General features: G+C 42.8%; 57 protein-coding genes (1 of these 57 running past the window's edge). 10 read left to right on the top strand and 47 right to left on the bottom strand.

The genetic code is table 11. The annotated features are described in order from the left end of the window. From C3420_RS04215 to C3420_RS04195, 5 genes are all read right to left on the bottom strand, one after another. Nucleotides 1-286 carry the start of an SOS response-associated peptidase gene (locus tag C3420_RS04215; protein ID WP_076753728.1) on the bottom strand. 374 nt of this gene lie to the left of the window's left edge, so 286 of the gene's 660 nt are visible here — the first part of the coding sequence; its start codon is at nucleotides 284-286; its stop codon lies off the left edge, out of view. 79 nt (nucleotides 287-365) lie between these two features. Next, on the bottom strand, nucleotides 366-1,811 hold the full coding sequence (locus C3420_RS04210) for an aldehyde dehydrogenase family protein (RefSeq protein WP_103799728.1): 1,446 nt from the start codon (nucleotides 1,809-1,811) through the stop codon (nucleotides 366-368). A gap of 182 nt (nucleotides 1,812-1,993) precedes the next feature. After that, complete coding sequence (locus C3420_RS04205) at nucleotides 1,994-4,159, bottom strand: malate synthase G (protein ID WP_103799729.1); 2,166 nt, start codon at nucleotides 4,157-4,159, stop codon at nucleotides 1,994-1,996. Between the two features lie 364 nt (nucleotides 4,160-4,523). Then, nucleotides 4,524-5,675 carry a cell division protein ZapE gene (gene zapE / locus C3420_RS04200; protein ID WP_103799730.1) on the bottom strand — a complete coding sequence of 384 codons (1,152 nt, stop codon included), beginning with the start codon at nucleotides 5,673-5,675 and terminating at the stop codon, nucleotides 4,524-4,526. 85 nt (nucleotides 5,676-5,760) lie between these two features. After that, a complete protein-coding gene (locus C3420_RS04195; RefSeq protein WP_103799731.1) occupies nucleotides 5,761-6,768 on the bottom strand; it encodes a helix-turn-helix domain-containing protein in 1,008 nt (335 codons plus the stop codon). A gap of 154 nt (nucleotides 6,769-6,922) precedes the next feature. On the opposite strand from C3420_RS04195, the gene C3420_RS04190 reads away from it, so the two are divergent. Together C3420_RS04190 and C3420_RS04185 are read left to right on the top strand one after the other, a co-directional pair. Beyond that, nucleotides 6,923-8,407, top strand: a complete 1,485-nt coding sequence (locus tag C3420_RS04190) for a flavin-containing monooxygenase (RefSeq protein WP_103799732.1) — start codon at nucleotides 6,923-6,925, stop codon at nucleotides 8,405-8,407. 60 nt (nucleotides 8,408-8,467) lie between these two features. Beyond that, the gene (locus tag C3420_RS04185; RefSeq protein WP_103799733.1) at nucleotides 8,468-9,376 is read left to right on the top strand and encodes a lysine exporter LysO family protein; all 909 of its coding nucleotides are present in this window, start codon (nucleotides 8,468-8,470) and stop codon (nucleotides 9,374-9,376) included. A 154-nt stretch (nucleotides 9,377-9,530) separates the two neighbouring features. Here the strand turns inward: C3420_RS04185 and C3420_RS04180 are convergent, their stop codons facing one another. From C3420_RS04180 to C3420_RS04040, 29 genes are all read right to left on the bottom strand, one after another. Then, nucleotides 9,531-9,728: a hypothetical protein gene (locus tag C3420_RS04180; RefSeq protein ID WP_004815611.1), complete on the bottom strand. Its 198-nt coding sequence runs from the start codon at nucleotides 9,726-9,728 to the stop codon at nucleotides 9,531-9,533. An 87-nt stretch (nucleotides 9,729-9,815) separates the two neighbouring features. Further along, a complete protein-coding gene (pyrF, locus tag C3420_RS04175) occupies nucleotides 9,816-10,496 on the bottom strand; it encodes an orotidine-5'-phosphate decarboxylase (RefSeq protein WP_076753735.1) in 681 nt (226 codons plus the stop codon). 250 nt (nucleotides 10,497-10,746) lie between these two features. Beyond that, a complete protein-coding gene (locus C3420_RS04170) occupies nucleotides 10,747-11,112 on the bottom strand; it encodes a lipopolysaccharide assembly protein LapA domain-containing protein (protein ID WP_004815608.1) in 366 nt (121 codons plus the stop codon). 15 nt (nucleotides 11,113-11,127) lie between these two features. Beyond that, nucleotides 11,128-11,433: an integration host factor subunit beta gene (locus tag C3420_RS04165; RefSeq protein WP_004815605.1), complete on the bottom strand. Its 306-nt coding sequence runs from the start codon at nucleotides 11,431-11,433 to the stop codon at nucleotides 11,128-11,130. Between the two features lie 163 nt (nucleotides 11,434-11,596). Beyond that, nucleotides 11,597-13,273, bottom strand: coding sequence for a 30S ribosomal protein S1 (rpsA, locus tag C3420_RS04160; protein WP_004815604.1), 1,677 nt, complete (start codon nucleotides 13,271-13,273; stop codon nucleotides 11,597-11,599). Nucleotides 13,274-13,388: 115 nt separating this feature from the next. Then, nucleotides 13,389-14,072, bottom strand: a complete 684-nt coding sequence (cmk, locus tag C3420_RS04155; protein WP_004815601.1) for a (d)CMP kinase — start codon at nucleotides 14,070-14,072, stop codon at nucleotides 13,389-13,391. 17 nt (nucleotides 14,073-14,089) lie between these two features. After that, nucleotides 14,090-14,521: an SRPBCC family protein gene (locus C3420_RS04150; protein WP_048881303.1), complete on the bottom strand. Its 432-nt coding sequence runs from the start codon at nucleotides 14,519-14,521 to the stop codon at nucleotides 14,090-14,092. A 51-nt stretch (nucleotides 14,522-14,572) separates the two neighbouring features. Further along, a complete protein-coding gene (tadA, locus tag C3420_RS04145; RefSeq protein ID WP_071320084.1) occupies nucleotides 14,573-15,094 on the bottom strand; it encodes a tRNA adenosine(34) deaminase TadA in 522 nt (173 codons plus the stop codon). A gap of 3 nt (nucleotides 15,095-15,097) precedes the next feature. Further along, nucleotides 15,098-16,222, bottom strand: coding sequence for an enoyl-CoA hydratase/isomerase family protein (locus tag C3420_RS04140; RefSeq protein ID WP_004892809.1), 1,125 nt, complete (start codon nucleotides 16,220-16,222; stop codon nucleotides 15,098-15,100). Then, the gene (ung, locus tag C3420_RS04135) at nucleotides 16,219-16,935 is read right to left on the bottom strand and encodes a uracil-DNA glycosylase (RefSeq protein WP_005222516.1); all 717 of its coding nucleotides are present in this window, start codon (nucleotides 16,933-16,935) and stop codon (nucleotides 16,219-16,221) included. Before ung ends, C3420_RS04140 begins: the two co-directional genes overlap by 4 nt. Before the next feature lie 45 nt (nucleotides 16,936-16,980). Then, the gene (locus C3420_RS04130) at nucleotides 16,981-17,577 is read right to left on the bottom strand and encodes a 6-pyruvoyl trahydropterin synthase family protein (protein WP_048881306.1); all 597 of its coding nucleotides are present in this window, start codon (nucleotides 17,575-17,577) and stop codon (nucleotides 16,981-16,983) included. A gap of 147 nt (nucleotides 17,578-17,724) precedes the next feature. Next, a complete protein-coding gene (gene gspK / locus C3420_RS04125; RefSeq protein ID WP_048881307.1) occupies nucleotides 17,725-18,672 on the bottom strand; it encodes a type II secretion system minor pseudopilin GspK in 948 nt (315 codons plus the stop codon). A gap of 9 nt (nucleotides 18,673-18,681) precedes the next feature. Further along, on the bottom strand, nucleotides 18,682-19,317 hold the full coding sequence (locus C3420_RS04120) for a type II secretion system protein GspJ (protein WP_103799734.1): 636 nt from the start codon (nucleotides 19,315-19,317) through the stop codon (nucleotides 18,682-18,684). Next, nucleotides 19,314-19,862, bottom strand: a complete 549-nt coding sequence (gene gspI, locus C3420_RS04115; RefSeq protein WP_171294438.1) for a type II secretion system minor pseudopilin GspI — start codon at nucleotides 19,860-19,862, stop codon at nucleotides 19,314-19,316. Before gspI ends, C3420_RS04120 begins: the two co-directional genes overlap by 4 nt. A 169-nt stretch (nucleotides 19,863-20,031) precedes the next feature. Beyond that, complete coding sequence (locus C3420_RS04110) at nucleotides 20,032-20,589, bottom strand: type II secretion system protein (protein WP_103799736.1); 558 nt, start codon at nucleotides 20,587-20,589, stop codon at nucleotides 20,032-20,034. A gap of 9 nt (nucleotides 20,590-20,598) precedes the next feature. Then, nucleotides 20,599-21,213 (bottom strand): TetR/AcrR family transcriptional regulator, encoded by a 615-nt coding sequence (locus tag C3420_RS04105; RefSeq protein WP_103799737.1) that lies wholly within the window; start codon nucleotides 21,211-21,213, stop codon nucleotides 20,599-20,601. A 40-nt stretch (nucleotides 21,214-21,253) separates the two neighbouring features. Next, nucleotides 21,254-22,027 carry a TatD family hydrolase gene (locus tag C3420_RS04100; protein WP_004892792.1) on the bottom strand — a complete coding sequence of 258 codons (774 nt, stop codon included), beginning with the start codon at nucleotides 22,025-22,027 and terminating at the stop codon, nucleotides 21,254-21,256. Nucleotides 22,028-22,053: 26 nt separating this feature from the next. After that, nucleotides 22,054-22,395 carry a PilZ domain-containing protein gene (locus C3420_RS04095; RefSeq protein ID WP_004815576.1) on the bottom strand — a complete coding sequence of 114 codons (342 nt, stop codon included), beginning with the start codon at nucleotides 22,393-22,395 and terminating at the stop codon, nucleotides 22,054-22,056. A gap of 17 nt (nucleotides 22,396-22,412) precedes the next feature. Next, nucleotides 22,413-23,396, bottom strand: a complete 984-nt coding sequence (locus C3420_RS04090; RefSeq protein WP_071320091.1) for a DNA polymerase III subunit delta' — start codon at nucleotides 23,394-23,396, stop codon at nucleotides 22,413-22,415. A 14-nt stretch (nucleotides 23,397-23,410) separates the two neighbouring features. Continuing rightward, nucleotides 23,411-24,172, bottom strand: a complete 762-nt coding sequence (gene kdsB / locus C3420_RS04085) for a 3-deoxy-manno-octulosonate cytidylyltransferase (RefSeq protein ID WP_103799738.1) — start codon at nucleotides 24,170-24,172, stop codon at nucleotides 23,411-23,413. Between the two features lie 12 nt (nucleotides 24,173-24,184). Beyond that, a complete protein-coding gene (lpxK, locus tag C3420_RS04080) occupies nucleotides 24,185-25,189 on the bottom strand; it encodes a tetraacyldisaccharide 4'-kinase (protein ID WP_103799739.1) in 1,005 nt (334 codons plus the stop codon). 2 nt (nucleotides 25,190-25,191) lie between these two features. Beyond that, the gene (msbA, locus tag C3420_RS04075) at nucleotides 25,192-26,919 is read right to left on the bottom strand and encodes a lipid A export permease/ATP-binding protein MsbA (RefSeq protein ID WP_103799740.1); all 1,728 of its coding nucleotides are present in this window, start codon (nucleotides 26,917-26,919) and stop codon (nucleotides 25,192-25,194) included. Further along, complete coding sequence (locus C3420_RS04070) at nucleotides 26,919-27,341, bottom strand: ExbD/TolR family protein (protein ID WP_004815566.1); 423 nt, start codon at nucleotides 27,339-27,341, stop codon at nucleotides 26,919-26,921. The genes msbA and C3420_RS04070 overlap by 1 nt, the downstream gene beginning before the upstream one ends. A gap of 8 nt (nucleotides 27,342-27,349) precedes the next feature. Then, nucleotides 27,350-27,988 (bottom strand): MotA/TolQ/ExbB proton channel family protein, encoded by a 639-nt coding sequence (locus tag C3420_RS04065; protein ID WP_103799741.1) that lies wholly within the window; start codon nucleotides 27,986-27,988, stop codon nucleotides 27,350-27,352. A gap of 29 nt (nucleotides 27,989-28,017) precedes the next feature. Continuing rightward, complete coding sequence (locus C3420_RS04060; protein ID WP_004815563.1) at nucleotides 28,018-28,905, bottom strand: ParB/RepB/Spo0J family partition protein; 888 nt, start codon at nucleotides 28,903-28,905, stop codon at nucleotides 28,018-28,020. Then, a complete protein-coding gene (locus C3420_RS04055) occupies nucleotides 28,902-29,684 on the bottom strand; it encodes a ParA family protein (RefSeq protein WP_004815561.1) in 783 nt (260 codons plus the stop codon). Before C3420_RS04055 ends, C3420_RS04060 begins: the two co-directional genes overlap by 4 nt. A gap of 25 nt (nucleotides 29,685-29,709) precedes the next feature. Continuing rightward, entirely contained in the window at nucleotides 29,710-30,342 is a 633-nt protein-coding gene (rsmG, locus tag C3420_RS04050; protein WP_103799742.1) for a 16S rRNA (guanine(527)-N(7))-methyltransferase RsmG, read from the bottom strand. 85 nt (nucleotides 30,343-30,427) lie between these two features. Beyond that, nucleotides 30,428-31,117 carry an N-acetylmuramate alpha-1-phosphate uridylyltransferase MurU gene (gene murU / locus C3420_RS04045; RefSeq protein ID WP_103799743.1) on the bottom strand — a complete coding sequence of 230 codons (690 nt, stop codon included), beginning with the start codon at nucleotides 31,115-31,117 and terminating at the stop codon, nucleotides 30,428-30,430. Further along, nucleotides 31,118-32,131, bottom strand: a complete 1,014-nt coding sequence (locus C3420_RS04040) for an aminoglycoside phosphotransferase family protein (protein ID WP_103799744.1) — start codon at nucleotides 32,129-32,131, stop codon at nucleotides 31,118-31,120. Nucleotides 32,132-32,252: 121 nt separating this feature from the next. Between C3420_RS04040 and C3420_RS04035 the strand changes: the two genes are divergently transcribed. Together C3420_RS04035 and C3420_RS04030 are read left to right on the top strand one after the other, a co-directional pair. After that, nucleotides 32,253-34,712 carry an LPS-assembly protein LptD gene (locus tag C3420_RS04035; RefSeq protein ID WP_103799745.1) on the top strand — a complete coding sequence of 820 codons (2,460 nt, stop codon included), beginning with the start codon at nucleotides 32,253-32,255 and terminating at the stop codon, nucleotides 34,710-34,712. After that, nucleotides 34,712-36,016, top strand: a complete 1,305-nt coding sequence (locus C3420_RS04030) for a peptidylprolyl isomerase (RefSeq protein ID WP_103799746.1) — start codon at nucleotides 34,712-34,714, stop codon at nucleotides 36,014-36,016. Before C3420_RS04035 ends, C3420_RS04030 begins: the two co-directional genes overlap by 1 nt. A gap of 115 nt (nucleotides 36,017-36,131) precedes the next feature. Here the strand turns inward: C3420_RS04030 and hfq are convergent, their stop codons facing one another. The 4 genes from hfq to tsaE all read right to left on the bottom strand — a co-directional run bounded on the left by hfq (nucleotide 36,132) and on the right by tsaE (nucleotide 40,158). Next, the gene (gene hfq, locus C3420_RS04025) at nucleotides 36,132-36,653 is read right to left on the bottom strand and encodes an RNA chaperone Hfq (RefSeq protein WP_004815549.1); all 522 of its coding nucleotides are present in this window, start codon (nucleotides 36,651-36,653) and stop codon (nucleotides 36,132-36,134) included. 93 nt (nucleotides 36,654-36,746) lie between these two features. Then, nucleotides 36,747-37,691: a tRNA (adenosine(37)-N6)-dimethylallyltransferase MiaA gene (miaA, locus tag C3420_RS04020; RefSeq protein ID WP_103799747.1), complete on the bottom strand. Its 945-nt coding sequence runs from the start codon at nucleotides 37,689-37,691 to the stop codon at nucleotides 36,747-36,749. Nucleotides 37,692-37,697: 6 nt separating this feature from the next. Continuing rightward, complete coding sequence (gene mutL / locus C3420_RS04015) at nucleotides 37,698-39,689, bottom strand: DNA mismatch repair endonuclease MutL (protein WP_103799748.1); 1,992 nt, start codon at nucleotides 39,687-39,689, stop codon at nucleotides 37,698-37,700. Further along, entirely contained in the window at nucleotides 39,679-40,158 is a 480-nt protein-coding gene (gene tsaE / locus C3420_RS04010; protein ID WP_103799749.1) for a tRNA (adenosine(37)-N6)-threonylcarbamoyltransferase complex ATPase subunit type 1 TsaE, read from the bottom strand. The genes mutL and tsaE overlap by 11 nt, the downstream gene beginning before the upstream one ends. 127 nt (nucleotides 40,159-40,285) lie before the next feature. On the opposite strand from tsaE, the gene C3420_RS04005 reads away from it, so the two are divergent. From C3420_RS04005 to C3420_RS03995, 3 genes are all read left to right on the top strand, one after another. After that, on the top strand, nucleotides 40,286-41,188 hold the full coding sequence (locus tag C3420_RS04005; protein WP_103799750.1) for a pseudouridine synthase: 903 nt from the start codon (nucleotides 40,286-40,288) through the stop codon (nucleotides 41,186-41,188). A gap of 114 nt (nucleotides 41,189-41,302) precedes the next feature. Continuing rightward, a complete protein-coding gene (locus C3420_RS04000; RefSeq protein WP_048881322.1) occupies nucleotides 41,303-41,647 on the top strand; it encodes a type II toxin-antitoxin system RelB/DinJ family antitoxin in 345 nt (114 codons plus the stop codon). A gap of 93 nt (nucleotides 41,648-41,740) precedes the next feature. Further along, on the top strand, nucleotides 41,741-42,184 hold the full coding sequence (locus tag C3420_RS03995; protein WP_004815539.1) for a GNAT family N-acetyltransferase: 444 nt from the start codon (nucleotides 41,741-41,743) through the stop codon (nucleotides 42,182-42,184). A gap of 10 nt (nucleotides 42,185-42,194) precedes the next feature. Here the strand turns inward: C3420_RS03995 and C3420_RS03990 are convergent, their stop codons facing one another. Continuing rightward, the gene (locus C3420_RS03990; protein ID WP_004815537.1) at nucleotides 42,195-42,902 is read right to left on the bottom strand and encodes a pseudouridine synthase; all 708 of its coding nucleotides are present in this window, start codon (nucleotides 42,900-42,902) and stop codon (nucleotides 42,195-42,197) included. Nucleotides 42,903-43,042: 140 nt separating this feature from the next. Between C3420_RS03990 and C3420_RS03985 the strand changes: the two genes are divergently transcribed. Beyond that, nucleotides 43,043-43,495 carry a DUF441 domain-containing protein gene (locus C3420_RS03985; RefSeq protein ID WP_103799751.1) on the top strand — a complete coding sequence of 151 codons (453 nt, stop codon included), beginning with the start codon at nucleotides 43,043-43,045 and terminating at the stop codon, nucleotides 43,493-43,495. A gap of 358 nt (nucleotides 43,496-43,853) precedes the next feature. Here C3420_RS03985 and C3420_RS03980 read toward each other — a convergent pair whose 3' ends face one another. The 5 genes from C3420_RS03980 to hrpA form a co-directional block, all read right to left on the bottom strand. Further along, nucleotides 43,854-45,569: an AAA family ATPase gene (locus C3420_RS03980; RefSeq protein WP_103799752.1), complete on the bottom strand. Its 1,716-nt coding sequence runs from the start codon at nucleotides 45,567-45,569 to the stop codon at nucleotides 43,854-43,856. A 53-nt stretch (nucleotides 45,570-45,622) separates the two neighbouring features. Continuing rightward, nucleotides 45,623-47,668, bottom strand: coding sequence for a hypothetical protein (locus C3420_RS03975; RefSeq protein ID WP_103799753.1), 2,046 nt, complete (start codon nucleotides 47,666-47,668; stop codon nucleotides 45,623-45,625). Between the two features lie 149 nt (nucleotides 47,669-47,817). Further along, nucleotides 47,818-48,585 carry a lysophospholipid acyltransferase family protein gene (locus C3420_RS03970; protein ID WP_103799754.1) on the bottom strand — a complete coding sequence of 256 codons (768 nt, stop codon included), beginning with the start codon at nucleotides 48,583-48,585 and terminating at the stop codon, nucleotides 47,818-47,820. A 15-nt stretch (nucleotides 48,586-48,600) separates the two neighbouring features. Further along, nucleotides 48,601-49,713, bottom strand: coding sequence for a beta-ketoacyl-ACP synthase III (locus C3420_RS03965; RefSeq protein WP_103799755.1), 1,113 nt, complete (start codon nucleotides 49,711-49,713; stop codon nucleotides 48,601-48,603). A gap of 30 nt (nucleotides 49,714-49,743) precedes the next feature. Then, nucleotides 49,744-53,565 (bottom strand): ATP-dependent RNA helicase HrpA, encoded by a 3,822-nt coding sequence (gene hrpA, locus C3420_RS03960; protein ID WP_103799761.1) that lies wholly within the window; start codon nucleotides 53,563-53,565, stop codon nucleotides 49,744-49,746. A gap of 688 nt (nucleotides 53,566-54,253) precedes the next feature. On the opposite strand from hrpA, the gene ahpC reads away from it, so the two are divergent. Continuing rightward, entirely contained in the window at nucleotides 54,254-54,817 is a 564-nt protein-coding gene (gene ahpC, locus C3420_RS03955) for an alkyl hydroperoxide reductase subunit C (protein ID WP_004815527.1), read from the top strand. A 65-nt stretch (nucleotides 54,818-54,882) separates the two neighbouring features. On the opposite strand, the gene C3420_RS03950 is transcribed toward ahpC, so the two are convergent. Continuing rightward, entirely contained in the window at nucleotides 54,883-55,974 is a 1,092-nt protein-coding gene (locus C3420_RS03950; RefSeq protein WP_103799756.1) for a zinc-binding metallopeptidase family protein, read from the bottom strand. A gap of 311 nt (nucleotides 55,975-56,285) precedes the next feature. On the opposite strand from C3420_RS03950, the gene C3420_RS03945 reads away from it, so the two are divergent. After that, a complete protein-coding gene (locus tag C3420_RS03945; protein WP_103799757.1) occupies nucleotides 56,286-56,492 on the top strand; it encodes a KTSC domain-containing protein in 207 nt (68 codons plus the stop codon). A gap of 24 nt (nucleotides 56,493-56,516) precedes the next feature. Here C3420_RS03945 and C3420_RS03940 read toward each other — a convergent pair whose 3' ends face one another. Together C3420_RS03940 and C3420_RS03935 are read right to left on the bottom strand one after the other, a co-directional pair. Then, the gene (locus tag C3420_RS03940) at nucleotides 56,517-57,107 is read right to left on the bottom strand and encodes an O-methyltransferase (RefSeq protein ID WP_103799758.1); all 591 of its coding nucleotides are present in this window, start codon (nucleotides 57,105-57,107) and stop codon (nucleotides 56,517-56,519) included. A 30-nt stretch (nucleotides 57,108-57,137) separates the two neighbouring features. Then, complete coding sequence (locus C3420_RS03935; RefSeq protein WP_048881330.1) at nucleotides 57,138-57,356, bottom strand: DUF1653 domain-containing protein; 219 nt, start codon at nucleotides 57,354-57,356, stop codon at nucleotides 57,138-57,140. Nucleotides 57,357-57,671 lie beyond the last annotated feature (315 nt).

Below are 57,671 nucleotides of genomic sequence, written 5' to 3'. Positions count from 1 at the left end.
CCGGGATTACGCCAAATTTACATTTCGCTGTTGCCTCGGCAAAACTAGGCTTCTGCAGCAAGGTTTCGTTACGAGCATTATAGGTGCGAGTTCCGATGGTTTTATCCTCAGCCCATTTTGGAATCAAACCAAAATTCACTGAGCGCCATTCCAAACCAAATTCTGACTTGAATAACAAAGGCAGCTGGTAATTTGGATAGACTTCTTCTGGATATTCAAACGGAATTTCAGGAAGATTAAGGTCATGCAGTTGCTGCAAGGTGAGCGGTTTAAAATTAGCGCACATAAAGTCTTTAAAAACAAAAAATCACCGAAATATTATAATACTTCAGTGATCACAGACCTGTGTGTTTTTGCTAACAGGACTATTGTTTTGGCAAGGTCATCCAATGTGTACGGGTAAATTCCTCAAAGATCCAACGTCCATTAAAACGCCCCAGACCTGAGTTTTTCTCCCCACCAAATGGTGCATTCGGTTGGTCTGCAACCGTAATTCCATTAATGTGCGTCATACCCGCATCTATTTGAGCAGCAAAACGTTCACCGCGTTCAATATTTGAGGTACAGACTGCGCTGGAAAGCCCAAAGCGAGAGTTATTTGCCAAATTCAGTGCATGTTCTTCATCATCTGCTCTTAGGATCGGTAGAATCGGACCAAAACTTTCTTCCTGAGCGATTTCAAAGTAAGGATCGACATGAGTAAAGATATGCGGTGCCACTACATTTCCTTCTATACCGCCTTCATAGACCAACTGTGCATCTAGTTGTTTGGCATGTTCGATAATCTTGCGATGCTTTTCAACTTGGCTCTGATTAATAATTGGTCCAATGATGGTTTCTGGCAAATTTGGATCACCAACAGGGATGGTTTTCACGCGCTCTATCAGTTTATCTACATAAGCATCATGCAGGCTCTGATCAACAATGACCCGATTGGTGCTCATACAGATCTGTCCTTGATGCATAAAGCGTCCCATCACGGTGAGTTCTACTGCCAGATCCAGATCCGCATCATCCAGAATTACTAGTGGTGCATTACCACCCAATTCCAGTGCAAGACGTTTCATACGCGAACTTGACAGTGATTTACTTCCCACACCCTGCCCAACTTCAGTTGAACCGGTAAATGAAATCATTTTTGGAATAGGATGTTCGACAAAATAATCACCGATTTCTTTACCAGCACCGACTACCACATTAAAGACGCCATGTGGTGTACCCGCTTCTTCAAATAATTTTCCAAGCAGTGTTCCACCCGTGACTGGCGTATCGCTGGCCGGCTTGATCACAACCGTATTTCCGCAAGCGATTGCGGTAATAACTGAACGCATGGATAAATGAAAAGGGAAATTACAGGGGCTGATCACCGCAATCACACCGAGCGGTTTACGTATCACAATACTTTTACGTGCAGGATCTCGACTTTCCAGCTCTTCTGGCTGGATAAGATCCGGGAATTTGGCACTTTCCTGAATGATTCCCAGCGATGCATCTACTTCAAGATTTGCCTTAAAGCGCGTACTGCCAGATTCCTGAATCAACCAGTCTACAATCTCTTCACGGCGTCGCTGAATGATATTGGCCAGATTTTGGATCAGCCCTTTACGCACCTGAACCGAAGTTAAGGCACCTTGCTCAAACGCTGCAAGCGCTGCCTGATAAGCACTATCTACATCTTCAGTACTTGCTGCCTGCAAGGTAAAAATTTCCTGTTGAGTATAGGGATTAAAATTTTGAATGGTGTGGATCGAGCCCCCTTGCTGCCATTGCCCGCCAATAAATTGTTGATCTAGATTTTGATAGGCTGTCATTTCCATCCCTACAACTTGTGAATTTTTCTCTACTTTATCAGAACAATTTTATAGATTAGAGCTGAGCGACGAATTGTTACGCTTTTATCGACAAATTTATATGTTTTCTATTTTTAATAACTGATTCATTTTAGATAGCCAACAAAAAAGCCTCCGAAGAGGCTTTTTTAGATCAGACAGGATTAGTCACCTGTATAACCTTTCAATTTTAAACGCGCTGCATGAAGTAAAGGCTCTGTATAACCTGCAGGTTGCTCACCACCCTTGAAAATCAGGTCAGAAGCAGCCTGGAATGCAATATTGTTATCAAAGTCAGCTGCCATTGGCGTGTAGAATGGATCATTGGCATTTTGCTCATCCACAATTTTTGCCATACGCTGCATCACTTCTTCAACCTGTTCACGAGTTACGATACCGTGACGCAACCAGTTTGCAACGTGTTGAGAAGAGATACGTAAAGTTGCACGGTCTTCCATCAAACCTACATCGTTGATATCAGGCACTTTTGAACAACCCACACCCAGATCAACCCAACGAACCACATAACCCAGGATACCCTGACAGTTATTTTCCAGTTCTTTCAGTTTCTCTTCTTCTGTCCAGTTGGTGTTGGCCGCCAATGGTGGTGTTAACAAGTCATCAAGAGGCAATGCTTCAGTTGCAAGTAATTCTTGCTGACGGTTTGCCACATTAATTTGATGGTAGTGAATCGCGTGAATCACTGCGCCTGTTGGAGACGGTACCCATGCACAGCTTGCGCCTGCTTCTGGATGCTCAGTCTTGGTTTTGTACATGTCTAATAGCATATCCGGTTTCGGCCACATACCTTTACCAATCTGTGCTTTACCACGTAAACCTGTTTGCAAACCGATCATTACGTTACGGTTTTCATAAGCCGGGAACCATTTTTGGCCTTTGATTTCGCCTTTACGAACGAATGGACCAGCTTCCATGAAGGTATGGATTTCGTCACCAGTACGGTCCATGAAACCGGTATTAATGAAGATCGTGCGGTCTTTGGCCTGAGCAATACAGTTTTTCAGGTTAACAGAAGTACGGCGTTCTTCATCCATGATACCGATTTTCAGGGTTTTTGCAGGTAAGCCGAGCGCTTGTTCAGCACGCTCGAACAGTTCTACTGCAAATGCCACTTCTTCAGGACCATGCATTTTTGGCTTCACGATGTACATCGAACCTTTACGTGAGTTCTTGATCGTGTTTTCACCACGAATGTCAGCAATCGTAAGAAGCGGAGTAACCAATGCATCCATGATGCCTTCATAGATTTCTTCGCCATCTACCAAGATCGCCGGGTTAGTCATCAAGTGACCTACGTTACGAAGTAACATCAATGAACGGCCGTGAACTTTAGTCTCACCACCTTCAAGATTTTTGAAGGTACGGTCAGCATTCAGTTTACGGGTAACTGTCTTACCGTTCTTTTCAATTGACTCTTCAAGCGTACCGCGCATCAAGCCTAACCAGTTACGGTAGCCTTCTACTTTTTCTTCTGCATCAACGGCTGCAACTGAGTCTTCCAAGTCTTGGATTGTCGTTACAGCAGCTTCAAGAACTACGTCTTTTACGCCAGCTGCATCAGTTTGACCAATTGCGCTTGCTGCATCAATTTGGATGATTGCATGTAGACCATTGTTTTTAAGTACAACTTCTGTTGGTGCAGCAGCTTCGCCGTTATAACCGACAAATTTAGATGCATCTGCAACAGTTGTTGTAGAGCCATCTTTTAGCGTCACAGCAAGCGCATTTCCTTCAACCGCATATTTGGTTGCATCAGCATGTGAACCATTTGCCAATGGGAAAGTTTGGTCGAGATAGTTTTTCGCAAATGCGATAACTTTTTCGCCACGTTTTGGATTATAGCCTTTTCCTTTTTCTGCGCCATCTTCTTCAGAGATAACGTCAAAACCGTAAAGTGCATCGTATAAAGAACCCCAACGTGCGTTTGCCGCATTTAAGCAGTAACGTGCATTACGTACAGGTACCACTAACTGTGGGCCTGCCAATAGTGCAATTTCTTCATCTACGTTTTCAGTCGTAATTTGAAAATCTTCTACTTCTGGTAGCAAGTAGCCAATTTCAGTCAAGAAAGCTTTGTAAGCTTGTAATTCAAATGTGTTATTGCGATGCCATTCATCAATTTTAGCTTGAATATCATCACGCTTAGCCAAAAGTGCTTTGTTTTTAGGGCTAAGATCAACAACGACTTGTTCAAAGTTCTTCCAGTATGTTTCGCTGTCCAAACCAGAACCTGGTAGTGCTTCATTTTCGATAAAATCGTAAAGTTCTTTAGCAATCGCTAACTTGCCTTTTTGAATACGTGCAGTCATTGTCTTTCCTGATATTGCTACTTTTTATACAAGAGATTCTAGTATACCGATTAAAATCTAGCTGAATAGTACTATCACACCGCAAAATAATGAGCATTTTTCTAATAAGAATACCCTCATATCCTTATTAAATGATGTCTCACACGATGCAATATCATCCTGCTAAATACCTTCATGACAGTGTATAAAGTTTTTGAAATGTAGAAATTAGACTTAAGTTCAGATTTTCGCGCAAAAATCACGCATTTCCATATACATTGTCATTCTTGAAGTCCGATTAAGCCATGAAATGTGCTTATTGTCGATAAACTGCCCAGTAATTTTGCATAAAAAAAGAGCCGGTTAACCGACGCTTTTTGAAGCTTTATTCAGCATTGCTGGAGGCAATTTTCTCAATCTGGCGATGCTCCGAATGCAAGTATTCATCTGATTGCATTTCCAGCAGACGTGAACGGGTCCGTTCAATCTCGAAAGCCAGTTTTTCACCTTGGTAGATGTCAACGATATTGTCTTCAGAAGTGAGTAGCAATTTCACACCACGGTCATAGAATTCATCTACCAGGTAAATGAAACGGCGTGTACCATCATTCAAGAAGTCGGTCAGGTGCGGCACATTGCTGACCAGCACAGTATTATAGATATTGGCGATTTCAATAAAGTCAGCCGGACTACGCGGTTTCAGGCACAGTTCTGCAAATTCACACCATAATACATCTTCGGTATGTGCCACAGTTTCGACAATACGGTTATTGATGATGATCGGTTCATCAGAATGCTGCTGGGTCTGGGTTAGTGCGCTAAAACGCTGTGCTATCCAGTTTTTATTATCATGCGTTAACGGGAACTTGAATAACTGTGCCTGTTTGAGTACACGCAAACGATAATCCACACCTGCATCGACATTTAGAATTACACAATTCTTTTTTACCAGCTCAATGGTCGGAATAAAACGGTCACGGTGGATGCCATTTTTATATAGGCCATCTGGGGCAATATTCGAGGTCGCGACCAAGGTAATGCCGCGCTCAAACAGTTTCTGAAACAGATCACTAAGGATCATGGCATCGGTTACATTCGATACGAAAAATTCATCAAAACAGATGACCACGGCATCTTTATAAATCTGGTCTGCCACCAAATCTAGCGGATTACGTTGACCAGATAATTTGTTCAGCTCACGATGCACATGCTGCATAAAGTGGTGAAAATGCATGCGGATTTTACGGCGAAATGGAATGGAATCGTAGAACTGATCCATCAGCCAGGTTTTACCACGACCTACACCACCCCACATATACACACCTTTCGGTGAGGTTTGACGGCGGAAACGGCGGAATGCTTTCTTGGAAGCCTTAAAGCGTTGAATTAACTCCACCCAGACACGGTCTAGCTCATGTACTGCAATCGCTTGTGCATCATCCGGCATGAACTGCCCCGAAGACAGTGCCTGTGCATAACGTTCTGCAGGAGATAAGGGGCTAAAGGCGTTGTGCTGATGTGAATTTAAGTCGGACATAAGGTTCATTACTATTGAGATTCATAAAAAATTATAGCGAAGATTTAACTTCAAGCCATAACACTTTGGCATTAGCAAACTTAGGTTATTTTACATATTGGCGCGGACTCTGACCAAACCAGCGTTTAAATGCGTGATTAAATGCCGCCGGTTCAGAATATCCTAACAATTCTGCAATCATTTCAATTGAATATTGTTTATATTCAATCATTCTTAAGGCTTTATCCTTAATGATATCTTCACGGATCTGCTTATAACTGGTATTCAGCTGCTGTAGCTGATGCCGTAAGGTCCGTTCCGGAATATTCAAGGCTTGCGCAGTTTCTGCCATGGTCGGCATTCCTCCACTTTGCAGCTCCAAATAGTCCTGCACTCGTTGGATTAATGAAGGTGTCTTTTCATCTTCACGCAATCGTTCCAGTTCAGCAATACACTTCTTTTCATACAGCTTGAAGGTCATCTCATCTGCTGAAGGAATCTTGACATTTAACACCGCTTCATCAAACCAGAAAGCGGCCTGATCGGCATTGAACTGTACCTGATGCCCATAATAATCATGGTAGAGCTGTAACTGTTTTAACTCTTCCGGCTTTGGAAATGGCAATTCAATCCTTACTTCAGGCACCGAAAGTCCCATCATCTTGTATAGGTCCTGAATAAACTTGTAAGTCCCAGAGATTTCAGCCTGCGCGACCAGCTGACCTAATTGGTCCTGCAAATTACTCGGACGATAACAAAGTGCAATGCGATGCCCAGCCTGCTTGAAACTCATTTCCCCAGTCAGATGGGTTAACTGCTGAAAACGGATACCATGAATTAGTGCATCTCTCACAGTAGGGCTAGTCACCAGTAGCATGAGCAGCGGGCCATATCCTGCCAGTGCATAATGCTGTCCGATCAAGATCCCTTTTTCTGGTACAACTCCCTCACCTACAACTTTGAGTACATCATATTCCAGACTGGGATGAATGATCGACGTAGGATCAAGGTCATCTATACGCAGCCCGATATTGTCCAGCTTATGCTCCAATGCAATGCCTGCCTTGCGCATCCCCTGAATCAAGTACATCAAACTGAGTATCGATCTCTTCATTGCGATTTGAATTTAATAGGATTGTTCCTGTTTTACTATAAATTTTAAAAATTCTCTATTGCCGTTTTGATCAATTTTGTCGTCTTATTAATCATGTTTGATCTTAGAACTTTACAATATTCTAATAAATCTGGATATGCACGGATTGCACAGCATGAATACTACAAAGAAAAATAACACAACCAAAATTGCTATTATTGGTGCAGGTTTTGGCGGAATTGCAATGGCCATTCGTTTGCAACAACAAGGAATTACAGACTTTATAATTCTTGAAAAGTCCAATGATTTTGGCGGTACTTGGCGTGAAAATCAGTATCCGGGTGCAGCCTGTGATGTGCAATCTCACATGTATTCTCTATCTTATGCACCGAAAGCTGACTGGTCAAAAAGATATGCAGAAGCGCCGGAAATCTTTGCCTATATTCAACAATTGGTCAAAGAATTCAATGTTCCTGCATTTACCCGTCTAAATACCGAAGTTAAAGCTGCACATTATGATGAAAAGCGTTGTCGCTGGGCATTAACTTTAAATGAAGATGAACAGCTGGAAGCACAATATGTCATTTTTGCATCCGGTCCTTTGCATGTCCCGCAAATTCCGAAGATTAGCGGAATCGAAAAATTTAAAGGTAAAGTCTTCCACTCCTCTCAATGGGATCACAGCTATGACCTCACTGGTAAAAATGTCACTTCGATTGGAACAGGTGGCAGTGCCATTCAGTACATTCCAGAAATCGCTCCACAATGCAAACAGCTCTATGTGATGCAGCGCACTGCAGCCTGGGTGATTCCACGTGATAAGCGGCTGTATCATGATTTGGAAAAGAAGCTTTTTGCACGCTTTGACTGGTTTCGAAAATTACATCGTATTCGTCTGTACTGGTCGAATGAATCCCGTGTCGTCCCTATCGTAAAACCGACCGTGATGAAATATACACAGAAACTGGCTGAAGCTTATATCCGCTATCAGGTCAAAGATAATAAAGTTGCCCAAAAGTTAATCCCAGATTACATCATGGGTTGTAAACGGATTCTGGTTTCCAATAAATATTTCCCCACCTTTAATCGACCTAATGTCGAACTGGTCACTGACACGATTCGGGAACTGACAGAAGACAGCATTATTACAGCAGATGGTAAAAAACGGCCGATTGACTGCCTGATTTATGGCACAGGTTTTATTACTGATCCGTGTATTTATCTGAAAAACTTTGAATGCACTGGTCTAAATGGCATTAAACTTAATGAGGTTTGGAAAGATGGTGCGGAAAGCTATTATGGTATCTGTATCAAGAGTTTTCCGAATTTGTTCCAGCTGCTTGGTCCAAATACTGTGCTGGCGCATAACTCGGTCCTGTTTATGATCGAGTCACAAGTAGAATATATCCTGCAGTTAATCCAGATGGTTGAACGATCGCATACTGAGACAATCTTGGTCAAAGATGAAGTACATGATCAGTTTAACGCACAGGTACAACACATGATGGAGAATACTGTCTGGCAATCGGGCTGCGTGAGCTGGTATCAACAGGATGGCGGCAAAAATTTTGCCTTATGGCCCACTTACATTTGGAAATACTGGCTGAAAACCAAATGGGCTAATCCATCAGATTACCATTTACTGAGTAAAGCCAGTTAAAGCAACAATATATTCGTTAAAGGGATGGCATAATATGGAAAATTTTTATTTTTCCTGATTATGCAATCTTTTTGGCTTATCTTCCAATTACTGTTTTGTCTGGCGATCGGCTTTCTCTGTGCCAGAAAGTTGCCTCAAACTGTTGTTAAAGTATCTTTTGCCGTTCTACCCTATTTTAGTTATGTGCTACTGATCGCGATTGCTTTTGAGTTTTCACAACTTCTCGATGAACTCAAGCACCCTTATCAAATTCTGAGTACCTCTTTCAGTATTGCAGCAATCACTTCACTGGGTGCCTTTACCTGTTGTTATCTGCTGTTTAAGTGGGCAGGTTATCAACCTTCCTCAGGACGGGTTTCTACACAACTGGTAATTAAATCACTCATCAATATCAGTTATGCCTTTATTGCGCTCGGCATAGGTTATTTGCTGCATGCGGGTTTAGGTAGCTTAAATATTCAGGCACAAATCAGTAACTGGCATTTATTGCTTGTGTTTATGTTCCTGATTGGAGTCGATCTTGCCTATTCCCCACTCGACCGCTCATGGCTAAACTGGAAAATTCTGCTGGTACCACTCGGTTGTATTCTCGGTTCACTACTGAGTGTACTGCTCTATGGCATATGGCAATCTGATATCAGACTTCAAGACCTGATTATGCTATCGCAAGGTTATGGCTTCTACTCGATGAGCGGTATTGTGGTGACTGAACTCAGGAATGCTGAATTGGGCAGTATTGCACTGATGAATGATCTGTTTCGGGAGATCTTTGCAATTCTACTGATGTATTGTCTTGGCTGGCGCTATCCACGTGCTGCAATTGCAGCTGCAGGTGCAACATCTATGGATGTCACCTTACCGATGGTAAAACAGGCCTGTGGTAATGATTTTATTCCGCATGCCATGTTGAGCGGCTTTATTTTGTCGGTATTGGCACCGGTGATGGTCAGTGTTTTAGCAGCCATCTAATTCATTAGCTCTCTTTAAATCTCTCCCAAAGGGAGAGAAGCGAAGCTTTTAAAATAATAGAAGAAGCCCCCCTTGAAAATGAAGAGCCTCAAAATATATTTTGAGTATACAAGGGTGAGGGAAAATATTGAAGAATCATGTTCAAATACTTAAGTTAATCTCCTGATAGCTCTCCTACTGTATCAACCATCTCTGAAGCCAGCTCTACAATATCAACACCATCAAGACGCGACATCCAGTTCCATGAACTCGCAGAGTTATACTGTTTCTGGAGTCGTTGCTGTTCAAGCTGATCTGCTATTTTTTCCAATTCATGATTTTGTTCCAGTAATTTTTGTTCTCGCGTTTTCATTGTAAATTCCTTTTTTATTTTTATACTGTTTTTTCAATGTATAAAAAAAGCCTTTCGTTTGAAAGGCTTTTTATCGGATTGATAGAATTACAAGGTTGCCAGAATATCTTTTAAAGTCTGACGCATATTTTCAGATTTGGTAATTGGACGACCAATCACCAAATGCGTCGAACCATCTAGCATTGCCTGCTTTGGCGTTACGATACGTTTTTGATCATCAGCATTGGAGCCTTCCGGACGGATCCCCGGCGTTACCAATGCAAAGTCTGCACCAAGTGTTTCGCGCAGCATTTTTGCTTCTTGCGCAGAACACACCACACCATCTAGACCACTGTCTTTGGTCAAAGCAGCAAGACGTTTCACATGCTCAAAGGGTTCAATATCCAGACCGATATCTTTTAAATCTTCACGGCCCATTGAAGTTAATACCGTTACCGCGATCAGCTGGGTACTATAATTCCCAGCTTTAAGACGCTCGACACAGGTTTCCATCATTTTACGACCGCCAGAAGCATGTACATTCACCATCCATACACCCAAGTCTGCGGCTGCACATACTGCCTGCGCAGTAGTATTTGGAATATCGTGAAATTTCAAATCAAGGAACACTTCAAAACCTTTATCTTGCAGTGCTTTGACGACTGATGGGCCTTCATGGGTAAATAACTCTTTACCAACTTTTACACGGCAAAGCTCAGGGTCTAATTGCTCGGCAATCGTTAATGCGTCATATTGGCTTTTTGCATCCAAGGCAACGATAATACTCATAACAAGACCCTTTAAATTGACAAAATTAAGGCATTATACGGATTTCAGCTGTATGAACAAATATATAAATTATGAAAACTGTTTCTTAATTCAATTTAAATCTCTTATTTGTAAAACATTTTTTTTAATTAATTTTATTTTTAATGGGTTTATAAAACTTAAAGCATAAAAAAGCACCCTGAGCAAGACTCAGAGTGCTTTAAATATAATCAGGAGAAGTTTAAATAGTCAAAGTTATGACATCACATCCTTATAAAGGTGTCGAAGGTCGATCCTGAGGATGGATATCAACAACTGTCTTTTCATGGCGTGAATGAGCAGCTGCTTCTGCTGCCATCAGTTTCGCTGTATTCAGCTGCTCTTTACGCAGGTGGTCTATGTCTTTACGCAATCGCTTAATTTCCCAGCTGTTTTGGAAAACTTTAAATACCTGTACACCCAGCAATAGGCCAAGAATGACACCCAATGACAGTGTCAACAACAATAACAGGCCTAAACGCATTGCAGGAACCTGAGTAAATAACAGGTCTACAGATAATTCAGTTCCATTTTGCAATACCAGTGCCAGTGAATACCCAAATACAACGAGTAATAAAACGACGAGTACGTAACGCATAACACGCCCCTTGAATTATTTGTTTGCTGATTCGTTTACAGCATCACGTAGTGCCTTACCTGGTTTGAAGTGTGGAACCGCTTTTGCTGCGACTTCAACAGACTTACCGGTTTTCGGGTTTCGACCAATACGTGGCTCGCGATGATGCAATGCGAAGCTGCCAAACCCACGAATCTCAATACGGTTGTCTGTCGATAATGCTTCGATCATTTGATCGATCATGATCTTCACAGCTTCTTCAACTAAAGGCTCAGCTAAATGCGGGTTCTTTAGGGAAATACGCTCTATTAAATCAGACTTATTAAGTGCTTCAGTAGTCATCTGCGACCTCTTTAATTATCAAGCTACTTGGACTCTCTATGGCGATAATAACCTGTTTAAATACAAAACGGTAGCGCAATAATTAAATACTACGCTACCGTTTACAGTAATCGTTCAGAAAATATTAGTTAACTTACATTAACAATACATTTCCTGTGCTTACTTAGTTGCTCATTTGCGCCTTGATCAGGTCACCAATAGTCTTAGGACCATTTTCTTGACCAGCAGCAGCTGTTTTCAAGTTAGCAACAGCTTCTTTCTCTTCAGCTTCGTCTTTCGCTTTGATAGACAAGTTGATAGAGCGAGATTTACGATCTACATTGATGATCTTAGCTTCAACTTCTTGACCAACTTCAAGGAACTTAGTTGCATCTTCAACGCGGTCGCGGTTGATTTCAGATGCTTTAAGAGTCGCTTCAACTTCGTCAGCTAACTTAACTGTAGCGCCTTTAGCGTCAACAGCAGTTACAGTACCTTTAACAAGTGCACCGCGTTCGTTAGCAGCTAAGAAATCGTTGAATGGATCGCTGTTCAATTGTTTGATACCAAGGCTGATACGGTTGCCTTCAGCGTCTACAGACAAGATAACCGCTTCAACTGTGTCACCTTTCTTGTAACGACGAATCGCTTCTTCGCCTTGTTCGTTCCAAGAAATGTCAGACAAGTGAACTAGACCATCGATACCGCCTGGTAAACCGATGAAGATACCGAAGTCAGTGATAGACTTGATCGTACCAGATACTTTCTCGCCTTTGTCGTGGTTCTTAGCAAACTCTTCCCATGGGTTAGCACGAGTTTGTTTGATACCAAGAGAAATACGACGACGCTCTTCGTCTACTTCAAGAACCATAACGTCAACTTCGTCACCGATCTGAACTACTTTAGATGGGTGGATGTTTTTGTTAGTGTGGTCCATTTCAGACACGTGTACTAGACCTTCAACGCCTTCAGCGATTTCTGCGAAACAGCCGTAGTCAGTTAGGTTAGTTACGCGAGCTTTAACGATAGAACCTTTAGGGTAACGGCTCATGATCGCTAACCATGGATCTTCGCCTAATTGTTTAAGGCCTAAAGATACGCGGTTACGTTCGCGGTCGAATTTAAGTACTTTAACAGTAACTTCTTGACCAACTTCAACAACTTCTGATGGGTGCTTGATACGTTTCCAAGCCATGTCAGTGATGTGAAGAAGACCGTCGATACCGCCAAGGTCAACGAACGCGCCGTAGTCAGTAAGGTTCTTAATCGTACCAGTAACTGTTTGACCTTCTTCAAGCTGAGCAAGAAGCGCTTCACGGTCAGCTGAAGATTCAGCTTCCATAACAGCACGACGTGAAACAACAACGTTGTTACGTTTAGCGTCAAGCTTGATTACTTTGAATTCTAACTCTTTGCCTTCTAAGTGAGTCGTATCACGAATAGGACGAGTATCAACTAAAGAACCAGGAAGGAACGCACGTACTGGACCGATATCAACAGTGAAACCGCCTTTAACTTTACCAGAGATAACACCAGTAACGATTTCGCCGTCTTCAAAGATTTTTTCAAGTTTAGTCCAAGTCTCAGCGCGTTTAGCTTTTTCGCGAGAAAGAACAGTTTGACCCATACCGTTGTCAAGTGCTTCAACAACTACGTCTACAGTGTCGCCAACTTGAACTTCAAGTTCGCGTTGTTCATTTAAGAACTCAGCACGGTCAACAACACCTTCAGATTTAAGGCCAGTGTCAACAGTTACCCAGTCAGAGTCGATGCTTACTACAACGCCTTGGATGACTGCACCCTTTTCAACGTTGAGGTTTAATTCGCTTTCTTCAAAGAGGGCTGCAAAAGATTCGGTCATGATATTTCCGATAAAGTCAGCGGTCTTGGATCAGACAAGGCCGGTTTAGTTAAGCATCTACATAGTCCCATATAAAACTGATCGAGCTATGCGTCTGCTGAATTTGATAATTCGGTTAATGAGCTAACTGGCTGTCGATATAAGCGGTCATCAGATTAAATACTTCATCGATACCCAGTTCTGAGCTGTCGATAATATAAGCATCTGCTGCCGGCTTGAGCGGAGCGACCGTGCGTTCCATATCTCTTTTATCTCGAGCCTGTATATTTGCTAAAATGTCGCTTATTTTAGCATCCAGCCCCATGCCCTGCAACTGCTTTACTCGTCTGTTCGCACGTGATTCAGCCGATGCGGTCAAATATATCTTGGCTTGGGCATTCGGAAAGATGCTGGTTGCCATGTCACGACCATCTGCCACCAGACCTGGTGCTTGTGCAAAAGCATGCTGGCGGCCCACTAATGCAGCTCTAAGTTCAGGAATTGCGGCAACTTTTGAAGCAAACTCACCAACACGTTCAGTACGGATGGTGTGGGTCACATCCTCACCTTCTAACCATACCTGTATTCCGGTTGCAGTACTTGTAAACTGGATGTCTAAATTTGTAGCAATGTGTACGCATTTTTCCAGTTCACTATCTAATGATTCCAGCAAATCCTGCTGCTGCAATGACAATCCAAGCAAGCGATATAACGCACCTGAATCTAACAGATGGAAACCATAATGTGCTGCAATTTTCGCAGCGAGTGTCCCCTTGCCCGAACCACTTGGTCCATCAATGGTAATAATTTGAACTGTCATTGCTTTTCCATTGTTGTTTAAACAGATTTTGCGAGTTTCGCGAAGCCTAGTTTAATCCCTGCTTTTAGCTGTGCAAGGATTAATTTGCTGACAAAGGGTGCACGAGCCTGCAATTCAATGGTATAGGTCACCAGTGTCTTATCAGCTGAAACTGCTTCAAACTCGATAATACCCAAGTGATGTTTCACCAGCGGATTTTTAATAATTTTATATTCAATCCGCGAATTCGGCTCAAGTAGTGTGATCTGTTCCTTTAACGGCTTGATCGGCCCAATACCCAGGCTACGAATTGACCCCAGACCATCAGGACGTTCAGGATCCGCAGAATCCTTGATACGTTCCACCTGAATAGGTGCAAAGGCTACATTATAAGTTGCATGCTTAGACAACAGGTCAAACACCTGCGCTAAAGGTGCAGGAAATTCTTTTTTTACTTGTATGGCGTTCATCATAAGTCCTGGTTAGGGTTGTTATTTTTAAGGGCTAATATTAAACAGAATTCAGGCCTGATTCTGATCATTCATTTGCTTTTCTTGTAACTTTAATTGTCTTTTCTGTTCCCGGCGCATTCTAAAGAAATCGCTGAGCTGCCCGGCACACTGCGCTTGCAGGCATCCCGACTCAAACTCAAAAACATGATTGTAGTAGCCAGTTTCAAAGAGCTTACGTGCACTGATCAGTGAGCCTGCTTTCGGCTCTGTGGTACCAAAAACCACGCGAGAAATCCGTGAATGTACCAGTGCCCCTACACACATGGTGCAAGGCTCCAAAGTCACGTAGAGAACTGCATCATCAGGCAGGCGGTAGTTTTGAATGGCCTGACAGGCTTCACGAATGGCTACAATCTCTGCATGTGCGGTAGGGTCATTCAATGAAATTGGAGAATTGAAGCCTTGACCAATAATCTGGTTATCACTAACAATAATTGCACCCACAGGAATTTCTCCCTGCGCTGCCGCTAATGCAGCCTGCTCATAGGCAAACTGCATCCACTCTGCATCGGTTTTAATATGTTCAGTCATGAATCAGCTGATGACACCATACTGTCTTAATAACGCATTCCAGCTGTCAATTTGAGTGACGGGTGGATTATTGCCAAAGATACCTTTCAGACTCAGGTCAGTACCTTTCTCCCATTCCGGAGATAGATCCTTATCGACCAGACGTGCCCGCACACCTTCGACAAAGTCCGGATGACGGATTTTCCAATCGGAAATCTGGATTTCCAGCTCAAAAACTTCATTCCAGGAATGTACCTGTTTACCCCATTGCCATAATAACCAAGTTAAGGCAGCAGTCGCTGGAGAACCTTTTTGAAGATTTTCACTGGCTTGACGCAACCAGTCGCTACGCGCATCTCTTAAACCAACAATCGCTTCATAATCATGTTCAAAGTTAACGCCACGGCAGACACTATGAATGACATCAAGTGAATTTTGCAATGGTCCAGGCCCTACAGGACGATGCATACTGTTTAACGTATCATCAATAGCGCGGAAATCTCCCGCCGGATAATGCTCCCAGTCAACATTGACCATTTTGTGCAGAACAGCATCACGCTGCATATCGCAGATATGGGTAGCCCAGCCAATACCATACGCGCCAGCCGCGGTCATGATTGAACCTGTTAAACCGGTAAATAAACCAATCGCACCACGGTCTGCTAGGAAACGCGTTGCACCAACATCTGGATACAGACCGATATTGATTTCAGGCATTGCCAGACGGGAATATGGCGTTACCAGACGGAACGGTGCTGCCATAAATAAACCTAGACCACCACCCATCACATAACCTTCGCCCCATACCAGCACTGGTTTGGCATAGTTATGTAACAACAGATCTAAAGCATATTCCTGCTCAAAGAATTTGTTCGCAGTTGCAACTTCATCATTGATGACTAACTGACGCAATTTACGTACATCTCCACCTGCACAGAATGCTTTAGGGGTGGTCGAATCGAACCAAATTGCTTTTACATTGTCATCGTGATGAAAATCTTCAAAAACCTCAAGCAAGGCCGATGCAATGGTTTCATCCAGTGCATGTAGTGATTTCGGACGATTTAATCGAACGATGCGCCATCCATTTTGGGCTTCTTCGACAATCAGATCTGAGTGATATTGTTTTGATACAGGAGAATATGTCATGCGTCCAGCTGCCAATCTATAGGCTCAATGCCATGTTGTTTAAGATAATTGTTTGCTTTGGAAAATACTTTACAACCAAAGAATCCGCCACGGTTTGCCGACAACGGCGACGGGTGTGCGGCTTTAAGTACAAGATGTTTATTCTGGTCAATGCGTTGTCCTTTACGCTGCGCGTAAGCACCCCAAAGAATAAAGACTACATTTTCACGTTGTTCATTAATGACATCAATCACGTGATCAGTGAATTCTTCCCAGCCACGTTTTTGATGTGAAGTCGGCTGGCCCGCTTCTACGGTTAATACTGCATTCAGGAGCAATACACCTTGCTCTGCCCAATGGGTCAAGTTGCCATGTTTAGGAATAGGCACGCCCAGATCCGAGTGCAACTCATGAAAAATATTACGCAAAGATGGAGGCAATGCAACCCCTTTTTGCACCGAGAAACTCAAGCCATGTGCTTGATTCGGGCCATGATAAGGATCCTGTCCTAAAATCACCACTTTCACCTGATCCAGCGGTGTCGTATTTAGCGCATTAAAAATCAGATGATTCGGTGGATAAATAACTTTGTCTGCTTTCTTTTCTTCAATCAGAAAATTTTTAAGTGCATCCATTTTTGCACCGAGTAAAAAATCACTCAGGCTATATTTCCAGCTTTCATCCAGCTGGACTTTATTCAGTTTTGCAATTTGCTGTTCAGTTAATAAAGACATTTTTTCATCCTAAATTGATGTCATGCAGTTTAAAACTGAAACAGCTTAAACTTTTACCTGTAAGTCTACGGTTGGGTTGTGGAATGGAATTCCCTGTTTCAACTTGTTGAACATATCAGGATCGGTCCATTCAGCTTGTACCTGTTCAGAAAATTCAATCTGATCCAGGTTAAGTAGCCCCATTTGCTCATTTTCGATATCTTCCAAAAAGCTTTGCGCGTAACCGGTATCGGTTTCATGCACAATCACGGAATACACCTCAACATCTCCTTCACCATTCTGGGTAATGGTTGAAGCCAGCACCTGCTGCGCTAAAAAGAAGAAAATACGCGAGAACTGTTCAGCAGACGGCGATACTGGCAATGACACCCAACGTGCACTAAAATTCTTGCAGGCCTGAATGTATTCGGGATTATCATCCTGCCAAAAGCAGATAGCATGATCGAATGAATCAAAAAAGTCCTTGATGACACCTTTTAGCAAGCCAAAGTCATATACCATCTGACCATGATCGAGCTTAGAGGCTTTCAGTAATAATTCTACTTTATAACTATGACCATGGATCGAACGCTTACAGCGATCCGATGTGCAATTTCGCACGATATGAGCATTTTCAAACTTAAATAGCTTACGAATTAACATGTGCCGTAATGTCGTCAAAAAATAGGTGAATTCACTACAATTATAAAGCAAAACTAGAAGAAGGAGGATTAATTTTGCAGTTCACGTTAATAGACAAAACGGATCATATACAGCTTCTACGCACTCTGGCTGAAGTATGAAGATAATTTAAAATGGCGCCATACTGCGATACGAGACATAGACCTGCTTATCTTGCCGTATCAGATCACTGCTAAACTGACGCTTACGTTCACTCAGCATCACTTCAATCCGTGCTTTAAAGAACTGGGACTTTACGCCCAATAGCGTGGCAAACTGGTTACGATTTTCAGCAGCTACCTGATCAAAAGGAGCGACTTGCCAAAGTTCAGATATATTAGCAAAGTGCTCCTGTTTACCAAATTTAAGATCCAAAGCTTGTTGCACAGCATTCACATCCAGCTTGTCATCCAGACTTGCCAGCAAAGCCGCTGGTGCCGTATTGATATTCACCTGCGTATCCTTTAGCGGGGCTGCCGTTACGTATGGCAGCAGCAGTTTATAGCGGTTCTCTTCAAAACCTCGTACCAGCTTGAGTTGTTCTATACTATGAAAATTGGCATTGGGTGGCAATGCAGCATTTGGCAAACCTTGATAATGAATGGATTCTGCTCCCATAGCACCAATTGGCAGTTCATCTTGATCCTGCCAGTCAATCACTGCTTCACTTAATTGTTCCGGTAATCCAACCCGTTTCAAAATCAGTTCAAACCATTTTTTCGCCGGTTCATTTACGGTTCCATCTTCAGCCACCAGACTGTTCAGATTAAACTTGCCCGACTCATCCTCTAGCCTGCCAGCAATATAGCCATCATCCACAGGAAAAGGTGGCATCTGTTGTGCCCAGGTTTCGTTCAGATGATCAATATCAGCGGCATTTTCAGCATCATCTACAAGCAACTCGGAAAAGAAGGCTTCAGCACTTTTGGCATACATCAAGGACTGATTTTGGCGCATCAGATAAGCTGTACTTTCCGCGGTCGCAGCCTGACGTTTGGCAATCGTTGCCGCCAGGATGGTTGCCAGTGCAACCATGACCAGAATGGTTATTAATGCGATACCCTGTTGCTGCTTCATACTTCGATCCTATGAGCTGCCTATATTATTGGTATTATTTGACAGATAATCTGTGTTCAGCAGACTGAACAACCATTCATATTGCACACCCTGTACAGTCAGATTGATCTTGATACCTTTCGGTAAAAGCTGCTTGTTTTCAGTACGATTTAAATCTAGTCCACTTTCCGGCCATTGTGTGATTTCATTTGGATTCAGTGCAGTAATTTGAAACTGTTCTACATCACTTAGCAATATGCTCGATTCAGGTTGATCGCGTCCGGTCTGGTTCAGGTTCCTGAATTTAAGCCGATAGACTTTTTGCTCATCCGCCCGATATTGATATTCCACCCGCTCATCCGGCGCAATGCCTTGTTCCAACGGATCCGTAACACCAGTCTTACTAAAATTAAAACGACCATCTTGCAATACTAAAGCTGGCTGAATATCACCATTTACATTTGCAGTTAAGGGTACTGTTTGCACCGTATCACGCAGAATCTGCTGATAGCCCTGCTGTAATTGATTTAGCTTTTGTTCATGAAGGGTATTTTGATCGCGCGTGACCCGGATATGATCAAAGACCTGCCATCCCAATGCAGACAATACGGCAAAGATTGCAATCGCAACCAGAAGCTCGACCAGGGTAAATCCATTTTTTTTCATTGTGTCTGATTCACCCGATGATTAAAAAACACCAGACTGCTGACACCAGATTCCAGTTGCCCAGTATCAGCATTGACAATACCGACCTGAATATCAACACGCTGTACATTTGGGCTTATGGTTGATTCAGATTTCTTATCAATCTGCCAAGACTCACCCTGCTGGGTAATTTGCCGGGATGAAGTTCCTGTTAGCCATTCCTGATTGATTTCCATTTGTGCTGCTTCATTTAAAGCAACAAACTGAGCTTTGGTGCGTAAGATGGCATGGGAAGTCGACTGGGTATATTGCATTGCCACTTTAGTCAGTGCCATGGCTGCGGTAGCAAAGATTGCCAGCGCAACCATGACTTCCAGCAAGGTAAAACCTGAGGCACGATTAAGTCGAGTAACACTCGACCTGAGCGGCATTGTCGCGCAAGAAAGTCCGAAAGCTATGCTTGAGGAGCAGCGATAAACGAAACAACGTTTCGTTCGAGCACAAGATGACGAACTCTGTTCGGAGTGCATACGATTAAGTCGAGTAATACTCGACCTGAGCGGCATTGTCGCGCAAGAAAGTCCGAAAGCTGTGCTTGAGGAGCTGCGATGAGTGTAATGCTGCTTCACCGCTGTGTAAGATAAAGAGCTATGCTCGAGGTACACATAATGAAATCGATCAGCACTCGCCTTAAATGACTTGATTGCATCAGCTCCAGCACTCTGCTTGAAATATTTAAATTTCATTGATTTTACCCAGGTGGTCGATTTCAATCGCAGAACCGACTTCATTATTATCAAGATAAAACTGAATCCGTGCCGGTTTCACTTCCCCATTACCAAGCCAAATCAATTTTGGTGCATCCTGCATAGTCAAATCCCGGTTTTGTGCATTTTCATAACGCTGGTCCAAGGGCTGAATCTGCAAAGATACTTTATCTGGCAAAGCTTGGGTCTTAAATTCAGTATAGTGAATCCATTTCTGTGATGTTCTACTTAAACTGAAATCGGTATTGGTAGGATTTTTTTGATATTCCACCACAGTGTACTGAAATGGACTGACATCCGTTGCCGGCTGGGTCTGCAAGGCGAGCACCCGAGCCTGATCATTCGCTTCACGTAAAATGCGTTGTAAATCCAGCATAAACACTTCACGTGCCTGCATCGCTTTACGCTGATCTACACCACCTATATTCAGCATCACCAGAGATGCCAGAATTCCCATAATGACAATTACTACCATCAGTTCAATGAGTGTAAAACCATGATTTGATGATAGAAATTGGATTTTCATGGAATGCCTTTAAACAAACTGCTCAGCCGAATTAATTTTCTTGGGTAAAGCCAGAGCCTGGTCGATATAGGCCACACGTAAAGTATCACGAGAACCAAGGTAACGCTGATAGAAACTGGAGTTCAGGATTGCAGCTGCACCATGAGTCAGTGACCAAATCGAAGCAAGATAATCACGTACTGGCATACTGCTTTGAATTGATTCGAGATAGCTTTCTGTCATGCGAATAATCAGACGTAAACGCTGTTTCCGGATCTGGTAAAGCTCAGTAAATAATTGCTGAATGCCCACCCCAGTCGTCGATAAGCGTTCCTCAATCTGATGAAACAGTACCGTACGCTCCGGATGGTGCAAATGATGCAACATGAAGAAAGCCAAATGTTCTGGAAAAGCCTTCTCCGCATCTTGTATCATTTCCAGCAGCATACGTTCATTACGGATGATGAGCAGCATGTACAGCTCATCCTTGCTTTGGAAATGTTTATAGAGTGTGCCTTTAGCCAAATCCAGTTCTGCAGCCAACGCATCTAGCGTCATACCGGCTTCACCATTTTCAAGTAGCAGCTGTTCTGCTACTTGAAAAATCAAGGTTTCTCTTGCTCGAAACTGAGCCTGACGATCCATCTTCACCCTATAACTCTCTTCTGCTCTTATTTAATTCGTATTACTTGAAACTTAGAAGATTTTCAAAATTCTGCATTGTGATTGCAGCCATTTCTTCCAAGCTCTTATCATATACATCACATAAGGCTTTGGCTACAAATGGAACGTATTTCGGTTCATTTGATTTACCCCGATAAGGCACGGGTGCCAGATAAGGACTATCTGTCTCTATCAACACGCGATCCAGTGGAACCTGTTTCGCCACATCCCGTAAATCCTGCGCATTTTTGAAAGAAACAATGCCTGAGAAAGAGACATAATAACCACAGTCAAGAACTGCTTTGGCTGTTTCCCAGTCTTCGGTAAAACAGTGCAATATGCCATGTGTAGATTTTTCAGCGCGAATGATATCTACTGTGTCATGCTTGGCTGAACGGGTGTGGACCACCACCGGTTTTTTCACGACTTGAGAAGCATGGATGTGGCGTGCAAAACATTCTTTCTGTTCTTGGATAAAATCAGTGCTATGGAAATAATCCAGACCTGTTTCACCTAAAGCCCAAACTTTTTCTGGCTGTGCCAGCTCAACCAGATAATCCGTAGTTGCGCGCGCCATGGTTGCAGCATCTTCACAAGGATGCACACCCACGGTGTAGCCTACATCAGCATGTCGTGCCGCAATCTTGGCCAGTTCGATATGATCATCAAGATCTACCGAAATACTCATAAACTTGGAAACACCTGCTTCACGTGCCTGTGCCAATGCCAGATCCAGATCACCGCTGTAAGGCGTTAAGTCGAGTAAAGTTAAATGACAATGCGTATCTACAAACACGGTGTAGTCCTTTTCAGCAGGGAGAATTACATAGTGTAGCTTCTACGCCCTGCAGATTTAAGCCCCGTAGTCAGTCGTTCGGCCTCATTTTTAAAGAAAATGCCTTTATCACCGCTTAACTGGATGCCAAAACCTTGTGGTTTAATGCCATTTTGTTTTTGTGATACCCAAATAACTTTACCGGTTAAAGGAATTTTTTGTGATTGTTCAGGTAAAGTAGTCAGGACGAAAACTTCATCCCCGAGCTTTACTGTCTGATTGGAAGGAATAAAAAGACCACCGCCTGCAACAAATGGCATATAACTGGCAAATAGAGTTTCAATATCAGGAATATTGGCCTGAATAATCCCCCCCATACGTGATTGCATATTCTTCTCCTTGTTCGTTAAAGATTCATCAGTCGAATACAGAGCTGATCCAGAACCAGATTGCTTTGTACATTCTGTTCCAGATACTGCTTGGACTGTTGAAATTCCCCATAAATATCAAAAAGCTGTTCTAATGAATATTGTTGAGCCAATACATCAAATTCCAAATCGATGTTTTTAACGGCTTGATTTAGCTTGACACAAATCAAATCCGACAACAAGTATTCAAACATCTGCCCAAAATCACTAAAGTTCAGGCTTTTGTTCCATCGCGTCGCAATTGCGATCGGCATATTTTTTTCTATAACCAGTTTTTTCCAGTCTTGCAAAAAATCCTGACGCATCGGCATCCAGGCACTCTGAGCCACTTCAATCGCCTGTAACGGCATCTGATTGGCCAGATTCATTAATAATTGTTGTTGGGAAGATCCTGCATCTGGTAAATATTCGTTTAAATAATTTGTGGCCTGATCTGATGTAATGCGATCCAAAGCAAAATGCTGTAAACGGCTACGAATTGTCGCGGGTAATTTTAAGTAATGATCAGCCAGCAGAATAATGACAATATTTTCACCCGGCTCTTCCAGGGTTTTCAGCAAAGCATTGGAAGAGGCAATATTCAGTGCTTCAGCAGGCTCTATGACAATAACACGCCAACCATCAACAGTTTGCTGCACAAATGGCAATAAATCCCGGATCTTTTCAATCTTGATTTTGGCATTCTGTTTTTTGTTTTCTTCATCGGTACTGATATAAACATAATTGGGATGAGTATCTGCTTTAAGCCACTGACAACTGCCACATTCACCACATGGCAAATTGCGCATATGACGATTTTGACATAATACCCATGCTAGAAATTGCTGGGTAAAAGCTTCCTTACCACAACCCTTTTTGCCATAAAACAGTAGTCCATGCCCAAGCTGGGGAAAACGCCCAGTAAGCGTATCCCAGACTTGTTGTTGCCAAGGATAAATTTGTGCGGTGGCATCAAGCGGCATGCTAAATTCTCAAATTAGGCGAATACAGATGGATCAAGCTGGTTCAGACGATCCAGATCCTGCTGGGTATCTACACCAGGGGGCAAACTCACTTCAGCAACAGAGATGGCAATACGGTGACCATTTTCCAGCACACGCAACTGTTCTAAAGATTCCAGCTTTTCCAGAATGCCCATTTCCCAGGTTACATATTCCTGAAGCAACTTCACCCGATAAGCATACAGACCCAAATGGCGATAAGCCTGATCATGCAGTTTCTGCTCAGCTTGTTTTGCTCCATCACGGTCATAAGGAATCGTTGCACGGCTAAAATACAGCGCCTGATTGTGCTTTGACATCACCACTTTCACGATACTGTCACGCTGAAATTCTTCAAGCTGATGAATCGACTCACAAAGTGTCGACATAGACGATTCTGGCTGATCGACCAGTAGCTGAGCCACCTGCTGAACCAGTTGCGCAGGTAATAACGGCTCATCACCTTGGACATTAACGATAATATCATCACTTGCCCAACCTTTAATTTTTGCTACTTCACTTAGGCGGTCGGTTCCCGATGGATGATCAGGTGAAGTAATGACAACATCCACACCTTCAGCACGACATACGGCTGCAATACGTTCATCATCTGTCGCTACACATAGATCATCAAAACCTTCTACTTTACGCGCCTGATCGACCACACGCAGAATCATTGGACGACCACGAATCTCTAATAAAGGTTTACCCGGCAGACGTGAGCTGGCAAAGCGTGCAGGAATGACAATGTGTTTCATAATGAATAAACCTTAAGAAATAGAAATACCGTATTCACCAAGTTGTTGCTGCAAGATCGCATAACAGGCTGGCGATAATATTGCCTCAACAGGCACCACCCAGATATCACGATTAAATGCCGGATTCTGTTTGAGTAAAGTCATAATCTTTACTGCATCTTTCTCAGTGGTAATGATCGGATAATTATCTTCAAACTGCAGATCTTCAATTTCATAGTCATGATGATCCGGAAATTCATGGCACTGGAATTGCTGAATACCCAGGCTTTCCAAGGTCTGATAGAAACGCTGTGGAAAACCAATCCCGACGACGGCATAAAAAGGTAAGTTCGGATCAAAAGTCTGCAACCCTGCCCGATTGAGTAAATACGGCTGTGAGGGAGCCAAATGCATATGCAAGTCAGATTGCGGATAAGCCGTATGCTCAATTACAGTACCGGTTTTTAGACGTTCAACCGGCTCACGTAAATAACCTTCAGGCAGAAGTTTCTGATTGCCCAGACCACGATTATTATCCAGCACAATCCACTCAATCTGACGATTCAAAGCCCAGTGCTGTAAACCATCATCACAAATAATCAAATCCAGATTATGTTTGGACAATAGCAGCTCTATACTCTGCTGACGATTAGGACCAACAGCCATCGGTACACCCGTCGACTGGACAATCAGTGCGGGTTCATCCCCCACACTTTCTGCGGTCGCCTGCGTATCGACATAGCAAGGAAATGGACCTTTACCTCCATAACCCCGGCTGATCACGCCAACCCGGACATTTTGTTTTTCTAGATATTCAACCAAATGGATCAGTAATGGAGTTTTCCCACTCCCACCCACAGTGATATTACCAATCACCATCACAGGTACAGGTGCGGTATAACTTGCTTTAAAACCTTTATCATATAAGGCTTTATTTAAGCTAAATCCGATCTGGTACAGCCAGGACAATGGTCGAAATACAATCAGCCATTTAGCCTGTGTATTCCAGGCATCCTGAATGACCTGTGCCAGTGACATACTTATTGTTCCTCGAAGTTGCGTTGATGCAACTGGTAATAAGCACCCTTGCGGTTGATCAATTCCTGGTGGGTCCCCTGCTCCAGAATGCGACCTTGATCCATGACGACAATACTGTCGGCATTTTCAATCGTAGATAAGCGGTGAGCAATAACGATAGTGGTACGATCCTGCATTGCCGCATCAAAAGCACGCTGAATAAAGTATTCAGATTCATTATCCAGCGCACTGGTTGCTTCATCCAGAATTAAAATTGGTGCATTTTTCAGAATGGCACGCGCAATCGCAATACGCTGGCGCTGACCGCCAGACAGATTCAGACCTTGTGCGCCCAGCTCGGTATCATAACCATTTGGCAAAGCCATAATAAAGTCATGGGCATAAGCAGCTTTAGCCGCGGCAATAATATCTTCTTCTGCAGCATCTTCCAGCTGACCATAAGCGATGTTTTCACGCACGGTACGGTTAAACAGCACCACCTGCTGGTTTACCATCGAGATCTGGGTACGCAGAGCATTCAGCTCAAAATCTTTAATGTCTTTGCCATCAAACAGGATTTGACCGGAGCTTGCTTCCTGATAGCGCATTAAAAGGTTCACCAGTGAAGTTTTACCTGCACCTGAGCGACCTACCAATGCTACTGTTTGTGCGGCTTTTACATCAAGATTCAGATCGGTTAATGCCTGATACCCATCAGAATAAGTCAAGTTCACATTTTTCAGCTGGATATTACCTTTTAAAGTATCTTTAAAAGTACCTGCATTTTTTTCTTCCGGCATATCCAGTAATTCAAACACTGAATAAGCTGCCGCCATACCACGCTGAATTTTTTCATTGACTTCAGTAAGTGCCTTGATCGGTTTGGACAACATACCTGCCACGGTAATATAAGCGACAAATTCACCTGCAGTCGTGTCACGTAAAATTTCCGGGCGCAAAGCCAGGAACATGACAATACTCAACGCAATAGACATAATGAGCTGTACGATCGGGCTGTTGAGCTCTTTCACCACAACCATTTTCAAGCCACGACGCAAGTTTTCTAGAGAGTGCTTTCTAAAACGTTCCTGCTCGTACGCTTGACCGCCAAAGGCTTTTACCACCATATTGGCATTTACAGATTCCTGTACCACATGGTTCACATCCCCCATGGTGTTCTGCACTTGCTTGGACAGCTTACGCATACGCTGTGCAGCTTTGCGAATAAGCAGACCAATGATCGGTGCAAAAATCAGAATAATTAACGTTAAACGCCAGTTTGTATAAAGCAGATAACCAATCAGCGCGATTGTGATCAGACCTTGCTGTACAATCACTTTAAATGAATCACTTGAAGCAGCAGTCAGCTGCTCAACGTTATACATGATTTTAGCACTAATATGACCACTGGTATTATCCAGAAAATATTGCGAAGGCAGACGCATCAGCTTGGCAAAGACTTCCTGACGAATATTAAAGACCAGATTTCGGGAAATGACTGCAGTAAAATAGCCACCTAAAAACAAACCTACACCGCGGAAAAAGATCAGCAAGACCACCAGAAACGGGAAGATCGTCGTAAAACCCTGATCACGAGTCTGAATCGCTTCAATAATATATTCCAGCAACTTGGCAACAGAGACTTCTGTTGCAGCATTGATGGCGAAACCCAGGATAACCAGTAAGGCCAATCCCCAAAATTGTTTTAAATAACTGAGAAGACGTAAATAGACTTTTAAATCTTGCTTCACTAATAACCTCGGGTAGGTACTTTCGTACTAATGTTGATGTTCACAAAGCCAAGTTGCCCTGCAACATCCATAACGCGAATCACATCCTGATGTGCTGCTTTTGCATCAGCAGCAATCACGAACATTAAATCACGTCGTTCGTTAGAAATCTGTTTAATTGCGGTATTTAAATCAGCCACTTCTTTGCTCGCCAATGACTGCCCATTCACTGCATAGTGCCCATTTGCATCCACAGTGACTTCAACCTTTTGATCAAAGTTTTTCGGTGGAACTCCTTGCGCGTCTGGCAAGGTCAAATTCATACGGCTGAGTTGACTGAAAGTCGTAGAAAGCAATAGAAATACCAAGATAAATAACAGACAGTCAATCATCGGAGTGAGGTTGATATGAACATCTTCAACCTGATTGCGTTTGAATTTCATGACTCACCTCAGCTCGCCTTCTGAAGAATTTCATCCGCTTCTGAAGCATGCGAATAAAACAGGTCAGCATGAAATAAAGTCGCCTGCTGCTCCAGCTCAGCTACATATTCCTGTACCAGACGCTGGAAATAACGATGTGCAAATACGGCAGGGATCGCGATCAGCATCCCGGCAGCTGTCGTAATTAACGCCTTGGAAATCCCCGGCATCATCAGCACTGGATCGCTGGTAGTACCCACGTCAATCATAAGAAAAGATTCAATAATTCCGATCACTGTACCGAGCAAACCCAGCAAAGGTGCAACTGCACTTAAAGTTCCCAAAAAATTGATATTTCTTTCCAGATAACCAATTTCCTGCGAAGCAACGACTTCCATCTGGGCACGTGCATATTGCTCGGTCTGTTGCTGGCTGGCAGCACCTGCTGCAAAAACACGGCCTAATGTACTCCCTTGCAGGGATTTATCCATATTTAGTTTTTGCATCACCTGATTGGCATTTTGCCCGGGACCTATCAAAAGCGCTTTAGGTAATATCAGGCTCTTTTTTAGGCGAATAAATCGCTCTAATGAGATGGCCACCATGAAAATCGAACATAATACGAGGGGTAGCATCAGCCACCCACCTGCTTTTACCAATTCCCACATCTGATTTATCCCCAATCAAGAATCAAGTTTTATTCGTCATCCAGGATCGAAAGGATACCGTCTAGCTCTTCCAATGAATGATAGCTAATGACCAGTTTGCCTTTGCCCTGCTTGTTATAATCAATTTTTACTTCTGCACTAAAACGTTCTGACAGACGTTGTGTCAGTTGTTGAATATCCGGCGCTACGACTGGCTTTGGTTTATCCTGTTTTGGAGTATTAAAATCACGCACTAATTGCTCAGTCTGGCGTACGGACAAGCTCTTCTCAATTACCATTTCAGCCACTTTCAGCTGGTCTTTGGCTTTCAAAGTCAGGATCGCACGGGCATGCCCCATATCAAGCAGCCCTTGCTGCATAAAGTCTTTGACCTCTTCAGCCAAGGTCAGCAAACGCAGTAAATTACTGACTGTCGTACGCGCCTTGCCTACAGTATCGGCAATTTCCTGATGGCTCAGACCAAATTCTTCATGGAAACGTTGCAGCGCCATTGCCTGATCAATTGGATTCAGATCCTGACGCTGGATATTTTCAATCAAAGCCAGCGCAATTGCCACCTGATCATTCAGATCACGCACAATCGCAGGAACTTCTGTAAGGCCTGCCAATTGTGCTGCACGCCAGCGACGCTCACCCGCAATAATTTCATAAGGATGGCGTTCATCATCTACCGGACGGATGACGATCGGCTGCATGATGCCATGCTTCTCAATTGAAGCAGCCAATTCCTGCAAGTCCTGTTCATTGATATAACGACGTGGCTGGTATTCACCACGTTTCAACAGGTTCACATCAATCTGCTTCAGCTGACCATGATCCAGACCTTGTGCTTCAAGCTGTAATTTTTCTTTTTGAATTGACCCCAGTAATGCATCCAAACCACGACCTTTGGCGAGTCCACGTTTCTTCACGGTCATGCTTTACTTCCTTTTTTCACTTTGCTTTTCTTTAACATTTCAGCCGCCAGATTAAGGTAAGCAACTGCACCCTTGGAACTTTTTTCAAAATAAATCACTGGCAAACCATGTGCTGGTGCTTCAGCCAGACGGATATTACGTGGAATCACGGTATCGTAAAGTTTCTTGCCAAAATATTGTTGTAATTCTTCAGAGACATCACGTGTCAGTGCATTACGCGCATCATACATGGTACGTAATACACCCACGATTTGTAGATCAGGATTTAAAGCCTGCTGAATCCGGTCAATGGTCTGAGTCAAATCAGCCAATCCTTCTAATGCATAATACTCACATTGCATTGGAATAATCACGCCATCCACGGCAGCTAAGGCGTTCACGGTAATCAGGCTTAAACTTGGTGCACAATCTACAATAATATAATCAAATGATTTTTCAATTTCCTGCAGGGCATCACGCAGAATAAATTCACGGCCTTCCTGTTCGGCAATTGCCAGCTCTACGCCAGCCAGATCACGGTTGGCGCCTAATACTTTATATCCAACTTCCGCCTTAGTAATTGCCGTTTCAATCGGCACTTCACCAAGCAACACATCTGTTACTGAATAAAGTAAGTCATTTTTCTGAATGCCCGAGCCCATCGTAGCATTACCTTGTGAATCCATATCCACAAGCAGCACACGTTTTTTTAATACTGCGAGAGATGCCGCCAAATTTACTGCGGTTGTGGTTTTGCCAACGCCACCCTTCTGGTTTGCAATCGCAATAATTTGTGCCATGTTGACCCCAATTCCTTTGAAAATCTTAAATACGTTTTAATAAAAGTAAATGACGTTGTTCGTCTAAGCGCGGAACTTTTAGTTCAATAATCTCACAACTGAATTCATCTTTTAAAGCACTAACTTCATCTTGTGGAATCAGACCTTTCATGGAAGCAATAATACTTTGCTCATGCATATAAGGTTTTGATGCGTTTACAAAATCGGTCAATGATGCAAAGGCACGACTGGTAATCACATCAAACTGACCGAGTTCATTAATACTGTCTTCATTTTCAACGCGTGTTTGCACCGCAATCACATTTTGCAATTTCAGGTCAGCAATAAACTGCTTCAGGAAACGGATTTTCTTGCCATTTGAATCTAATAGTACGCAGTTACGTTCCGGCTGACATAATGCAATGATCATGCCTGGCATCCCGCCGCCGGTACCAATATCGAGCAGACGACCTGATGGCAGATCCTTTAAAATGCTTAAGCTGTCTAGCAGATGCTTGACCAGCATTTCTTTCGGGTCACGAATGGCAGTCAGATTGTATGCCTTATTCCACAGCACCAAAGCGTCCTGGTACTTGAGTAATAAATTTAAAGTTTCATCACTCAATGCTAAACCTAAAGCCTGGCTACCCTGCTTTAATTCCTGAAAAAACGTATGCATAAACAATTAACGCTCGAAAAAATTAGAAGAAAGTATACCGCTTTCTCTATATTGGCACAGTAGGGAGTGCTTAGTGAATATTCACTTAAGCATATTTCCCTTCACGAATTTCAGCATCCAGTACAGCTAAACGCTCTGGTGTCCCTACATCAACCCAATTACCCATCAGCTTTGATGCAGCAACCTGATTTGCCAGCATCGCCTCTTTGAGTAATGGCGCCAGTGGACGCTTACCTGCTTCCAGACCTGCAAACATTTTCGGGTCAATCACAGATACACCACTAAAGGTCAGATTTTCACCCTGAACATTCTGATCAAAGGTATAAGCTTTACCTTCAGCCAGGCTAAAATCACCTTGTGGGTGCTGAGGTGGATTTTGCACCAACACCAGATGTGCCAAGTTTTCACCCAGCTCCACTGTCAATAATGGCGCAAAATCCATGGTGGTCCAGACATCACCATTCACTAAAATAAAAGGCTGATCACCTAATAAAGGCAAAGCGTTGATAATACCACCAGCAGTTTCCAGCCCCTCACCTTCATGTGACCATAAAATCTTGACACCAAACTGCGAACCATCCCCCAAAGCTTCCACAAGTTTTTCACCTAGCCATGCGGTATTGATGACAATTTCATTGACACCGATCGCCGCCAGCTTTTCGATATGCCAGACGATCAGAGGCTTGTCACCTACTTCTAAGAGTGGCTTTGGTGTATGCAGCGTTAAAGGGCGCATGCGATTACCTAGGCCTGCAGCCAGAATCATCGCTTTCATTTATGCAGCCACCTCATATGATCCATATTTTTCTTCAAAGGCTGGCAATACACGCTCATTGATAAATTGCATAAATGGCTGCAATTGTGCATAAGGTTTACTTTCTTCCAGCAGATACCACATCACACGCGGCAAATCTTTCAAATATCCCGATTTACCATCACGTTCAAACAGGCGCACAAAAATACCTAAAATCTTGATATGACGTTGAATGGCCATCATGTCGGCATCTTTCTTGAACTGACCAAAATCACGACCCTCTTTGGCAGAAGCCGGCAATAAGTTATAGAAAATTTCAAACCAGCGATAGACACGGTCAGCATTCCACTGTACATAGGCATCGCGGGTAATCGAGATCAGGTCATAAGTATCCGCACCAATTACCGCATCCTGAAAATCGATCACGCCCAGATCTGTTTCACCTGCAATCTGCATCAGGTTACGGCTATGGAAATCACGGTGCACAATCACTTGAGGTTGAGCTAATGCTGCATTCGCCAGAATGGCAAAGGTACGCTTAATCAGCGCACTTTCCGCTGCGGTCGGAATGACTTTTAAAGCGGGCAACATCCAGTCAGTCAGCAATTCCATTTCCGAGATCAGTTTTTCATAAGAATACTCAGGAAAATGACCTTGGCCTTGAATAGACTGTAACTGAACTAACTGTTTAAAACTCTGCTCATAATAAGCATCGACAGTGTCGTTATTGAGCAGATCAGACAGCATCACATTGCCGAAATCTTCGAGCAGTAATAGACCATTTTCCAGATCTTTCGCCACAATGTGAGGCACGCGAACACCATTCGCATCAAAAAATTCATCTATCGTCACAAAAGGCACACAATCTTCTTTTTCTGGTGGTGCATCCATTAGCATAAATGTTTTATTATTCAGTTTGATTCGTGCATAACGACGAAAACTGGCATCGCCTGCTAAAAAATGAGTTTCAAATTGATCTGAACCGAGTACAGAAGCAATCCAAGATTGTATCAATTGTTCGCGTTGAGTATTCATTTGCAATAAATTCTAGTACAGGCTGAGTTTTTAAAGTGCTAAGTGTAGCTACTTATCAACTTTTTCTCTATGATGCGACAATAATTAATTGCGATAAAAGCATGATTGGTTAATGAGACAAATGAAGCATCAGTTTAAATATAATCCTTTAGCGACTGCGATCTTAACTTTGTTATGTGGTAGCTCAATTTCAAGCTATGCTGCAGAAAATGACTCATCCAACAGCAACAATCAGCAGCTTAAACAAAGCTTACAGGAAACCTATCCTGGTGAAGCATTTTTCTCTCAATATTATGTTGACAAATCCACGCCTGAAGCACAACAACGACAGGGACAGTATTTAAGTTCTGCCTATTGTCAAGGCACCTGGATTACTCCGGTTTCACCTGAAGTTGAAGCAGTTGCTCCAGATCAAGCGACTTCTACCGTTACTGCTGACTATGGCCACTATAATCCGAATGGCGATTCCTACTTAGAAGGCAATGTCATCATTGATCAGCAAGGTCGTCAGATTCGTGCAGATCAAGTGACTATTGACCAGACCCAGACCTACGCCAAAGCTCAAGGTCGAGTACAGCTGGCACAAGCAGGTCTGCTCTCACAAAGTGATGATATTAATTACAACCTAAAAACCCAACAAGGCGACTTAAATAACAGCTTTTATATTGCAGAAGAACAACATGCGCATGGGCGTGCAGAAAAAATCGCCAGAACTTCCACTGAAACAGTTGAGCTGGAAAATGCAACCTATACCACTTGCCCACCTGAACAGAAGCCAACCTGGAAAATTCAGGCGGATCGCATCAAGCTGAATCAGGAAACAGGTCGTGGTGAAACTCGTAATACCAAAATATACGTTAAAGATGTGCCTGTTCTTGCAGTACCTTATTTTAACTTCCCGATTGATGATCGTCGCACCACCGGAATTCTGACCCCTAGTTTTGGTTTTACCAATGATGGTGGCTTAGAACTAGGCGTTCCAGTATATCTAAATCTGGCACCAAATTATGATGCTACCATTACACCACGTTATATCGCTGACCGTGGTGCAATGCTGGATGGTCAGTTCCGTTACTTAACCGAGAACTTTGGCTATGGTCAAATCTGGGGGGGCATTTTACCTTCAGATCGTAGCTATGACGATCAAGACCGTAAAGACCTGCATTTCCGTCATGACTGGCAGATTAACGAGCAGTTCTCAACCAATCTTGAATATAACTATGCTTCAGATAAAGATTTCTTCTCAGATCTAAATAACAACCCAAATTCTAAGACTGATCTGAATTTACGTCGTGCTTGGGAAATTAACTATAAAAATGGTATTCCTGGCTTAAAAGCACAGTTAAAAGTAGAAGATTTCCAGACCCTAGACCCAGAAGTTGCAGATGAAGACCGTCCTTATGCGCGTTTGCCACAATTCCTGGTTAACTATAAAACGGGCAACCCACTCGGCTGGCAATTCGAAGCCAATCACGATACTGCCTATTTCAAAAAAGATGTTAATAATATAAATCCAGCTACAGGCAGTTACGAACCGAGTGGTACACGTATCTATAACGATCTGGCAGTTCGCTATAATCATCGAACGCCTGGCTTATTCCTGCTTCCTCAATTGTCCTTGCGCAATATTAATACCTTCTATGACAAGGACACGATTGATCTTTTAGACCAGAACCAAACTAATTCTTCAAGTGAAGATAAATCTATTGTAGTGCCAGAATTCACTCTCGATGCTGGTTTGATTTTTGAAAAAGAAGGACGCTATTTACAGACACTAACACCTCGTCTGTTTTATGCTTACGCACCTTACGAGAATCAAGAAGGTCAGCCGAATTTTGACTCAGTGAATGCTTCGATCAGCTATGATCAGCTATTCAGCCCACGTCGTTTCTATGGTCATGACCGTTTAGAAGACAATAACTTTGCATCCGTAGGCTTAAGCTACAGCCTGTTCAATGATGTTGGTTTAGAACGCCTGCGTGCCAGTATAGGCCAAAGTTTCTTCTTCGAAGACCGTCGCGTGACTTTAGAACGGGATATTGATGAATATGACCGTGAAACGCATACTGGTCCTGTAATTCAACTATCCAGCCAGCTTTCCAATAATTTCCATGTCAACTTTAACTCAGCATGGATGTCGAATGGTCAGAATGCACAGCGCGATGTGCAAGCCTATTACACTGGTGAACAAGGTAATCTCTACAATGTAGGCTATTTCTATCGCAAAGAAATTACTGACCGTCAAAAAAGCTATGATCAGGTGGTTGGTTCATTCATTCAGCCTGTTTTCAATAACTGGCGTCTGATTGGTCATGCTCAATACGATCTGGAAAACAACGTTGCACGTGAATATTTACTTGGCGTGAACTATGAGTCATGCTGTTGGGGTGTTTCCGTCTATGGCCGCTCATATTACAATGATCTGGATGACATCAATGAAGCTGGTGTTAAACCAAAACGCATGATCATGGCAGAACTCAGCCTGAGAGGCCTGGGTGGATTCAACAATAAATTAGCATCACTACTGGAAAACCGTATTCTGGGCTTTAATAATATCAATCAGACTTGGACAGAACGTTAATGAAGACAAAACAGTTAAAACATTTTTTTAAAGCAACCACACTTGCGCTATGCCTTTCTGCAGCAATACCTACTTTTGCTGTTGCACAGACCAAGGATGAAGTTGTAGCTGTTGTCGACAATAGCGTGATTCTTCGCAGTGACCTGGATCAAAGCATTGCAGAGATTTCTCATCAACTCGAAAAGCAAAAGAAGCCTGCACCGTCACAACAAATCCTGCAACAACAAGCCTTAGAGCAACTGATTTTACGTCAGGCTCAACTTGAACAGGTAAAGCGTTATAATGTTCGTCCTGATGAAAAAGCGCTTAATGATGCAGTATTAAAAGTTGCACGCGACTCTGGTTCTTCCAGCCTGGAAGCTTTCCAGCAAAAGCTGGATTCAATTGCACCAAATACTTATGCTGCTCTACGTAACCGTATTGCAGAAGACCTTGCGATTAACCGTCTACGTCAACAGATTGTGACTTCCCGTATCAAAATCAGCGATCAGGATGTGGAGAACTTCCTGAAAACCCCGCAAGGTCAGGCATTACTCGGCAATCAGGTTCATGTACAACATGTCCGTGTTTCTGGTGACAATACAGCTCAAGTTGCAGCAGAGGTAAAGAAAGAGTTAGAAAGCTCTACCGACCTGAAAGCAATTGAGAAGAAATACTCCAAAAATGGTGTCAAAGTTGAAGCTGCTGACATGGGCTTCCGTAATATTTCAGATATTCCAGATGAGCTCGCATCACGTGTAACCAGCCTTCAGCCTGGTCAAACCTCTGAACTGATTGAAGCCCGCGATGGTACTCACATCCTTAAGCTAATTGATCGTAAAACGGGTGAAAAGCGTGCACTCGTACAACAATATCAGACGCGTCATATTCTGATTCAGCCTTCCGAAGTAGTGAGTCCTGAAAATGCCAAACAGATGATTGACAGTCTGTATACCCGCCTAAAAAATGGTGAAGACTTTGCCGTACTGGCGGCTACCTTCTCCAATGATCCTGGTTCAGCACGTGACAGTGGTAGTCTAGGCTGGGTGAATCCAGGTGTGATGGTCCCAGAGTTTGAAGAACGTATGAAAAAAACGCCTGTGGGCCAAATTAGCGAACCGTTCCAGTCTCAGTTTGGCTGGCATATTCTACAGGTGACAGATACGCGCCAACAGGATATGACTTCAGAATATCAGGACCGTATGGCACGCCAGCTTTTAGGCGAACGTCAGTTTGATACAGAACTGGATAGCTGGTTACGTGAGACACGCAGTAATGCCTTTGTTGAGATCAAAGATCCACAACTGGACCGTAAAAAGAATTAATATTCAGCATCTTTAAAAAAACCGGCTTTTGGCCGGTTTTTTTATTATCTATATAAGACTATTACCATAAAAAAACCTCTCATTTCTGAGAGGTTTTTTGAATTCTTAAATCAGATTAACGGTTGTTTTCGTCATCTTGAGAATCTTCGAATTTTGCATCATCAGTAAAGCCAGCACCTTGACCACCAAAGCCACCTTGACCACCGAAGCCGCCTTGACCACCAAAGCCGCCAGGTTGACCGCCACCGAAGCCACCTTGACCACCGAAGCCACCAGGTTGACCGCCACCGAAGCCACCTTGACCGCCGAAGCCGCCAGGTTGGCCGCCACCGAAGCCACCTTGACCACCGAAGCCACCAGGTTGGCCGCCACCAAAGCCACCTTGACCGCCAAAGCCAGCACCTTGAGGACCAGCAGGAGCACCAGCAGGACGTGGGTTACGTGCAGGAACTACGGTAGAAATCGCGTGTTTGTAAACCATTTGGCTTACAGTATTTTTTAATAATACAACGTATTGGTCAAATGATTCGATATGACCTTGTAGTTTGATACCGTTAACCAGGAAGATAGAAACAGGAATACGTTCTTTACGTAGGGAATTCAAGAACGGATCTTGTAAAGTTTGACCTTTAGACATGTTATAACTCCAAAAAATTTTAAAATCAGCGCAAAAAAACTATCTTTATTTTTCAATTAAAAATTATAAAAAAGATAGTCTGTAAATTTTGCTTTATCCGTAACAGTTTCGCAAGTCTTCTTGAGCCTGCTGTGCGGTAAAATATGTAGTAAATTTATGCTTATCTTGCAAAGATCTTAACCATGTGTATTGACGTTTAGCAAGTTGTCGTGTTGCAAACAATGCTTTGTCTTCCATTTCTCGCTGTTTTTCAACACTTCGATCACTGTTTTTTATAAATTCGATCGCCTGACGGTAACCAACGGAACGCATGGATGGAAGATTTTCATCAAAATCGTATTTTTTCATCAAGCTTTTCACTTCATTTAAAAAACCGATTTCCCACATAATTTCTAATCGTTTTTCAATACGCTTGTGTAATTCTACTCGGTCTGGGATTAGCGCGTAATTATGAAAACTGTAACGATATGGTTGATTTTTTGGTTGTTCTGCTTGTAGTTTTGTTATAGCTTGGCCAGTTAGCTTATAAACCTCTAAGGCACGAATAATACGCTGTTTGTCACTTACTTTAAATTTTTGCCCTGCGACTGGGTCTACAGTACATAATTCCGCATAGACTGCTTCCCACCCTTCCCGTTCGGCTTTTGCTTCAATTTCCGCACGTACCTTATAATCTGCACTGGGTAGATTATCAGATAATCCCTCTAACAATGCTTTGAAATAAAGCATTGTTCCACCAACCAAAATTGGGGTTTTGCCACGTGCATGCATATCATCAATCAGGCGACAGGCATCTTCGACAAAATTGGCTGCTGAATAGGCTTCTAAAGGACTAATAATATCAATCAGATGATGCGGATATTGCTCTAATTCTGCTTTGGTTGGCTTTGCTGTACCAATGTCCATTTCCCGGTAAACCAGTGCAGAATCGACGGAAATCAGCTCAAAATTTCCTTGCTCATAGAGTTCACATGCCAAAGCGGTTTTACCACTTGCAGTTGGTCCCATTAAGTTGATGACCGGCAATTGATTTGACATGTACCACTACTCTCCTCGAGCAAAAAGTTTATCTAGTTGAGCCAGTGGGAAAGCACGCCATGTTGGACGTCCATGATTACACTGGCTGGCAAATTCAGTTTGTTCCATCTGACGCAATAAGGCATTCATTTCAGACAGACTTAAAATACGGTTTGCACGTACCGCACCATGACAGGCCATGCCTGCCAGGATCTGATCACGCTTTTGCAACAGGCCTTGCGCCTGATCCGTTGGGTCCAGATCATCCAGCAATTCAGGAATCAAGGCATCAAAATCTGCCTTGTGCAGGATCGCAGGAACTCCGCGCACGATCACCTGTTCATCACCATACTGGTCAATCTCCAGACCAAATCGGGCCAGCTGTTCCTTCAACTCTTCTACACGCATGGCCTGCATACGACTGATAGACACCACTCTAGGAATTAAAAGCTGCTGCGACGTCCAGAACTCCGGTTTATCCCAGGCAGACTTCATTTGCTGCAAGACGATACGCTCATGTGCTGCATGCATATCTACAATAATCAGACCTTCTGTGTTTTGTGCAAGGATATAAATCCCATGCAGCTGTGCAATCGCAATGCCTAAAGGATGCTCATCTATTTTGGCCTGCACATGTGTCTGAAAAGACTGCTCAGGGCTCAGCTGCTCAGTTTCGGAGTTTACTCTAAGTGGTGCCAAATAGCTTTGTAAGGCATTGTTAAGCTGCTGTGAACCACTATAAGGCTTGGTATAATCCTGCACATAATGCACAGTTTGTGGACGCGATGATTCAAAGTCAGTCAACACATCTGAAGCTTCAGCTTCTATATATTGATGCGTATTACGAGGATGTAGATGCTGCTGAACTGCATAAGGTTCAGGAGGGGACTGCGGTGCAGCCTGATGCAGGCTAAATTGTTCCTGATAACGCGGCTGAGGCGTAAGTGGTACAGGTTCCTCAGTTTTCATTGCATCAGCCAGATTAGCTGTTGCGGTCTGGAACTGTGCTAGCGTTTCTTTGGCATAATGACGTACAAACTCATGTACTTCACGCTGATTTAGGAAACGGATTTCATGTTTGGTTGGATGTACATTGACATCAATATTTTCCGGATCCACTTCCAGAAACAGCAAATAAGCTGCATGCTGGTGTCCATGCAGAATGCCGTCATACGCCATACGCAATGCATGAGAAATGGTCTTGTCTCTTACGATACGACCATTTACATAGACATATTGCATATCGGCTTGCGCACGCGCATCCGAAGGATGACCGAGCCAGCCAGACAAACGCATGTTGATACTGTCTGCATCCATCCAGTAAGCATTTTCAGTAAATTGGCGCCCCAATAACTGCTGCACACGCTGGAAACGTAATGCTCCACTGTCTGCCACAGGCAGATTCAGCTTGATACTTTCATTATGTTCCAGCACAAAACGGATATCGAAATGGGTCAGTGCCAGACGGCGTATAATCTCTTCAATATGACCAAATTCGGTGCCCGGTTTTTTCAGAAATTTACGACGTGCCGGTACATTAAAGAATAGATCCTGCACCCGGATATGGGTACCACGTGAAGTGGCAACTGCCTGAATTTCCTGATGGTCAAAAGCAGTACCATTCACTTCAACCTGATAACCAATGCCATCTTCGCTTTGGCTACTGGTCAAGGTTAGACGCGATACGGCTGCAATCGAAGCCAGCGCCTCACCACGGAAACCCAGACTGGTGATGGCATGCAATTCCTCTGCTGTCTGAATTTTACTGGTGGCATGACGCATGACCGCCAGCGCTAAATCTTCCGGGTGAATTCCTCGACCATTGTCAATAATTTCGATCAGTGTACTACCGCCCTGTTCTACACGAATCACCAGTTCAGTCGCACCAGCATCAATCGAGTTTTCGAGCAGTTCTTTCACTACAGATGCAGGTCGTTCAATCACTTCACCCGCTGCAATCTGGTTCGCCAGTGCAGGATCAAGTGAACGGATACGGCGTACGCTTAAATCATTCGACATGTGGGAATTGCTGCTCCAAAGCCTGCTGTAATACTGAGTTTGATGAAGTCAACGCTGCAGTACGAGTCAACTCATCTTCAGATTTAAGAATTTCAATGATCAGATCTGCTTCAGGTATTTCATCACCACCTTTAGATGGCCATTCAAACAAGAATAATGCATTTGGGGTTTCAAGATAATCCCGAATACCCATCAGTTCCAGTTCATAGGGATCATTTAAACGGTACAGGTCAAAGTGGAAAATATCCTTCCCTTGAATATTATAAGGTTCTACCAATGTATAGGTTGGACTTTTGACCGAACCCTGATGACCGAGCTGTTGTAAATAATAGCGCGTCAATGTCGTCTTGCCTGCTCCCAGATCACCGATCAGATAGATCACTCCCGTACTAAAATTCGCGGCCAATACCTTAGCCAGCTGTTGGGTATCTTCTTCATGATTTAAGGTGACAGTAAATGAATAAGGCATATGACTCACGACATGATTCAAAGGAACAAATATGATAGCATCGCCGCAGTTTAAAAGCCTATTCTGCCGCATGAGAAACTGTATTTTTTCATAGCATTTGTTTCCTGAATGAGATCCACTTCCCCATATGAATACTTCTGCTGAATTTATCCCACCGATGATCAACGGCGTCAGTGCCAGCAAAGTTTTCTTGCAACCGTCCACTGCTACAACAGTCTATGACTATTTATGTACACAGTTTCCACATATCCAGACCAGTGAATGGCAATCCCGTTTTCAGGAGGGCCTGGTTTATGATGCACAAGGAAATAGCTTAAATCTAAATAGCCCCTTTCAGGCGAATAGCCACTGTTTTTATTATCGCTTTCTGGCACACGAAGTGCATGTTCCTTTCGAACACCAAATCCTGTTCGAAAATGAACATTTTATGGTAATTGATAAACCACATTTTCTAACCATGAGCCCGACCGGACAATATGTACAGGAAACCCTGCTGGTTCGTCTAAAGAAACAGACCGGAATCGAACATCTCACTCCGATTCACCGACTGGATCGGGAAACGGCTGGCGTAGTGCTTATCTCTAAAAATGTAGCATCGCGTGGACTTTATCAGCAGTTGTTTTCTACACGCCAAGTACAGAAAACCTATCATGCGATTGCAGGTTATCGTGAAGAACTTCGCTTTCCGCAAATTGTGCGTTTACGCGTGGATAAAGGTCAGCCTTTCTATACTATGCAGGTTTTAGAAGGTGAGCCTAATAGTGAAACCGAAATCACCTTATTAGAACAGAAAGATCATTTAGCCAAATACGAACTGAAACCGCATACTGGCAAGCAGCACCAATTACGTGTGCACTTAAACTTTTTGGGTATACCGATTCTGAATGATCCGTTTTATCCTAGCGTTGCACATAAAACAGATAATGATTTTTCTGCGCCCTTACAGTTATTGGCCCGACATATCCAGTTTATTGACCCTATTACCCAGCAATTGATACAGTTTTCTTCTGAGCAAGTACTGACATTGTAATGTAACTGTCATTACGATTTATTTTCAGAATTGATTCGTATAAGGATTGTATTTCAAATGTAATGGATTAAAATGAATGCGAAAAGTTAAGTATTTTAAAGTCTTGAATATATTATGAGAAAAACTGAAGTCTACCAAATACGCCTGGATTCTCAAGAAAAGAAACAAGCCTTTGCCGTATTTAAGCAATTGGGAATCACACCAGCTCAAGCAGTCCGCTTGTTTTTCAAACAGGTAGTGCTGACTAAATCCATCCCCTTCTCCATTGAAAATCAGAATATTAACCTTGAACAATTAATCAAGCTGCGCAAACTGAAGCAAAGTGAATCCAAACCTGTAACTGCCGGCCTGATTGCAGACACTACAGAACAGGCAGCATTGGATCTACATGCTGATGATGATCATTTTGATTTATTTGAAGAACTGAATGCCATTCTGGGCGAAAGTGACAAAATTTAACACTGTCGCATTTTCAAACAATTTCGTACGCTACACCTCCCCCAAATTTCGTTATGCTCCATGAATACATAATAATAAGACATGGAGTAAGGAATGCTTGTTCGACGTGCTCAGGTGGAAGACCTGCAACAGCTTTCAGTTTTATTTGATGAATATCGCCAGTTTTATGGAGCTTCCTCAAATCAGGAACTTTCTTATCAGTTTCTAAAACAGCGATTTGAAGACCAGCAAACAGTGATTTTTATCAACACCAAGGATGATATTTTTACCGGATTTATTCTGCTTTATTTAAGATTTTCCTCAGTAGCTTGTTCAAAGTTTTATGTGCTGGATGATGTGTATATCACTCCACTGTATCGCCGTCATGGCGCTGCACGACAACTGATTGATACCGCTATTTTATTTGCCCGACATGAAAATGCACTGCGTATTAGCCTGGACACCCAGAAAAACAACCACCAATCGCATAAACTCTATGAATCAATGGGATTTATGCGAGATGATGAATTTGTCACTTTTCATTGTTTTCTCAAGTAAATCCAGCGCTTTATTCGGCACGGTATTTAGCTTGAATCACTTGATCTTCAGTTAAATAAATCCACTCACCTTCTGGCAAATCATTCAAAGTCAATTGACCTATTTGAGCCCGATGCAGTTTTTCAACTTTATTCCCCACAGCTGCCAGCATACGTTTCACCTGATGATAAACACCTTGATGAACCGCCATTTGCAAGCGCTTTTCTTCAAGACGAATGACATCTGTAGCAGCATACATACCTTTTTCATTACGTAGCTCAACACCTTGTTCTAGCTGCTTGATCTGCTCATCCGTAACAGGGTCTGCGGTATCCATCTGGTAAACCTTGGCAACATGCTTTTTAGGATGAGTTAATGCCTGCAAAAATTGACCATCATCAGTCAGTAACAGCAAGCCTGTCGTATCCTGGTCTAAACGACCTACACACTGGATTCCACGATTCATGAGCAAGTCATCAAACAGCTCAAAGACACTAAAATGATGGGTTGCCTGATGCGAACACTCATAACCTTGTGGCTTGTTTAAGGCAATATAGACTTTTTCCCGATATTGATAAGTATCGTCATATACATTGAACTCTAGCTGATCCAGATCCAGTTTATGCTTTGGGTTATCAATGATTTCACCCTGAATGCTCACAGCGCCATTCTTGATCAGTTGCTGGCAATACTTACGTGAGCCAAAACCTTGTGACTGCAACATTTTTTCCAATAGCATCTATTCATACCTGTATCGAGTGAAGACCTGTGCATTCTATCCTGAAACAATCAGGATTTTGTTTTCTTCCGCTGTTTTCTAGGTATCATGCGTTGAAAAGCTCTACAATAACTTTATTTTTCACTCTATCTCTCCCACTTATGTCGCAACTTGATCTGAATCTGATTGTTCTTTTAGTTTTACTGGCTTGCGGTATTTTTAGTCATAATAGTGCCGTCACCATTGCTGCAGCGGTGTTAATCGTTTTAAAAATCACGCCACTCAGCAGTTTGTTGCCCTATGTACAGGCGCATGGTTTAAATATCGGTATTATTATTCTGACCATTGGTGTTCTGACACCAATTGCCAGTGGCAAAATTTCAGGAGAAAGTATTCTCAAATCTTTCCTGAGCTGGAAGTCTTTGCTGGCAATCACCATTGGTGTCTTTGTCGCTTGGCTGGGAGGACGTGGAGTGAAGCTGATGTCCAATCAGCCAGATGTGGTAGCCGGACTATTATTAGGCACAGTAGCAGGTGTAGCAGTATTACGCGGTGTTCCAGTCGGGCCGTTAATTGCCGCAGGAATTTTATCATTATTGATTAGTACGCAATAAGTTTGAAATAAAATTTCTATTTAGTTAACCCTAACTCAAACATCCATTCTCCCAGGATTTCTAAAAATATTTCGATATCAAATCATATGAATAGCGGCATTGAGGTCGCACATTGATTGCCTTGCGCAAGCTATAAAGCAGTACTTAAAGCTTGCTCAGGATATGCTGTCAGATCAATAAAGGGCTTTTATCTTGCGAAACGATGTTTCTCATGGCCTGTCAAAAGTAAGGTAATTACAACATGCCAAATCTTGAACTTATTAACTAAGAATAAGCAAATGATAATAATTACTACAATTACTCTACAAGCTAGAAATCCATCACGCTCATAGAAGTTTTTTATATCAAATAACTTCTCTTATTCAACAAACAATAGCGCCAAACGCACCTGATCATAGCCCATACGCGGACTGGTTAACTCGACAATCGGACGCAGTTTAATAGACCCATCATCATTGAAATGTTCGGTATCCTGTCGCTTAGTCAGACGTTTATAGATCTTACGCACTTGTTCAACCACTTCCTCACCCGGATGAGCGACAGATATATCTAAACCTTGCTCTTTATGCAGTCGACCTAAATGGTTAATAATCGTTGCTGGTGTTAAGCCACGCTCAGTGGCGATATCGGCAATATCATAACCTTCTTCAAACAGTTCACGCGTTTCATCCAGCGTTGCGGCAGCATAATTCTGCTTGCCGCCATTTTTCGCCAGTTTCTTTTCATTACGCTGAATTTCAGTTTCATTCAGCGTACCGCCGCAATGACGGATAAAGGCATTGTGCTGCTTGGTTAAATCAATATTTTCAAAGTGTTCTTCGGCTTCACTCGACAACTCCTGAAAACGGCGGTCTGCCTTAATTGCCAGACTATCCAGTTCCAATGCCTGCTCATTAAAACCTTTTAGACGTAGACCATCTAAAGTTTTTAAACGCGAAAGTGCCACATAGCCCTGTCCTTTTTCAAAAGTATGACTCAAGTCAATTTCGGCAGCTTCTAAGGTCATACCTTGTGATTTATGAATCGTAATCGCCCATGCTAGACGTAAGGGAATTTGCTGGAAACTGGCAATAGTCTTACCGGCTTCATTGTCTACTGACCAGGTTTCTGGTTCAACCAGCAACGTCGTCCCATCTGTGAGTTTGACTTTAGGCAATACCCCAAATTCATCATCTTCTTCAAAACCAATAACTTCACCCAAACTGCCATTGATATAACCCAAGTCAAAATTATTTTTAACAAACATGACTTTAGCATGCTTTTTCAGCGTTAAGGTTTCTGGTGCACGCACTGAAGATTTCAGCGTTTCGATCAGCTTGTCATTGCCGTCGCACTGGGCATCAAACTGGCGCGGCTCATTATCAATTTCATTTAAATGCCGGAAGTTGATACTGTCCACATCCATATTATGCGTATACAGACGCGTATAAGTGTCGCCAATCTCCTGATGACGTGTTCCTTGCAAGGCATTTCGATGTTCTGTACCAATCGCCTGTGCACGGATCGCATTTAGAATATCATTTAGATAATCATTGCCCTGACGGTGCTGCTCAGTCAGATAACAAACGCGAAATTTGGCTTCAACCCAGGCATCTGACATAAAGCAGAATTTATCCCGGTTGCGTTCATCATTTCTGCCCACTGGAGGCAACTGAAAGAAATCGCCAGCAACAATCACCTGAATGCCACCAAAAGCTTCATCAGATTCTTTGAAATACTTTAATACCTGATTAACCAGATTTAGCTGCTTGGCATGCAGCATAGAAATCTCATCAATAATCAGTACCTGAGCATTTTCCAGATGCTCTTTCAGATATTTGCGCTCTTTCATACGTTTCAGATCTTCTTCTGACAAGAAGTCCTTAATCCCGATACCAGCCCAGGTATGAATGGTCATGCCATTCATGTGCGTTGCCGCAATACCTGTAGACGCTGTAATCGCAACAGATACCTTACGTGCTTTCAAATAATTGATATATTGATTCAGGGTATAGGTTTTCCCTGCACCAGCCGAGCCTGTTAAAAATACATTTTCGCCCGCTTTAAGTAACTTAAGTGCAGTTTCCTGTTTCATATGACCTATACCGTGAAAGAACGGCTATAGCCTAACGACTTTTCCGGCAAAAGTTAAGTATTCAGGTCCAAATCAGAATCTATACACGACGTATGCAGTCGTCTGTTAAACCAGCTGGTGAAATGAATTGCCATATCGATATATTGCGGATCTGCTTTTTGGTTATGGGGATATTCCAACTGATCGAAAATAATTTCCTGATCGTGTATATGACAACCCAAGAGCAGTGGCGTAGATAATTCTGCATGACTGACATGAAAAGCAACGTATTCCCCTTCTATGATCCGCTGTGCATAACTGGCGGCCAGACAGTTCTGAAAAATCCGAGCTTCCTCAATAATCTGGTCTATATTTTTTAGCTCTTCAAATTTCCAGTCAAAATAATAGAAATGTGCTTCATTCGTCAGACTTTTCCAGTCCTTAAGTGCAAAGTCCTTTTTCAGTCGGGCAATAATTTCCTGTTTCTGAATCTGGTCATGCCAGGCAATCGCCTGAATAAACAAGCCCTTCCAGGTCAGACTTTTTGGAATATTTTTATGTAAAGCAAAATATTCTGCCAGATAGTCACGTACATAACTGTCAAAAATTGATTCGCGCACATTGGCATCTTGCAGATAAAACAGCTGTCGAAACTCAGTCAACTGAATCCGATAACGCTGCAACTCGGTATAAAAATCGCGATTTTGTTGAGTAGCTGGCCGGATATATTGCTGTACCGCTTCAGGCAGATGAGAAGTTGCTTTATGTAAATGCTGCATATAGGCCTGCATGACCCGGCTTAAACCCATATATACCTTCTTGGTGGTGCAATCATCCATCTTGACTACTTCGCGCATCAGGCCGATCCACTCGTCCAGATACAGAATTGATGGACTGATAGCGATACGGTGGTCATTAATCGCCTGACGTGTTCCTTTTAATACTACGGATTTGTTATCCGGATGCGTGAACCATTTATGCTGTATGGCATACTGATGCACACTATGAATAAATAACCGCGCTGAAGCATATTGAAAATATTGCAAGGTCGCCAGCAGCACCTGTGGATGGACCTGATGAGTATTCAGGAAACTGATCGCCGTGACTGTAACGCGTACACTACTGTGCTGAATATTCGTGCTAATCCAGTCCAACACTTCAGCAGACTGCTTGAACAGCCAGTTGATCGCCCGATTACAGTCAAACAACGGCAGTTTCGCGACCTTTTTCTGCCATAACTGATGATTATTTTCCAGAAAATGCTTCTTGCTCAGCAGATCATCCCGTCCCCAGGTATCACGGTTCATCAAACGCACGAAACCCAGCATATTGCTATGCTCCAAGGCGTGCCTGAACAGGAGTTCAATATCGTTTACATGATCATTCAACTCATGCAGATTAAAACGCTCCTCAAAGGATAAACTCATAATACGGTAGATTGCCGGATGCAGAAATTGTGCTGCGCTAAAACAGAATTCATCCAGACTGTGCATAAGTCCCTGAATCGAAAGAAAGTCAGCGGGCGCTAAATATTCTAAGGAAAAAATCTTCTGCATTTGCTGCAAGATGTTTTGAGGTGGTTCTTTTCCATATAAGACATAGTCACTCATTACTGGCGTGGTATACAGACTCGCTCTTCTCATCAGATGATCAATGATTTCTGCCTGCACAACGGAAAGTTGCTGCACGAATTTCAGCACACGTGCAGGCCCATTGACCCATTGATAGACCTGTTCGAGCAGCAGTTTACTTAACTGTTGCGCTTTATCACGCAAGAATAGGGAATGCTGGGGTTTTAAATCACCAGTCAGGAAATGGATATCCTGTAAAAAGAACTCTTCCAAAGTGTCTGACTTGTGATGCTGCACACTAAAATGTGGTTCTGCCAGCAATTGCGCTGTGCCCTGCTGAATGTGCTGAGGCGTATGCAGCTGGATATGAAACAGGCCATTTGCCAAGACGATCCGATATCGCTCATGATCCAGCTTGAACATATTCTGGGCATTTAAATTCCCCACAATGTCCCACTGATCCTGATAAATATCATGCAAGCAATCTGAAATACGAAGCAACTGCTTGGCGAGCTGCTGATACTGCGGTACTAAACTCTCCTGTTCCATACACGCACCTAAAATGGACTATAAACTCATTTAAGCATATTCAAGTCATCTGACACAGACCAGTAAAATAGCTCATATAGAAAAATAATTCACAAAATAAAATAAATCAGATAAACAGCTCGCATTTAAACCCAGTTCATTTTTATTTTTCAGGATTTAGGTGATAGCTCGGATGCCCGGATATTTTTTAATTCTTCAATTGCCTGATAGATCTGTTGCTGAATCTGATCACGGAATAGTGTCATAGCTTCTTGGCTTTGGATATGAGAGACAGATAAAGCTGGCTGGAACTGAAAATAGAAAGGTAACCGTTTTGGAAAAAGACTTTTCGGCAAGGAAGGAATGACATCCCCTTTACGCAAGAGTTTATTAAGTGCAGAAACTTTGAGTAATTTCTGAAAGTATTTATGTTCTACAACCTGACGGGCATCAAAGCCAATTTCGAAAATTTCATCACCGCCCAGAGCAGCAAACGGTACGATATCGTAGGCAAATTCTTGCGCCAGCCTTAAGAAGCCATAACGCTGTTTCCAGATCAGCTGGTACTGCTCGCCTTGGCGTTTCAGCACTTCTCGTCCTCCACCCGGAAAGACCAAAATCGAATAGCCCTGGCGCATAACTTCGCGCACATATTCTTGTACGCCATCAATCGCACCGAATTTCTTGAAGATTTCACGCCACAGCGGAATATAAAAATGGCTGTGGTCCGCAATACTGACCACAGCCACTTTATGTTCGTTATATAGGTAATCAATGATCATCGGTGAATCAAACACCCCATAGATCGAATGATTACCGACATACATTGCAGGCCGCGAAGCATCGATGTGCTCTGCGCCTAAAAAGGTCGGCGTGAAATACAGCTTGGACAAGCCGCTTAAGCGTTTGATCCAGGCTGCATCATGCTTCACCTGCAAGATGTCTATTCCGGCTTAAGCAACGTGCTTTTTCACCAGGATTGAGCCTACAGAGTAGCCCGCACCGAATGAACACAATACACCATATTCGCCGTCATTCACTTCATGCGCCGTACGGTGTAATGCAATGATCACACCCGCTGAAGATGTATTTGCAAACTCGTCCAAAATCAATGGTACCAGTTCTGATTTTGCGTGTTCTTTACCTACGATCAGTTTCAGAATCAGCTCATTCATGTTCACGTTCGCCTGGTGCAACCAGAAACGTTTTACATTGGTCGGTTCAATCTGGTTCTTTTCCAGCTGCTTGGTGATCATCTTCGCAACCAGCGGACAAACTTCTTTAAATACCTTACGACCGTCCTGACGGAAACGGTTGTTATCGATATCAGCATCCACTTCGCTTAGGTTCAGGTAACCAAAGTTATTGCGAATGTTGTTTGAGAACTGGGTGAACAGTTCAATATCTTCAATTTCGAAACCAGTTTTAGTTTCAGTCTCTTCAATGATTGAAGCAGTAGCGACATCACCAAAGATGAAGTGACAGTCACGTGAACGGAAATCGGTATGACCAGAGGTGATTTCAACATTTACCATTAATACGCGGCGCGCACCAGACTTGATCGCATCAGCTGCCTGCTTAATCCCGAAAGTCGCTGCAGAACATGCCACGTTCATGTCATATGCATAGCCTTGAATACCCAAAGCTGTCTGAATTTCAATTGCAAGTGCTGGATAAGCACGCTGAATATTCGAACATGATAGAATCACAACATCGATGTCTTCTGCAGTCACACCTGCATTATCCATCGCCTGTTTCGCCGCAGCTACGCCCCACTCTGCCTGAATAGACAATTCGTCATTTGAACGTTCATGCAGTAAAGGACGAAGACGTTTTGGATCCAGAATACCAGTTTTCTCAGCGACATAACGGCGTTTGATGCCAGAAGCTTTTTCAATAAATTCTGCACTCGAACCACGCAATTCTTCAATTTCGCCCGCAGCGATTTTGTCAGCATTCTCGAGGTTATACTGTTCCACATAAGCATTTAAACTTTCAACTAACTCTTCATTGGTAATGAAATCTGTTGGATGAAACAGACCAGTACCTGTAATGCGGATGCCCATGTAAAACTCCTTTTAGAAATTACCTATATGTTAACTGATTCCAAGACGATCCCATACTTTTTGTAGGCGATTCGGAGAAACCGGTGCTTTAGTTTTCATCGGTTGTGAAAATAAAGAAATCCGCAATTCCTCAACCATGAAATACAGTTCTTTCAGGCGAGCGTCATTTTTAAACTGGAACAATTTTTCCATCCAAGGGTCAATTTGATCAATGGCAGAATCATCCCTTTGTAAATTATTTGGCAAACGGTCAAGACGCAAAATCAGTGCCTTGAGATAGCGTGGAAATTCAATCCAGACATCCGCTGGTACAGAATAAACAAAGTCAGAAAGATTCATCAAATCTAGCTGATCCTCAATGTCATCAATGTTCTTGCCAAACACAGAACCGTCTAAAACCAACAATTTCCGGCGTATTTCCTGCCACTGGGTATAAATATCGGTGATATCCCGTAAAGCAGCTTGACCATAAGTCAGGAAAGATTTTTTTACATCTTCTAACAACTTTTGGAACTCTTGCGCATTGACAGGAAGCTCTTTTATTGCCATCTGGAGTGTGGCATAAACTAACATTTGTTCCAGTTTAGCTTTATCACCCAAGGGTGAATAGGCCAATGCCAGTGGTTTAGAAATCTGTTTTTTCAGTTGGCGAATCAGATCACCGAGCTGCATATGCACCAGACGGATTACCCCGGCACGATGCTGACGAATCGCTTCAGCCTGATCATTAAAGGTCTGAATCACCACACCAGATTCATCTTTCTGTTCCAGGGCAGCAAAGTCTTTAGTGGGTACCAGAGCCTGGTATTGTTTCACCACCACACCTGTCACTTTTTGCGAAGCTTCAAATACAAAGCTTTCCGGGAAAGTTTTGTATTCACCTTTCAGCTGTTTGACTGGACTATGTGTTTCAGTACGGCAACGAGCTTTCAGCTCTTCCAGATCGCGGCCCTGTTCAATGACACGGCCTTTCTCATCAATCACCTTAATTAAAGGCAACAGATACTGCTCAACGCGTTCCAGTGAAAAGTCTTTTTCGGTAATCTGTTCACCACGCAACTGGAATGCCAGAAAGCTAAAGATATGCTTCTGCAAATCTGTCGCATCAATACGTGCCATTAACTTACGTGCAGTATCCGGAATTGGTACCAGATTACGTCGTTTATCTTTTGGTAAAGCTTTTAATAAAGCTTCGATCAGGTCCTGACGCCAGCCTGGAATCCCCCAAGACCAGAGATTTTCATCTACCTGAGGCAAGGCTTGTAGCGGAATACGAACGGTCGCGCCATCTTCATCATGGCTTGGGTCAAAACGATAACTGGCTGCCAGACGTAACTCACCATTACGCAAATAGTCCGGGAACTGCTGCGTGGTCGGACGGTCATTCAACCATAATGCATCATCATCAATAAACAGATATCGCGGATCTTGAGGTTCTACCGTAGCACGCCAGTCTTCGAAACTACGGCGACTTGCTACTTCTGGCGGCACTTTGGAAGCATAGAACTGATAAATGGTTTCTTCATCCACTACCAGATCACGACGGCGCAGCTTGTCTTCAACCCGTTCCACTTCTTCAAGCTTGAGCAGATTATGCTTCAAAAATGGTGGCGTAATTCCCAGATTACCTGTGGTCAGGGCATCACGCAGGAAGATTTCATGTGCAGCTTCCTGATCTACTTTTTCATAATTGATCTGACGCTTAGGTTCAATGATCAGACCAAACAGTGAAATCTGGTCATATGCATTTACTACGCCGGCTTTTTTAGACCAGTGCGGTTCAAAGTAATGGTGTTTCACCAGATCACGTGCAGCGAGCAGAATCCATTCTGGCTCAATTTTGGCAAGCGTCCGTAAATACACCTGTGAGGTTTCTACCATTTCAAAGGCCATTACCCAGGGGGTATTGGTCTTATGCAAGGTCGAAGCCGGAAATACACGCGCCTTCTGCTGACGCACCGCCATAAACACATTACGCTCATCAGTCTTGTTGGCAATGAAAGACAACAGACCGGTTAATAAGGCACGATGCAGATTTTCATAGCTGGCTTTCTTTTCATTAAAGGACAGATTTAAGCCCTTAGCGAGGTCAACCAACTGTTCATGGGTTTTCTTCCATTCACGTAAGCGTAGCCAACTGAGGAAATGATTCCGCGCAAAAGTACGGCGCTTGTTCTCGCTCATATTTTCACGATTGGTGTGCAGGGTTTCCCATAGTTTGATATAAAACAGGAAATCTGAATCTGCTTCACGGAACAGTGCGTGTTTTTGATCAGCCTGCATCTGCTTGTCAGCTGGACGTTCACGTGGGTCTTGGACAGCCAGCGCAGCAACAATCACCAGTACTTCATTCAAAACGCCGAAATGCGCTCCACCGAGAATCATCCGTGCCAGACGTGGATCAATCGGCATTTTTGCCATTTGATAACCAATCTTGGTCAGCTCATTTTTCTTCTCGGACATTGCCCCAAGCTCAATTAAGAGCTTACGACCATCATTCACTAAACGGTGATCTGGTGGCTCAATAAAATCGAATTCTTCCAGTGAACCCAGTTTCAGACTCTGCATTTGCAAGATGACTGATGCCAGGTTAGTTCGCTTGATTTCCGGTTCAGTAAACTCAGGACGACTTAAAAAGTCTTCTTCTGAATACAGGCGAATACACACACCCGGCGCAATACGACCACAACGACCTTTACGCTGATTCGCTGCGGCCTGGGAAATCGCTTCAATTGGCAGGCGCTGTACACGTGAGCGATAGTTATAACGCGAGATACGGGCAAAACCGCTATCAATTACATAACGGATGTTCGGCACTGTCAGTGCAGTTTCCGCCACGTTGGTCGCGATAATAATGCGTCGACCACCACCAGAGGGGTTAAAGATTTTTTGCTGTTCAGCTAAAGCCAGTCGCGCATACAACGGTAACACTTCAGTATGTCGTGGACCATGCTTGATCAAAGTCTCCTGAAGCTCATGAATTTCCTGTTCAGTACTGGCAAAAATCAGGATATCGGCATGTTCAGGATGACCTTTCTCTTGCGCATCCTGAAAACATTCTTCTACAGCGGCTACGACTGCACGTGGCAGGTTTTCTTCAAAATCATCAAATTCGTCGTCATCACTACCGCCAATCGTCATTTCAGAAATTGGACGATAACGCAGTTCAACCGGATAGCTACGACCTTCGACTTCAAAGATTGGTGCACCATTAAAGTAGTTACTAAAGCGGTTTACATCCAGTGTAGCTGAGGTAATGATAACCTTCAGATCTTTACGACGTGGCAGTAACTGCTTTAGATAACCCATGATAAAGTCGATGTTCAATGAACGCTCATGTGCTTCATCGATAATGATGGTGTCATATTTGGTCAGGAAGCGGTCATTGGCCAGTTCAGCCAGCAAGATACCGTCCGTCATCAAACGAACCAGAGAATCCTGCGAACCCTGCTCATTAAAACGAACCTTAAAGGAAATTGACTCGCCGAGCTTTTCCCCAACTTCTTCTGCAATACGTTGCGATACACTACGCGCAGCTAGACGACGTGGCTGGGTATGACCAATCAGGCCGGTCAGACCGCGTCCGGCCAGCATGGCAATTTGGGGTAACTGCGTAGTTTTACCGGAACCCGTTTCACCAGCAACAATAATAACTTGGTGTTCTTGAATCGCTTCAATCAGTTTATCGGCATATTGGGTGACCGGAAGTTCCTGATTCAGCTTGATATTCGGAATACGTTCAACACGCTCTAGAACTTTTAAATGCGATTTTTCGAATAATTCTTGGTATTGTTTTTCATTGGCATCCTTACCCTTACGTAAACGATTTAAACGGTGGAGGTCACGTGCCATCACCCAGTTTTCGACATTTAAACCTTTCGCAGCCAAGTCAGCGCCCTACAACTATTCTAAAACATACTATTCTACTCACTTTCATGCATTTTCCCAATGTACTTATGCGCACTTAGATCGTAATTTGGTTGTTGCAGCGTGACTAAAAGCTATGATTTACATTGCGCTCGGATCTGGAGCTGATTCGTATTTTTAAAATATTGCCAGCAAGTAAATACTCAGGCTTCTCTCTCAATACCCAGAGCTATCCATTTCAAGTCAAAATTTTAAAATAAGCCATAAAATGCTTAGGCTATTTAAAAAAGACACCTTTGCTTACGACTGATACGATTTACTTTTCACATATCATCAAACTACAAGATATTTATAAAATCAGGAGCTTCGCAGTCTTCACATTCTCAAATTAAATCAATTTATTTGAAAAAAATAAGATTTTTTTAAGCTTTACCCTTGAATTTTGTCGCGTAAAACATCATGTTCTTATGCAGGTTGATGACCAAACATGTTTTGTCATCCAGGCAGCTCTGGCTATGCCGAATGTACATAAAGATGACTTGGGTAAACTGGCAGTCAGTTACATAATTCGGTTTTTCCGATTTTTGTAATGTAAAAATACCATTTTAGCTAAGACCCAAAGTTCGATACTCTTATTCAAAATTAAAGACTAACCTCAATCATGGAGACAATGATGAGCTTGATTAATACTGAAGTTAAACCATTTAAAGCAACTGCTTTCCACAATGGCCAATTTGTTGAAGTTACTGAAGCTGACCTTAAAGGCAAATGGTCTGTAGTATTCTTCTACCCAGCTGACTTCACTTTTGTTTGCCCAACTGAACTTGGTGACCTTGCTGACAACTACGCTGAATTCCAAAAACTAGGTGTGGAAATCTACGGTGTTTCTACTGACACTCACTTCACTCACAAAGCTTGGCACGATACTTCTGACGTAATTGGTAAAATTCAGTACCCATTAATCGGCGATCCAACTTGGACTCTTTCTAAAAACTTCGAAGTTCTAATCGAAGCTGACGGCCTTGCGGACCGTGGTACTTTTGTTATCGATCCAGAAGGCAAAATCCAAATCGTTGAAATCAACGCTGGTGGTATCGGCCGTGATGCTCAAGAACTTCTTCGTAAAGTTAAAGCAGCTCAGTACGTACACGCTCACCCAGGCGAAGTTTGCCCAGCTAAATGGAAAGAAGGCGAAGCGACTCTTGCTCCTTCAATCGACCTAGTTGGTAAAATCTAATCTGTATTAGATTGCACTGATTGAAAAAAGCCACGCATTTGCGTGGCTTTTTTATTTAAACAGTATCAGGCAACTTTACGCTGTGCACCAGCTGTCGTCTGAATCACATCATGGATGAATTTCAATTTCTGTTGCACGACCGGATTAATCAGGAAAGGATAAAAGTCATCCTGCCCCATACTGCGGTTCAAGCTATTCATGGCAAAAGCTACGGGTAACCAGGCCTGATAAATTTCATCAAAATTACAGGTGTAATAAGGATTAATCCGCTTTGTCAAGGTCATGAACTGATCATCACGTTCTTCTACTACATGTGGATGGATCTGCATGCCGAAGGAATCGGCGGTTTCCAGCACATCGACGATGTGCAGATAGTGTGCCCAGGTTTCAGCCCAGTCCTCCCAAGGATGCATGGTGGCATATGTGCTGATATAACGCTCCATCCAGTCTGCGGGCGGTCCTTGATAATAATGCCGATCTAAAGCTTCCTGATAGTCCATGCGCTCGTCCCCAAACAGTTGCCGGCAAGGCTCCAGAAATTCGGTGTTATCTACCAGTACATCCCAGTAATAATGTCCAATTTCATGCCTAAAATGCCCAAGCAAGGTGCGATAAAGCTCCTCCATATTCTTGCGTTCCATAGCGCGTTCGACATCATCTGCTTCTGCAATATTAAGGGTAATCACTCCATTATCATGTCCAGTCATGACTTTAGGTTCATTAGGACTATTTGGATTGGCCTTAAAATCAAAAGCTAAACCAGATTCAGGATTTTCCTGCCGAGACTGCAACGGCAACTTCCAGCGCAATAAAGAATAAACCAAGCGATGTTTTGCGAGTTCAATTTTATGCCAACGCAGTCGATACTGGGCTTCATTTAAATTGGGAATCACACGATTCAGGCGACAAGCCAGACAGAAGTCATGAGGATCCTCTTGCGGAATTACCCAGTTACACACCGCATACTCGGCATTAGCACAAAAACGGTATTTGGCCTGTGTATCTGGTTCTGTCAGTATTGATCCATCTGCATTGGATTCTAAAGCCACCATCAACATGGTTGAGCTATCAAACCCTAGCAGATGTTGACATGCAGTACAGTAATTATTATCAAAATAAACAGGTTGATGGCAGTGGGAGCACTTAAATAATTGCATGTAGAAATAACTCTGCTTCGTTCTTGTTTTCCCCTCATCTTAAAGCAGTTTTTTTTGACTACCTTAAATTTTTTGTAGCATTTTCTTGCAACAGGTATCAAGAGTTTGCATATTTTTTGCTTAATTGAAATGTATCGTTTCTTGATGAAGATTTTACCCTGAGCTATTGATTGAATTGATCATCCTGGAAAGGCTAAGAAAGAGAGTAAATTTACAAAGCAACTATATAGAACTCAGTGCCCTTGAATTAAGTTCAAGAGATAGACCAATAAGAATTAAATCTAAATCTTCCTGTCTATTGGAGGTGTAGTATGGCTCTACTTTTAACAGTAATTTCCTGGAAATATAATCCTTTAAGCCGCCAGCTTAAAATTTTCTACGACAATGGTTTAACCGAGCTTTATCATCCAGTGCCCGAATATATTTATGACAACTTACTCAGGCGTCATGACAAGGCGGCCTTTGTGAAAAAATACCTGGAATATGATCTTAATTTCACCCGGATTTACAGTGATTAAAACCCGGCTATTTACTCGAAACTATTATTGAAAAGTAATCAGCAGTAAGCCTGCACCGATATCCACTGTAGAAGAAACAAAACGCTTATCCAGATCGAGCAATGCTTGAAATACTGCTACCTGTTCTGCATGAGAAAGCACATTATCCACTACAAGTAATCCACCCTGCCGTTGCAATAATTGCGGCAGGTAGCTCCAATATTCAACATAAGCATCACGCTCGGCATCCAGCAGAATAAAATCGAACTGCTGCTGACAGGATTGTAAATAATCCAATGCATCTGTTACCTGAAAATCAATATGACTGTCCAGCTTTAAATGTTGAGCATGTAGCTGGGCTTCTTTCGAACGTTCTTCATCAATTTCCAGAGTCACCATGTGACCTTGCGTGCTTGATAAAGCTTCGGCCAACCATAAAGTGGAATAACCTGTAGATGTTCCGATCTCAAGCACACATTTAGACTGTTGTGCACGAATAAGTATAGAGAGAAACTGCGCCGATGCAGGTTCGATATTACGATAGCGCTGTAACCGATCACTTAGACCAGCATCATGCGCACTAAAGCGAGCATATAATTCACAGACATAGTTTTGAAAATGACTTTTGTGTTCCACGCTCTACCCTCTTATTCAAATGATTAGGTTTTATAGTGCTGTGATCAGTTTAAAGCGCTCTAATTCACGGTCGTCATCTAAAGTTATCACCTCAGTGAACATGCTGAGTGGACGCACCCAGATTGAATAGTCACCGTATAGACATTGATAAACCACCAGCTTTTCTTCAGTCTCACTATGCGTGGCGACATGCAAAACCTGGTATAATTGACCTTTGTAATGCTGATAGATTCCGCGTTGAAGTTCCATTATTTTACTCACTCGATTAAAGCAGATTCATCTTAACTGAAAATTATCACAATACTGCTAGATCACTTGAAAATTCCATTATTAGCCCGATATAAACTTGATATCAATGATGAAATTTCCATTTAATCTAAATTTCCGATTGAATAAATAAAAACTACCTGTTTTACCTATTTATCTATTTCACTTAATATTCTTTCATCGAATAAATTATTACTCCTTTGGAGACGTTAGCAATGTTAGATCAAAATACAGCAGCCCAATTAAAAACCCTTTTAGAACGCCTTGAAGGACCAATCGAACTGGTAGCCACTTTAG

Source organism: Acinetobacter sp. ACNIH3 (genome assembly GCF_002918965.1).
Lineage (GTDB): Bacteria > Pseudomonadota > Gammaproteobacteria > Pseudomonadales > Moraxellaceae > Acinetobacter > Acinetobacter schindleri.
The sequence above is the reverse complement of the archived record's forward strand: the minus strand, read 5'-3'. Positions and strand labels throughout refer to the sequence as shown.

Coding starts and splice junctions, on each gene's coding strand:
- C3420_RS04210 (WP_103799728.1), bottom strand. CDS start 1,811: ATGACAGCCTATCAAAATCTAGATCAACAATTTATTGGCGGGCAATGG.
- C3420_RS04205 (WP_103799729.1), bottom strand. CDS start 4,159: ATGACTGCACGTATTCAAAAAGGCAAGTTAGCGATTGCTAAAGAACTT.
- zapE (WP_103799730.1), bottom strand. CDS start 5,675: ATGTCCGACTTAAATTCACATCAGCACAACGCCTTTAGCCCCTTATCT.
- C3420_RS04195 (WP_103799731.1), bottom strand. CDS start 6,768: ATGAAGAGATCGATACTCAGTTTGATGTACTTGATTCAGGGGATGCGC.
- C3420_RS04190 (WP_103799732.1), top strand. CDS start 6,923: ATGAATACTACAAAGAAAAATAACACAACCAAAATTGCTATTATTGGT.
- C3420_RS04185 (WP_103799733.1), top strand. CDS start 8,468: ATGCAATCTTTTTGGCTTATCTTCCAATTACTGTTTTGTCTGGCGATC.
- C3420_RS04180 (WP_004815611.1), bottom strand. CDS start 9,728: ATGAAAACGCGAGAACAAAAATTACTGGAACAAAATCATGAATTGGAA.
- pyrF (WP_076753735.1), bottom strand. CDS start 10,496: ATGAGTATTATCGTTGCCTTGGATGCAAAAAGCCAATATGACGCATTA.
- C3420_RS04170 (WP_004815608.1), bottom strand. CDS start 11,112: ATGCGTTACGTACTCGTCGTTTTATTACTCGTTGTATTTGGGTATTCA.
- C3420_RS04165 (WP_004815605.1), bottom strand. CDS start 11,433: ATGACTACTGAAGCACTTAATAAGTCTGATTTAATAGAGCGTATTTCC.
- rpsA (WP_004815604.1), bottom strand. CDS start 13,273: ATGACCGAATCTTTTGCAGCCCTCTTTGAAGAAAGCGAATTAAACCTC.
- cmk (WP_004815601.1), bottom strand. CDS start 14,072: ATGACAGTTCAAATTATTACCATTGATGGACCAAGTGGTTCGGGCAAG.
- C3420_RS04150 (WP_048881303.1), bottom strand. CDS start 14,521: ATGAACGCCATACAAGTAAAAAAAGAATTTCCTGCACCTTTAGCGCAG.
- tadA (WP_071320084.1), bottom strand. CDS start 15,094: ATGACTGAACATATTAAAACCGATGCAGAGTGGATGCAGTTTGCCTAT.
- C3420_RS04140 (WP_004892809.1), bottom strand. CDS start 16,222: ATGACATATTCTCCTGTATCAAAACAATATCACTCAGATCTGATTGTC.
- ung (WP_005222516.1), bottom strand. CDS start 16,935: ATGTCTTTATTAACTGAACAGCAAATTGCAAAACTGAATAAAGTCCAG.
- C3420_RS04130 (WP_048881306.1), bottom strand. CDS start 17,577: ATGTTAATTCGTAAGCTATTTAAGTTTGAAAATGCTCATATCGTGCGA.
- gspK (WP_048881307.1), bottom strand. CDS start 18,672: ATGAAGCAGCAACAGGGTATCGCATTAATAACCATTCTGGTCATGGTT.
- C3420_RS04120 (WP_103799734.1), bottom strand. CDS start 19,317: ATGAAAAAAAATGGATTTACCCTGGTCGAGCTTCTGGTTGCGATTGCA.
- gspI (WP_171294438.1), bottom strand. CDS start 19,862: ATGCCGCTCAGGTCGAGTATTACTCGACTTAATCGTATGCACTCCGAA.
- C3420_RS04110 (WP_103799736.1), bottom strand. CDS start 20,589: ATGAAAATCCAATTTCTATCATCAAATCATGGTTTTACACTCATTGAA.
- C3420_RS04105 (WP_103799737.1), bottom strand. CDS start 21,213: ATGGATCGTCAGGCTCAGTTTCGAGCAAGAGAAACCTTGATTTTTCAA.
- C3420_RS04095 (WP_004815576.1), bottom strand. CDS start 22,395: ATGCAATCACGTATGGGGGGGATTATTCAGGCCAATATTCCTGATATT.
- C3420_RS04090 (WP_071320091.1), bottom strand. CDS start 23,396: ATGCCGCTTGATGCCACCGCACAAATTTATCCTTGGCAACAACAAGTC.
- kdsB (WP_103799738.1), bottom strand. CDS start 24,172: ATGAAACACATTGTCATTCCTGCACGCTTTGCCAGCTCACGTCTGCCG.
- lpxK (WP_103799739.1), bottom strand. CDS start 25,189: ATGTCACTGGCACAGGTCATTCAGGATGCCTGGAATACACAGGCTAAA.
- C3420_RS04070 (WP_004815566.1), bottom strand. CDS start 27,341: ATGAAATTCAAACGCAATCAGGTTGAAGATGTTCATATCAACCTCACT.
- C3420_RS04065 (WP_103799741.1), bottom strand. CDS start 27,988: ATGTGGGAATTGGTAAAAGCAGGTGGGTGGCTGATGCTACCCCTCGTA.
- C3420_RS04060 (WP_004815563.1), bottom strand. CDS start 28,905: ATGACCGTGAAGAAACGTGGACTCGCCAAAGGTCGTGGTTTGGATGCA.
- C3420_RS04055 (WP_004815561.1), bottom strand. CDS start 29,684: ATGGCACAAATTATTGCGATTGCAAACCAGAAGGGTGGCGTTGGCAAA.
- rsmG (WP_103799742.1), bottom strand. CDS start 30,342: ATGCATACGTTTTTTCAGGAATTAAAGCAGGGTAGCCAGGCTTTAGGT.
- murU (WP_103799743.1), bottom strand. CDS start 31,117: ATGAAAGCGATGATTCTGGCTGCAGGCCTAGGTAATCGCATGCGCCCT.
- C3420_RS04040 (WP_103799744.1), bottom strand. CDS start 32,131: ATGAATACTCAACGCGAACAATTGATACAATCTTGGATTGCTTCTGTA.
- C3420_RS04035 (WP_103799745.1), top strand. CDS start 32,253: ATGAAGCATCAGTTTAAATATAATCCTTTAGCGACTGCGATCTTAACT.
- C3420_RS04030 (WP_103799746.1), top strand. CDS start 34,712: ATGAAGACAAAACAGTTAAAACATTTTTTTAAAGCAACCACACTTGCG.
- hfq (WP_004815549.1), bottom strand. CDS start 36,653: ATGTCTAAAGGTCAAACTTTACAAGATCCGTTCTTGAATTCCCTACGT.
- miaA (WP_103799747.1), bottom strand. CDS start 37,691: ATGTCAAATCAATTGCCGGTCATCAACTTAATGGGACCAACTGCAAGT.
- mutL (WP_103799748.1), bottom strand. CDS start 39,689: ATGTCGAATGATTTAAGCGTACGCCGTATCCGTTCACTTGATCCTGCA.
- tsaE (WP_103799749.1), bottom strand. CDS start 40,158: ATGCCTTATTCATTTACTGTCACCTTAAATCATGAAGAAGATACCCAA.
- C3420_RS04005 (WP_103799750.1), top strand. CDS start 40,286: ATGAATACTTCTGCTGAATTTATCCCACCGATGATCAACGGCGTCAGT.
- C3420_RS04000 (WP_048881322.1), top strand. CDS start 41,303: ATGAGAAAAACTGAAGTCTACCAAATACGCCTGGATTCTCAAGAAAAG.
- C3420_RS03995 (WP_004815539.1), top strand. CDS start 41,741: ATGCTTGTTCGACGTGCTCAGGTGGAAGACCTGCAACAGCTTTCAGTT.
- C3420_RS03990 (WP_004815537.1), bottom strand. CDS start 42,902: ATGCTATTGGAAAAAATGTTGCAGTCACAAGGTTTTGGCTCACGTAAG.
- C3420_RS03985 (WP_103799751.1), top strand. CDS start 43,043: ATGTCGCAACTTGATCTGAATCTGATTGTTCTTTTAGTTTTACTGGCT.
- C3420_RS03980 (WP_103799752.1), bottom strand. CDS start 45,569: ATGAAACAGGAAACTGCACTTAAGTTACTTAAAGCGGGCGAAAATGTA.
- C3420_RS03975 (WP_103799753.1), bottom strand. CDS start 47,668: ATGGAACAGGAGAGTTTAGTACCGCAGTATCAGCAGCTCGCCAAGCAG.
- C3420_RS03965 (WP_103799755.1), bottom strand. CDS start 49,713: ATGGGCATCCGCATTACAGGTACTGGTCTGTTTCATCCAACAGATTTC.
- hrpA (WP_103799761.1), bottom strand. CDS start 53,565: ATGGCACGTGACCTCCACCGTTTAAATCGTTTACGTAAGGGTAAGGAT.
- ahpC (WP_004815527.1), top strand. CDS start 54,254: ATGAGCTTGATTAATACTGAAGTTAAACCATTTAAAGCAACTGCTTTC.
- C3420_RS03950 (WP_103799756.1), bottom strand. CDS start 55,974: ATGCAATTATTTAAGTGCTCCCACTGCCATCAACCTGTTTATTTTGAT.
- C3420_RS03945 (WP_103799757.1), top strand. CDS start 56,286: ATGGCTCTACTTTTAACAGTAATTTCCTGGAAATATAATCCTTTAAGC.
- C3420_RS03935 (WP_048881330.1), bottom strand. CDS start 57,356: ATGGAACTTCAACGCGGAATCTATCAGCATTACAAAGGTCAATTATAC.